This is a genomic window from Novosphingobium pentaromativorans US6-1, from assembly GCF_000767465.1.
In the GTDB taxonomy this organism is placed as follows: domain Bacteria; phylum Pseudomonadota; class Alphaproteobacteria; order Sphingomonadales; family Sphingomonadaceae; genus Novosphingobium; species Novosphingobium pentaromativorans.
Genome location: NZ_CP009291.1, coordinates 2,801,846 through 2,859,516 on the forward strand (window position 1 = coordinate 2,801,846; position 57,671 = coordinate 2,859,516).

Annotated in this window: 48 protein-coding genes; 24 read left to right on the top strand and 24 right to left on the bottom strand. The window is 63.4% G+C overall.

Annotation, left to right across the window (positions count from 1 at the left end; genetic code table 11):
• Positions 1 to 76 precede the first annotated feature (76 nt).
• The 5 genes from JI59_RS13180 to JI59_RS27670 all read left to right on the top strand — a co-directional run bounded on the left by JI59_RS13180 (position 77) and on the right by JI59_RS27670 (position 3,702).
• On the top strand, positions 77 to 1,102 hold the full coding sequence (locus tag JI59_RS13180; RefSeq protein WP_007012218.1) for an NAD(P)H-dependent flavin oxidoreductase: 1,026 nt from the start codon (positions 77 to 79) through the stop codon (positions 1,100 to 1,102).
• Between the two features lie 11 nt (positions 1,103 to 1,113).
• On the top strand, positions 1,114 to 1,968 hold the full coding sequence (gene purU / locus JI59_RS13185; protein WP_007012217.1) for a formyltetrahydrofolate deformylase: 855 nt from the start codon (positions 1,114 to 1,116) through the stop codon (positions 1,966 to 1,968).
• Positions 1,969 to 2,036: 68 nt separating this feature from the next.
• Complete coding sequence (locus JI59_RS13190) at positions 2,037 to 2,438, top strand: VOC family protein (RefSeq protein WP_007012216.1); 402 nt, start codon at positions 2,037 to 2,039, stop codon at positions 2,436 to 2,438.
• A 204-nt stretch (positions 2,439 to 2,642) separates the two neighbouring features.
• The gene (locus JI59_RS27665) at positions 2,643 to 2,837 is read left to right on the top strand and encodes a hypothetical protein (RefSeq protein ID WP_007012215.1); all 195 of its coding nucleotides are present in this window, start codon (positions 2,643 to 2,645) and stop codon (positions 2,835 to 2,837) included.
• A 196-nt stretch (positions 2,838 to 3,033) separates the two neighbouring features.
• On the top strand, positions 3,034 to 3,702 hold the full coding sequence (locus JI59_RS27670) for a GGDEF domain-containing protein (RefSeq protein ID WP_007012214.1): 669 nt from the start codon (positions 3,034 to 3,036) through the stop codon (positions 3,700 to 3,702).
• A gap of 3 nt (positions 3,703 to 3,705) precedes the next feature.
• Here JI59_RS27670 and JI59_RS13200 read toward each other — a convergent pair whose 3' ends face one another.
• On the bottom strand, positions 3,706 to 4,164 hold the full coding sequence (locus JI59_RS13200) for a protein tyrosine phosphatase family protein (protein ID WP_007012213.1): 459 nt from the start codon (positions 4,162 to 4,164) through the stop codon (positions 3,706 to 3,708).
• Between the two features lie 96 nt (positions 4,165 to 4,260).
• Here JI59_RS13200 and JI59_RS13205 point away from each other — a divergent pair, with 96 nt between their 5' ends.
• The 5 genes from JI59_RS13205 to JI59_RS13225 all read left to right on the top strand — a co-directional run bounded on the left by JI59_RS13205 (position 4,261) and on the right by JI59_RS13225 (position 9,561).
• Entirely contained in the window at positions 4,261 to 5,133 is an 873-nt protein-coding gene (locus JI59_RS13205; protein WP_007012212.1) for a dienelactone hydrolase family protein, read from the top strand.
• Between the two features lie 210 nt (positions 5,134 to 5,343).
• A complete protein-coding gene (locus JI59_RS13210) occupies positions 5,344 to 6,282 on the top strand; it encodes an SPFH domain-containing protein (protein WP_013834244.1) in 939 nt (312 codons plus the stop codon).
• Positions 6,282 to 6,728 carry an NfeD family protein gene (locus tag JI59_RS13215; RefSeq protein WP_007012210.1) on the top strand — a complete coding sequence of 149 codons (447 nt, stop codon included), beginning with the start codon at positions 6,282 to 6,284 and terminating at the stop codon, positions 6,726 to 6,728. Before JI59_RS13210 ends, JI59_RS13215 begins: the two co-directional genes overlap by 1 nt.
• 88 nt (positions 6,729 to 6,816) lie before the next feature.
• On the top strand, positions 6,817 to 7,218 hold the full coding sequence (gene msrB / locus JI59_RS13220; protein WP_007012209.1) for a peptide-methionine (R)-S-oxide reductase MsrB: 402 nt from the start codon (positions 6,817 to 6,819) through the stop codon (positions 7,216 to 7,218).
• A gap of 132 nt (positions 7,219 to 7,350) precedes the next feature.
• Entirely contained in the window at positions 7,351 to 9,561 is a 2,211-nt protein-coding gene (locus JI59_RS13225) for a transglycosylase domain-containing protein (RefSeq protein WP_007012208.1), read from the top strand.
• A 189-nt stretch (positions 9,562 to 9,750) separates the two neighbouring features.
• Here JI59_RS13225 and JI59_RS13230 read toward each other — a convergent pair whose 3' ends face one another.
• From JI59_RS13230 to hflK, 3 genes are all read right to left on the bottom strand, one after another.
• Positions 9,751 to 11,334 carry a Do family serine endopeptidase gene (locus JI59_RS13230; RefSeq protein WP_007012207.1) on the bottom strand — a complete coding sequence of 528 codons (1,584 nt, stop codon included), beginning with the start codon at positions 11,332 to 11,334 and terminating at the stop codon, positions 9,751 to 9,753.
• 91 nt (positions 11,335 to 11,425) lie between these two features.
• Positions 11,426 to 12,265, bottom strand: a complete 840-nt coding sequence (gene hflC, locus JI59_RS13235) for a protease modulator HflC (RefSeq protein WP_007012206.1) — start codon at positions 12,263 to 12,265, stop codon at positions 11,426 to 11,428.
• Entirely contained in the window at positions 12,265 to 13,419 is a 1,155-nt protein-coding gene (gene hflK / locus JI59_RS13240; RefSeq protein WP_038576158.1) for a protease modulator HflK, read from the bottom strand. Before hflK ends, hflC begins: the two co-directional genes overlap by 1 nt.
• A gap of 143 nt (positions 13,420 to 13,562) precedes the next feature.
• On the opposite strand from hflK, the gene JI59_RS13245 reads away from it, so the two are divergent.
• From JI59_RS13245 to JI59_RS13260, 4 genes are all read left to right on the top strand, one after another.
• Entirely contained in the window at positions 13,563 to 14,549 is a 987-nt protein-coding gene (locus tag JI59_RS13245) for an Mrp/NBP35 family ATP-binding protein (RefSeq protein ID WP_007012204.1), read from the top strand.
• A complete protein-coding gene (locus JI59_RS13250) occupies positions 14,549 to 16,804 on the top strand; it encodes a xanthine dehydrogenase family protein molybdopterin-binding subunit (RefSeq protein WP_007012203.1) in 2,256 nt (751 codons plus the stop codon). The genes JI59_RS13245 and JI59_RS13250 overlap by 1 nt, the downstream gene beginning before the upstream one ends.
• Positions 16,804 to 17,826 carry a ferrochelatase gene (gene hemH / locus JI59_RS13255; protein ID WP_038576160.1) on the top strand — a complete coding sequence of 341 codons (1,023 nt, stop codon included), beginning with the start codon at positions 16,804 to 16,806 and terminating at the stop codon, positions 17,824 to 17,826. Before JI59_RS13250 ends, hemH begins: the two co-directional genes overlap by 1 nt.
• A gap of 84 nt (positions 17,827 to 17,910) precedes the next feature.
• Positions 17,911 to 18,927, top strand: coding sequence for a helix-turn-helix domain-containing protein (locus JI59_RS13260; protein WP_007012201.1), 1,017 nt, complete (start codon positions 17,911 to 17,913; stop codon positions 18,925 to 18,927).
• Between the two features lie 30 nt (positions 18,928 to 18,957).
• Here JI59_RS13260 and JI59_RS13265 read toward each other — a convergent pair whose 3' ends face one another.
• The 3 genes from JI59_RS13265 to JI59_RS28005 all read right to left on the bottom strand — a co-directional run bounded on the left by JI59_RS13265 (position 18,958) and on the right by JI59_RS28005 (position 21,143).
• Positions 18,958 to 19,347 carry a PilZ domain-containing protein gene (locus JI59_RS13265; protein WP_338042162.1) on the bottom strand — a complete coding sequence of 130 codons (390 nt, stop codon included), beginning with the start codon at positions 19,345 to 19,347 and terminating at the stop codon, positions 18,958 to 18,960.
• Between the two features lie 192 nt (positions 19,348 to 19,539).
• A complete protein-coding gene (locus JI59_RS13270) occupies positions 19,540 to 20,448 on the bottom strand; it encodes a glycosyltransferase family 2 protein (RefSeq protein ID WP_038576162.1) in 909 nt (302 codons plus the stop codon).
• A gap of 131 nt (positions 20,449 to 20,579) precedes the next feature.
• Positions 20,580 to 21,143: an acyltransferase gene (locus JI59_RS28005; RefSeq protein ID WP_274378213.1), complete on the bottom strand. Its 564-nt coding sequence runs from the start codon at positions 21,141 to 21,143 to the stop codon at positions 20,580 to 20,582.
• Positions 21,144 to 21,363: 220 nt separating this feature from the next.
• On the opposite strand from JI59_RS28005, the gene JI59_RS13280 reads away from it, so the two are divergent.
• Positions 21,364 to 22,347, top strand: a complete 984-nt coding sequence (locus JI59_RS13280; RefSeq protein WP_007012196.1) for an endonuclease/exonuclease/phosphatase family protein — start codon at positions 21,364 to 21,366, stop codon at positions 22,345 to 22,347.
• Here the strand turns inward: JI59_RS13280 and JI59_RS13285 are convergent.
• The gene (locus JI59_RS13285) at positions 22,344 to 23,768 is read right to left on the bottom strand and encodes a TolC family protein (RefSeq protein ID WP_239000559.1); all 1,425 of its coding nucleotides are present in this window, start codon (positions 23,766 to 23,768) and stop codon (positions 22,344 to 22,346) included. The genes JI59_RS13280 and JI59_RS13285 overlap by 4 nt on opposite strands.
• 310 nt (positions 23,769 to 24,078) lie before the next feature.
• Between JI59_RS13285 and JI59_RS13290 the strand changes: the two genes are divergently transcribed.
• From JI59_RS13290 to JI59_RS13315, 6 genes are all read left to right on the top strand, one after another.
• Positions 24,079 to 25,884 carry a type I secretion system permease/ATPase gene (locus tag JI59_RS13290; protein WP_007012194.1) on the top strand — a complete coding sequence of 602 codons (1,806 nt, stop codon included), beginning with the start codon at positions 24,079 to 24,081 and terminating at the stop codon, positions 25,882 to 25,884.
• On the top strand, positions 25,881 to 27,242 hold the full coding sequence (locus tag JI59_RS13295; RefSeq protein WP_007012193.1) for an HlyD family type I secretion periplasmic adaptor subunit: 1,362 nt from the start codon (positions 25,881 to 25,883) through the stop codon (positions 27,240 to 27,242). Before JI59_RS13290 ends, JI59_RS13295 begins: the two co-directional genes overlap by 4 nt.
• A gap of 239 nt (positions 27,243 to 27,481) precedes the next feature.
• A complete protein-coding gene (locus JI59_RS13300) occupies positions 27,482 to 29,716 on the top strand; it encodes a GumC family protein (protein WP_007012192.1) in 2,235 nt (744 codons plus the stop codon).
• A 62-nt stretch (positions 29,717 to 29,778) separates the two neighbouring features.
• Positions 29,779 to 30,975 carry a glycosyltransferase gene (locus tag JI59_RS13305; protein WP_238532489.1) on the top strand — a complete coding sequence of 399 codons (1,197 nt, stop codon included), beginning with the start codon at positions 29,779 to 29,781 and terminating at the stop codon, positions 30,973 to 30,975.
• A complete protein-coding gene (locus tag JI59_RS13310) occupies positions 30,905 to 31,435 on the top strand; it encodes a polysaccharide biosynthesis/export family protein (RefSeq protein WP_081473941.1) in 531 nt (176 codons plus the stop codon). Before JI59_RS13305 ends, JI59_RS13310 begins: the two co-directional genes overlap by 71 nt.
• 397 nt (positions 31,436 to 31,832) lie before the next feature.
• Positions 31,833 to 32,693, top strand: coding sequence for a glycosyltransferase (locus tag JI59_RS13315; protein ID WP_239000561.1), 861 nt, complete (start codon positions 31,833 to 31,835; stop codon positions 32,691 to 32,693).
• Positions 32,694 to 32,725: 32 nt separating this feature from the next.
• On the opposite strand, the gene JI59_RS13320 is transcribed toward JI59_RS13315, so the two are convergent.
• The 9 genes from JI59_RS13320 to JI59_RS13360 form a co-directional block, all read right to left on the bottom strand.
• Positions 32,726 to 34,165, bottom strand: a complete 1,440-nt coding sequence (locus tag JI59_RS13320; RefSeq protein ID WP_007012188.1) for a hypothetical protein — start codon at positions 34,163 to 34,165, stop codon at positions 32,726 to 32,728.
• Positions 34,162 to 35,217 carry a sulfotransferase family protein gene (locus JI59_RS25655; RefSeq protein WP_138921317.1) on the bottom strand — a complete coding sequence of 352 codons (1,056 nt, stop codon included), beginning with the start codon at positions 35,215 to 35,217 and terminating at the stop codon, positions 34,162 to 34,164. The genes JI59_RS13320 and JI59_RS25655 overlap by 4 nt, the downstream gene beginning before the upstream one ends.
• Before the next feature lie 733 nt (positions 35,218 to 35,950).
• Positions 35,951 to 36,514 (bottom strand): calcium-binding protein, encoded by a 564-nt coding sequence (locus JI59_RS13330; protein WP_007012185.1) that lies wholly within the window; start codon positions 36,512 to 36,514, stop codon positions 35,951 to 35,953.
• A gap of 448 nt (positions 36,515 to 36,962) precedes the next feature.
• Complete coding sequence (locus JI59_RS28010; protein WP_007012183.1) at positions 36,963 to 39,686, bottom strand: S8 family serine peptidase; 2,724 nt, start codon at positions 39,684 to 39,686, stop codon at positions 36,963 to 36,965.
• Between the two features lie 481 nt (positions 39,687 to 40,167).
• Entirely contained in the window at positions 40,168 to 41,985 is a 1,818-nt protein-coding gene (locus JI59_RS13340) for a hypothetical protein (RefSeq protein WP_138921316.1), read from the bottom strand.
• A 31-nt stretch (positions 41,986 to 42,016) separates the two neighbouring features.
• Positions 42,017 to 43,267, bottom strand: a complete 1,251-nt coding sequence (locus JI59_RS13345; RefSeq protein WP_081473940.1) for a polysaccharide pyruvyl transferase family protein — start codon at positions 43,265 to 43,267, stop codon at positions 42,017 to 42,019.
• A complete protein-coding gene (locus JI59_RS13350; protein WP_038576172.1) occupies positions 43,267 to 44,631 on the bottom strand; it encodes an FAD-dependent oxidoreductase in 1,365 nt (454 codons plus the stop codon). Before JI59_RS13350 ends, JI59_RS13345 begins: the two co-directional genes overlap by 1 nt.
• 62 nt (positions 44,632 to 44,693) lie before the next feature.
• Positions 44,694 to 45,371, bottom strand: coding sequence for a sugar transferase (locus JI59_RS13355; protein WP_007012179.1), 678 nt, complete (start codon positions 45,369 to 45,371; stop codon positions 44,694 to 44,696).
• Positions 45,372 to 45,725: 354 nt separating this feature from the next.
• Positions 45,726 to 46,526 carry a sulfotransferase family protein gene (locus JI59_RS13360; RefSeq protein WP_007012178.1) on the bottom strand — a complete coding sequence of 267 codons (801 nt, stop codon included), beginning with the start codon at positions 46,524 to 46,526 and terminating at the stop codon, positions 45,726 to 45,728.
• Positions 46,527 to 46,802: 276 nt separating this feature from the next.
• Between JI59_RS13360 and JI59_RS13365 the strand changes: the two genes are divergently transcribed.
• The 3 genes from JI59_RS13365 to JI59_RS13375 are packed head-to-tail and all read left to right on the top strand — an operon-like array spanning position 46,803 to position 50,260.
• Positions 46,803 to 48,293: an oligosaccharide flippase family protein gene (locus JI59_RS13365; protein ID WP_238532486.1), complete on the top strand. Its 1,491-nt coding sequence runs from the start codon at positions 46,803 to 46,805 to the stop codon at positions 48,291 to 48,293.
• A 26-nt stretch (positions 48,294 to 48,319) separates the two neighbouring features.
• Positions 48,320 to 49,171, top strand: a complete 852-nt coding sequence (locus JI59_RS13370; RefSeq protein WP_038576174.1) for a hypothetical protein — start codon at positions 48,320 to 48,322, stop codon at positions 49,169 to 49,171.
• Between the two features lie 3 nt (positions 49,172 to 49,174).
• Complete coding sequence (locus JI59_RS13375; RefSeq protein WP_007012176.1) at positions 49,175 to 50,260, top strand: glycosyltransferase family 4 protein; 1,086 nt, start codon at positions 49,175 to 49,177, stop codon at positions 50,258 to 50,260.
• Between the two features lie 151 nt (positions 50,261 to 50,411).
• On the opposite strand, the gene JI59_RS13380 is transcribed toward JI59_RS13375, so the two are convergent.
• From JI59_RS13380 to JI59_RS13410, 7 genes are all read right to left on the bottom strand, one after another.
• Complete coding sequence (locus JI59_RS13380; RefSeq protein WP_007012175.1) at positions 50,412 to 51,650, bottom strand: amidohydrolase family protein; 1,239 nt, start codon at positions 51,648 to 51,650, stop codon at positions 50,412 to 50,414.
• Positions 51,651 to 51,759: 109 nt separating this feature from the next.
• On the bottom strand, positions 51,760 to 53,028 hold the full coding sequence (locus JI59_RS13385; protein WP_007012174.1) for a M24 family metallopeptidase: 1,269 nt from the start codon (positions 53,026 to 53,028) through the stop codon (positions 51,760 to 51,762).
• A 28-nt stretch (positions 53,029 to 53,056) separates the two neighbouring features.
• Complete coding sequence (locus JI59_RS13390) at positions 53,057 to 54,079, bottom strand: sugar phosphate isomerase/epimerase family protein (protein ID WP_007012173.1); 1,023 nt, start codon at positions 54,077 to 54,079, stop codon at positions 53,057 to 53,059.
• A gap of 3 nt (positions 54,080 to 54,082) precedes the next feature.
• Positions 54,083 to 55,144 (bottom strand): sugar phosphate isomerase/epimerase family protein, encoded by a 1,062-nt coding sequence (locus JI59_RS13395; RefSeq protein WP_038576177.1) that lies wholly within the window; start codon positions 55,142 to 55,144, stop codon positions 54,083 to 54,085.
• A complete protein-coding gene (locus JI59_RS13400; protein ID WP_007012171.1) occupies positions 55,141 to 55,971 on the bottom strand; it encodes an ATP-binding cassette domain-containing protein in 831 nt (276 codons plus the stop codon). Before JI59_RS13400 ends, JI59_RS13395 begins: the two co-directional genes overlap by 4 nt.
• Positions 55,968 to 56,834 (bottom strand): ABC transporter ATP-binding protein, encoded by an 867-nt coding sequence (locus JI59_RS13405; RefSeq protein WP_007012170.1) that lies wholly within the window; start codon positions 56,832 to 56,834, stop codon positions 55,968 to 55,970. Before JI59_RS13405 ends, JI59_RS13400 begins: the two co-directional genes overlap by 4 nt.
• The gene (locus JI59_RS13410) at positions 56,831 to 57,652 is read right to left on the bottom strand and encodes an ABC transporter permease (RefSeq protein WP_052117892.1); all 822 of its coding nucleotides are present in this window, start codon (positions 57,650 to 57,652) and stop codon (positions 56,831 to 56,833) included. Before JI59_RS13410 ends, JI59_RS13405 begins: the two co-directional genes overlap by 4 nt.
• Positions 57,653 to 57,671: the final 19 nt, after the last annotated feature.

Here is a 57,671-nt window from a genome sequence, read left to right on the forward strand (position 1 = left end):
GTTCTCGCCGCTTGTGTGCCGCGGCACGTCCGCCTATGGCCCATGCCCGGTTCCAAAGCGGGTTACGGGAGCATCGATGGCCGCCTACACCAAGACCTCTGCGCTGATGGCGCGGGGATGTGAATTTCTCGGCACCGAGTACGCGATCCTGTGCGGTGCGATGTCCTGGGTGTCGGAGCGCAACCTCGTTTCGGCGATCAGCAATGCCGGTGGTTTCGGCGTGATTGCCTGCGGTGCGATGACGCCCGAGCTGCTCGATGCCGAGATCGCGGGGACCAAGGCGCTCACCGCAAAGCCCTTCGGCGTGAACCTGATCACCATGCACCCCCAGCTCTTCGACCTGATCGAAGTCTGCAAGAAGCACGGCGTCGGCCACGTCGTGCTGGCCGGAGGCATTCCGCCCAAGGGCAGCGTGGAGGCGATCAAGGCGGGCGGCGCCAAGGTCATCTGCTTCGCGCCGACCCTGGCGCTGGGCAAGAAGCTGCTGCGTTCGGGCGCTGACGCGCTGGTGATCGAGGGCATGGAAGCGGGCGGCCACATCGGTCCGGTCTCGACTTCGGTTCTCGCGCAGGAAATCCTGCCCAACCTTGCTGCCGACAACCTCGTCTTCGTCGCCGGCGGCATTGGCCGCGGCGAATTGATTGCCGGATATCTCGAGATGGGCGCAGCCGGCGTCCAGCTTGGCACCCGCTTTGCCTGTGCGAGCGAATCGATCGCCCATGCCGCTTTCAAGAAGGCTTTCTTCCGTGCTTCGGCCCGCGATGCCATTGCGTCCGTCCAGGTCGACCCGCGCTTGCCGGTCATTCCGGTGCGCGCGCTGCGCAACAAGGGCACCGAGGAGTTTACGGCCAAGCAGCTGGAAGTGGCCCGCCTGCTCGATGAAGGCGTCGTCGACATGGGCGCGGCCCAGCTCGAGATCGAGCACTTTTGGGCAGGGGCCCTGCGCCGCGCGGTGATCGACGGCGACGTCGAAAGCGGCTCGGTCATGGCCGGGCAGTCGGTGGGCATGGTCACCAAGGAAGAGCCGGTCGTCGACATCATCGCCGAGCTGATGACCGAGAGCGAAGCGGCGCTTTCCAATCGCGGCGCCGTGGCAGCCTGAGGTCGGCGCGCGTGGCCCAGCCCCTGATCCTTGCGCTGTCCTGCGCCGACCGGCCGGGCATCGTTGCCCGCGTTACCGGCTATCTCGCGCAGATGGGCGGCAACATCATCGAGGCGCAGCAGTTCAACGACCTGGATGAGGACAAGTTCTTCATGCGCGTCGCCTTCGATCCGGGGGCGGCCGATCGTGAGGAAATCCGCGAGGGCTTCGGCGCCATTGCCCACGAATACGGTATGGCCTGGTCGATGGTGCGCCGCGACCGGCCGCGGCGCGTGCTGCTCATGGTCAGCAAGTTCGATCATTGCCTTGTCGACCTGCTCTATCGCCAGCAGATCGGCGAGATCGCGATGGACGTGGTCGGCATCGTCAGCAACCACCCGCGCGATGCGATCAACGCGCAGATGATCGGCGACATTCCCTTCCATCACTTGCCGGTGACGAAGGAAACCAAGGCCGAGCAGGAAGCGCAGGTCCGGGCGCTGGTGCAGGAAAGCCGCGCTGAACTGGTGGTGCTCGCGCGCTACATGCAGATCCTCTCGGACGAAATGGCCTCGTTCCTCTCCGGCCGCTGCATCAACATCCACCACTCGTTCCTGCCCGGCTTCAAGGGGGCCAAGCCCTATCACCAGGCGCACGCGCGCGGCGTGAAGATGATCGGCGCGACCGCGCACTACGTGACCGCAGACCTCGACGAAGGGCCGATCATTCACCAGGACGTGGAAGCCGTGACCCACGCCGACACGCCCGATGACATGGTGCGCAAGGGGCGCGACATCGAACGGCGGGTGCTGGCAGAAGCGGTGCGCCTGCATCTCGAGGACAGGGTCCTGCTCAACGGCAGCCGCACGGTCGTTTTCCGCAGCTGATCGGCCCGGCCCTTGTTCGTGCCGGCTGGCGGGGCCATGATTGGCTGGAATTCCAGCGGAGCAGGGCGATGAGAGTCATTGGCATCGACCACATCAACATCCTTACCGACGATCTGGAGCTGACGGCGACCTTCTATGAGGACGTCCTCGGCCTGACACGCAGCGAAAATCCCGCAATCGCCAGCGGCATTGCGGGCTACTGGATGCGCGATGCGACCGGCGCGCCCATCGTCCACCTCATTGACCGCGGGACCGTATCGGGACGCTACGACGCCTATCGCCCGGGCGAGCTGACCAATGCGCTGCACCACGTGGCCTTGCGCTGCGAAGGCTTCAAGGCGACTTGCGCGCGGCTGGATGAACTGGGATGCGACTATCGGGTCAACGACTTGTCCCATATCGGCCTCATGCAGATCAATCTTCGCGATCCCAATGCGGTGAACCTTGAATTGAACTTCGCCGGTTCCTGAACGGACCCGCCTGCGGCCCCGCCAGCACAGTCCTGCCGAATAGTTTCGCGGCATGATTTATGACAATCGATTGCAAGTCTTCGTTCACTCTTTATGGATATAAGGGATGCTACTTAGCACATGCAGTCGAACGCCCAGTTTGACATGAAAGGTGCAATGTAGTTGGGAATCGGTGGCAGTTCAGGGGGCAATACATTGAGTATAATGCGGTTCTTGTCGGGCGGGCGTCCGGAATCGGATTCGTCGTCGGAACAGGCCTTTGCGCAGGCGAAGACGGGTGAGGGCAACCTTTCGGCGCGCGACCTCGTGCGCAGGCAGCTGATCGAGGACATCGGGGAGTTCCTGATCGGCAACGACCTCGATATTTCGGAGCCAAATCTCTCCGCCGCGCTCGGGTAACGACATCGGCCTTGTCAACAAGGTCGCTGAGCGGCGCGCGAACGGACTGCCGATCAACCAGGCCTGGCTCGACGAGCAGCGCAAGAATGGCGACGAGGCCATCAACCGCATCTCGGACAAGCTGGAGCGAACCCTGGAAAGCTTCGCTGAGACAAGCCGCAGCGCGCGCGACTCCGCCGCGCAGTACAACACCGAGATGCAGGCCCACGTCGACAAGGTCGAATCCGGCGGCGAGCGCGAGGAAATCCGTAACCTGACGGCGGTTGCGATGGCGATGATCGAGCGTACGCGTCATCTGGAACAGGAAATGCGACGCAGCGAAAGCGAAGCGGAGTCGCTGCGTGTCAGCCTTGCCAAGGCGCGGCGCGATGCCGAACACGATCACCTGACCGGCCTGCCCAACCGGCGCGCCTTCGAAGGTCTGCTCGAACGCCACTACCGGGAAGCGCAGCAGGAACTCGACGCTCTGAGCGTGGCCTTCTGCGACATCGACCATTTCAAGAAGATCAACGATACCCACGGGCACGATGCGGGCGACCGCGTGCTTCAGGCAGTCGCGGCGACGCTCGCCAAGATCACCGACGACAACTGCCACGTCGCGCGCCACGGCGGCGAGGAATTCGTCATGCTCTTCCGGGGCCTGGGCAAGTCCGCCGCCAAGGAAAAGCTCGATTCTGTGCGCGAGGTCTTCTCGCGCCGCAAGTTCGTGAACCGCCGCACCGACGAGCCGATCGGCACGATCACGTTCTCGGGCGGCGTGGCGGACGTCTTCGCCTATCCCTCGACGCGTGATGCGCTCAAGGCGGCCGACGTCGCGCTTTATTCCGCCAAGGAGCAAGGCCGCAACCAGATCGTCGCGGCCTGATCCCTAGTTGCCGATGAAACGGGCCCAGGCGGGGGCGTCCTTGTGGTCGCTTTGCGCCGGGTCCCATTGCACGCGAAGCAGGGCTCGCGCTTCGTTCCTGCTCATGCCGCGCGCTTGCCGGTTCCACCGGTATATGAACGCCGAAACGCGCCAGTTGAGGATGCAATGGACGTGGACGGGCGCATCGCCGGCCGCGGCCATAGCTTCGCTGAACGCGGTGAAATGCACGTCGCCGGGCGCGTCGAACGGGACCGGTATGTGGCTGTAGGCGATGCCCGCCTCGGCTAGCAGTACGGCCTCGTCCGTCAGCGCACCCGGAGAATCCGGTAGCGCGAGGTTGATCACATGTCGCACGCCAAGGGCGCGCAGCCGCTCAGGGTCTGCGGGCGAGAGCTTGCCCGAAGTCGTCAGGCGTGCGTCGATGCGTTGCCAGCAGGGTATGTCGTCAGGATCGCTCGGCATGGATACTCATTCTTGCGTTGAAACCATTCGCTCGCATTCTCGCTAGCGGCTTGGTAACCTCTCGGCAAATCTCGACAATCCGGGAGGCCTGTCCCCATGTGCGATGAATTCACCCAAGCAAGCGAAGACGCCAATCTGGCCCGGCGCGGCCTGAGCCGGCGCCAGTTCGCGGCCATGGGGGCGACCATTGCCCTGGCCAGTTGCTCGAAGTCGGTGGAGGCTGACGGGGGCAGCCAGGTTGCCGAGCGCATGGTTTCGATCACCACGCCTGATGGCGTTGCCGATGCCTTTTTCGTCCACCCGTCCGAAGGTGCCCATCCCGGCATCGTCATGTGGCCCGACATCGCGGGACTGCGGGAGGCCAAGAAGATCATGGCCCGCTCGCTGGCGGCCGAAGGCTATGCGGTTCTGGTGGTCAACCAGTACTACCGCGGCGGCCCGGCGCCGCTTCTGGAAAGTTTTGCCGAGTGGCGCACGCCCGAAGGGCAGGCCAAGATCGCGCCCTTGCGCGAACAGCTTACCCCGGCGGCAATCACCAGCGATGCAGGGGCCTATGTCGCGTTTCTCGATGGGCAGCGGGAAGTGGACAAGGGGCGCAGGATCGGCAGCAACGGCTATTGCATGGGCGGTCCGTTCACCGTGCGCACCGCGGCGGCCGTGCCCGATCGCGTCGGGGCGGCGGCCTCGCTCCATGGCGGCGGGCTCGTCACCGAGGAGCCGGACAGTCCGCATCGCTTGCTTGCGAAGACCGAGGCGTCCTATCTCTTTGCAATCGCCCGCAATGACGATGCGCGCGACCCGCAGGCCAAGGTGGAGCTGCGCAAGGCAGCGGACGCCGCAGGCCGCCCGGCCGAGATCGAGGTCTATCAAGCCGATCACGGCTGGTGCGTGCCGGACTCGCCGTCCTGGGATCCGAGCGAAGCCGACAAGGCCTGGAACCGGATGCTGGCCCTGTTCGCCCGGCTCTGAGGACAACTTCCACATCGCCGGCGCGTTCTGGCGTCGTCAGGCCCAGCCGGATCGGCAGCGGGGCTTTCGGTGCAATTTAACAAGTTCCGGTTTTACTTGTCCCTTACGTCCCTGCCGCTAGGATCGTGCTTTATCGGCATGTAATGAGGGGATTGCGCCGTGACTGAATTTCTCATTGCCCTGATTGTCGTCGTGGTCGTCTTCCTGATGATGGGCGTTCGCGTCGTGCGTCAGGGCTATGTTTACACGGTAGAACGGCTCGGCAAGTTCACGCTTGCGGCGCAGCCCGGGCTTCATGTCATCATTCCTTTCGTCGATCGCGTCGGCCAGAAGGTGAACATGATGGAGCAGGTCCTGGACATTCCCGGGCAGGAGATCATCACCAAGGACAACGCCATGGTCGGTGTCGATGCGGTGGTGTTCTTCCAGGTGCTCGATGCCGGCAAGGCAGCTTACGAGGTCCACAACCTCTACAGCTCGATCATGGCGCTCACCACCACCAACCTGCGCACGGTCATGGGTTCGATGGACCTCGACGAGACGCTGTCCAAGCGTGACGAGATCAATGCGCGCCTGCTGTCGGTGGTCGACCATGCGACTTCGCCCTGGGGCGTGAAGATCACCCGCGTCGAAATCAAGGACATCCGGCCCCCGCTCGACATTTCCAATGCGATGGCCCGCCAGATGAAGGCCGAGCGCGAGAAGCGCGCCGAGATCCTCGAGGCCGAGGCAAGCCGCGCTTCGGCGATCCTGCGCGCCGAAGGCGAAAAGCAGTCGCAGATCCTCTCGGCAGAAGGCCGGCGCGAAGCCGCCTTTCGCGACGCCGAAGCGCGTGAGCGCGAAGCCGAGGCCGAAGCCCGCGCGACGCACATGGTCAGCCAGGCGATTGCGGAATCGGGCTCGCAGGCGATCAACTACTTCATCGCCCAGAAGTACACCGAGGCGGTGGCCAAGTTCGCGACCTCGCCCAATGCCAAGACGATCCTCTTCCCGGTCGAGGCGACCCAGCTGATCGGCACGCTGGGCGGGATCGGCGAACTGGCGAAGGAAGCGTTGAACAGCAATCCGCCGTCCTCGCCCCCGCCGCCTCCTGCCCAGACGCGCCGCGCCGCACCCAGCGTGCCGCCTTCTGCCGGCGGTGACCGCTGATGGATGAGCTGATGAACCTGGAGGTGCATTACACCTGGCTGGCCATCGGCCTTGTGCTGGCGATTGCCGAGATGGCGATCCCGGGTGTGTTCCTGATCTGGATGGCCGGGGCGGCGCTCATCACGGGGCTCGTCGCGTGGTTGCTGCCGATCGGACTGCCGCTGCAGATCGTGATCTTCGCGCTGCTTTCGATCATCGCCGTCTTCACCGGCAAGCGCGTGCTCAAGGATCACCCGGTGGTGGCCGCCGATCCCAAGATGAACCAGCGCGGCGAGCGCGTGGTGGGCGAAACGGTCGTGGTGACCCAGGCGATCGAGGGCGGTTCCGGCCGCGTGCGCCTGGGTGACAGCGAATGGCTTGCCAAGGGCGCGGATGCCATCGTCGGCACGCGCCTCAAGGTCGTCGGCCATGACGGCGTGGTGCTGGTCGTCGAACCGATGGCCTGAACCTGGGTGTGAGCTGCCCGGCACGGGGAGGGGCACTGGAAACCTGCGCCCCACCGCCCCATATCTGCGCCCAAGGAGAAGTGCAGACATGACCGACAAGCTCAACCTCACGGAAGAAGAATGGCGTGAACGGCTGACGCCCGAACAGTACCAGGTGCTGCGGCAGGCTGGCACCGAGCGGGCCTTTACCGGCAAGTACGAAAGCAACAAGCAGGCCGGCATGTACACTTGCGCCGGTTGCGGCGCGCCGCTGTTTTCGTCCGAAACGAAGTATAATTCCGGCTCGGGCTGGCCGAGCTATACGGCCCCTGTTGCGGGCGATGCCGTCGACGAACATCGCGACGTGTCGCACGGCATGGTGCGCACCGAGGTGACCTGTGCCCGCTGCGAGGGACATCTCGGGCATGTGTTCCCGGACGGTCCGGGGCCCGACGGCCTGCGCTACTGCATCAACAGCGCATCGCTCGACTTCAAGCCGAAGGAAGACTGAACCGGCGCGCGCCGCCCGGTAAAGCGCCGTTTCATGCACATCTCGTTGTTAAGGTCGGGTTACAAATCCGGCGTACAAAGTGTACGACGCGTTCGGACAAGAAGGTCCGTCAAAGGGGTTTGCATCTAGAAGATGGCCAAGAATACCGGCCGGCGCCGCACATCGGGCGGCCCTTCCTCCAAGCCGACCAGGAAATCGCTCTGGTTCCGCGCAATCCGCTCACTGATGATCTGGGGTCTTGCCCTGGCATTGCTGGGCGGCCTTTTCCTTGCCGCGGCCGTGACGTTTACCATGCGCGAACTGCCCGATTTCAGCGCGCTCAAGAGCAGCCAGAACGGGCAGATGATCGTCGTGCGCGCGCGCGACGGCAGCGAACTGGTCTCGCTCGGGCCGAGCTACGGCAAGTGGCTGGGCTACGACCAGATTCCGCAAATCATGAAGGACGCGATGATCTCGGTCGAGGATCGCCGCTTCCGCGATCACTACGGCGTCGATCCCATCGGCATCGTGCGCTCGGTCATGGTCCGCTATGAGGCCGGTCGCTGGAAGCAGGGCGCCTCCACGATCACCCAGCAGCTGGCGCGCAACATCTTCCTGAACAACGCCCGCACGTTCGGGCGCAAGGCGCGTGAGATGGTCCTGGCGCTGGCGCTGGAACGCAAGTTCAGCAAGGACCAGATCCTCGAGCTTTACCTGAACAAGGTCTATTTCGGTGGCGGCGCCTATGGCATCGACGCGGCGAGCCGCAAGTTCTTCGGTCATCCCGCGACCGAGCTTTCGACCGGAGAAGCGGCGATCATCGCCGGTCTGGTCAAGGCCCCGTCGAACTATTCGCCGACGGCCGACGTCCAGGCGTCCATCGCGCGCGGCAACGTCGTGCTCGGTACGATGGCCGACAACGGCGTCATTACCCAGAGCGAGGCGGACGGCACCGACCTCACCAAGGTCAAGCTCGCCAAGGAGAAGGGGCAGAACTCGGTTCGCTACTTCACCGACTGGGCGCTGCCCCAGCTCGACATGCTGCTGCCCGAGACCAACGAGCCGATCGAGGTCTGGACCACGCTCGACCCCAGGATGCAGGAAGCTGCGACCGCGGCGATCATCGCCAATGCACCCAAGGGCGCGCAGGGCGCGCTGGTCAGCCTCGACAACGACGGTGCGGTGCTGGCGCTGGTCGGCGGCACGGACTACATCAATTCGAACTACAACCGTGCAACCAGCGCGGAACGCCAGCCGGGGTCGGCCTGGAAGCTGTTCGTCTATCTCGCCGCGCTCGAGGCGGGCTACACGCCGAGCGATCCTGTGGTCGACGAGCCGGTGACGATCGACGGGTGGAGCCCGCATAATTCCGGCCGCAAGTATGCCGGGCAGATCGATATCCGCTCCGCCTTCGCCTATTCGAAGAACACCATCGCGGCGCAGCTTGGCAATGAGGTGGGCTTCGGCACCGTGGCCAGCATGGCCCGCCGCTTCGGCATCACCACGCCGATCAACACCCAGCCGGCCATGGTGCTGGGCACTTCGGAAGTGCGCCTGATCGACATGACCCGCGCCTTTGCCGCCGTCAGCGCTGGCGGCACTTCGGTGGAGCCTTATGGCATCACCAAGGTCACGACGACTGACGGCGAAGTACTCTACCAGCACAAGTCGGTGCGCGGGCAGGTTCTGGTGCCTCACTACGTTGCGGCCGGGATCACCGACCTCCTGCAGTCGGCCGTGGCCACCGGTACTGGACGGGCGGCGCAGATCGGCCGACCGGTTGCGGGCAAGACCGGCACGACAAGCTCGAACAAGGACGGCTGGTTCCTCGGCTTCTCGAGCGGCGTGACCACCGGCGTGTGGATGGGCCGCGACGATGCCAAGGCGGTTCCCGGGCTGTCGGGCGGCCACGCTCCGGCGCGTGCTTTCGCCGACTTCATGAAGGTTGCCGTCGCCAAGCGTCCCGTTGAGGAGTTCGACACCAAGCTGCAGCTGCCCGAGTGGCAGCTCGAGCCGGACGATGAGTACCTCCAGGGCAACCCGGACGACTACTACTACGTCGACGAGAACGGCAACCTGGTGCATCCGGGCAGCGGCTCGGGCGACGACGCGCCGATCTACGAGGATGGCACCATGGGACCGGGACCGGGCCCCGGCGCCGCTATGGTTCCCGATTACGGCAATCCGCCCGCCGCCAATGACGACTTCCTCGACCGAGCGACTGGCCGGGCCCCGGCCAATGATCCGGGTCTTCGGCCCGGACAGGGGCTTGCGCCCAAGATCGTTACCCCGCCCGCGCCGGGCGCAACCCGCACTCCGGCACCGGCCGCAACGCGCACGCCGACCCCCGTTCCCAACTACTGAGGCTCTGCCAGGAGGGATCGGGGGCGATCCTTCCTTTGCGTTGCCGGGCCTTCCTTCGCGTTGCCGGGAGATGAGGTCAGGCCCCGCACCCCGCGCCGCGAGGGCATACAGAAACACCCGCCGGATCGCTCCGGCGGGTGTTTCTGTATGTCCGCTGCCCCGACCTTGCGGCCGGGGCGCTATAGTCCGTCAGCGGATGCGGACGGGCACGAAGGCGGAAGGCTGGCCGCGCGGCTGCACGCGCAGCAGGATGGCCGAACGCCCGTCTGCCTTGGCGGCGCGGATGGCGCTTTCGAGGTCGGCTTGCGTGCTCACGTCCTGCCCATTGGCCTGGAGCAGGATGAAACCGCGGGCGAAGCCCTTCTGGCCGGCGTCCGAGCTGGGATCGACGGCGACGATCACGAGGCCCTTCACGCTGTCCGACGCACCGAGCTGGCGCGCGATCTGCGGCGTGAGCGGGGTGACCGAGAGGCCGATCGACTTCTCGATGTAGCCCTGCTCCTGCTGCTTGGGCGGGTTGTTGAAGGGATCGGCGTTCTGCTGGTCGTCGTCGGAGCTGAAGCTCTGCTGCAGTTCGTCTTCGCTGGGGCGCTTTGCGACCGTGGCGTTGAGGGTCATCCTGCGGCCGTTGCGGATCACTTCCACCGGCACGCGGCTGCCCGGTTCGGTGTTCGCCACCAGGTAGGACAGCGTCTGCTCCTTGGTGACTTCCTTGCCGCCGACCTTGACGACGACGTCACCGGCCTTGATGCCGGCCTTGTCCGCCGCGCCGCCGGGTTCGAGCGACTGGATGAACTCACCCTTGTTGCGCTCAAGTCCGAGCGATTCGGCAAGGTCGTCGTTGAGCGGCTGGATGCGCACGCCCAGGTAGCCGCGCTCGATCGCTTCGCCCTTGATCAGCTTCTGCACGATCGGGGCAGCGGTTTCCGCCGGGATGGCGAAGCCGATGCCGACACTGCCGCCGGTGGGCGAGAAGATCGCGTTGTTGATGCCGATGACCTGTCCGTTCATGTCGAACATCGGGCCGCCCGAGTTGCCGCGGTTGATCGCCGCGTCGGTCTGCAGGTAGCGGTCGTAGGCGCCGCCGCCGCCGGTGTTGCGGTAGACCGCCGAGATGATGCCCGAGGTCACCGTACCGCCGAGGCCGAACGGATTGCCGATGGCGATGATCCAGTCACCGACGCGGGCGTGCGAGGAATCGCCGAACTTCACGAAGGGGAAGGGCTTGGAACGCTCGACCTTCAGGACGGCGAGGTCCGAGGCGGCGTCCTTGCCGATCAGCTTGGCGGGATATTCCTCGCCGTCGGGGGTGGTCACCGTAATCGATTCCACCTCGCCGCGCCCTTCGGCGGTGATGACGTGGTTGTTGGTGACGATGTAACCGTCGGCGCTGATGATGAAGCCCGAGCCGAGCGATTGTGCCTCACGCGTTTGCGGGCTGGCGCCGCCACCGCCACCGAACAGGCCCTCGAAAGGGGTTCCGGCGAACGGGTTGTTGTTTTGCTGCACCTGGATCCGCTGGCGGGTCGAGATATTGACCACGGCCGGTGCCAACTGTTCGGTCAGGTCAGCGAAACTGGCCGGAGCGCCGCCCCGAGGGACAACATGGGCCATCTGGCCGGCTTCGTTCTGGGCGACCTGCGCTCCTGCCGGATAGCCGGTTGCGAGCGACAGGGTGGCGCCTCCAAGCAGGAGGGCTGTGGTCAATCCATAAGCATATCGCACGGGCTTCACGTCCTTTGATTCCTCCATTTCGACGGTGTTCGACACCATCCATCGACCCCCTGCCGATTGACGCTCCATGAGCTTAACCGACCTTGAATGGCGCCTGTTTTCCGCCAGTTTGCGGCCTCGATGGCCGCTCTCACGGCTCCTTGAAATGCTTCAGGTAAGCATTGTCCGAACCCAGCAGAATGGTCTTGGCGTCCTCGTTCTTGGCGAACGAAACGTCGTAGCTCTGCATGGCCCGGTAGAAGTCATAGAAGCCGGGGTCCTGGCCGAAGCTGTCGGCGTAGATCTTCGCGGCCTGCCCTTCGGCTCCGGCGCGGATGATCTGCGCGTCCTTCTGTCCCTTGGCGGTGATCGTCTTGGCTTCTTCCTGCCGGGCCGCTTCCATGCGGGTGAAGGCGCTGGCAAGCGCCCCTTCGGGCAGGTCGGCGCGCTTGATGCGCACGTCGACGACCTGTGCGCCATATTCGCGCGCCTCACGGTCGAGGCCGTCGCGGATGTTCTCCATCGCCTTGCCGCGCTCTGCGGTGAGCAGCGACTGGAACGTGCGCTTGCCCAGTTCCTGGCGCAGCACCGAGGAGAGGATCGGTTCAAGCTGCTGGGTCACGCGCTCGGTCGTGCCAGCGGTCTCGACCATCTTGATCGGGTCGATGATGCGATAGCGCGCATAGGCATCGACGATCAGGCGGTCCTGGTCGGTCGAGAGCACCTGCTGCTGCTCCATGTCGACCGAGAGCAGGCGCTTGTCGATGCGCTGGACCTTGTCGACCAGCGGGATGCGGAAATGCACGCCCGCGCCGGTCTGGCCGAAGGCGGCCTTGGGGTCGTAGCCGTTGTAGACCGCAATCGGCTTGCCGGTGCGGATGACGACGGCCTGTTCGCTTTCGGGAACGACGATCATGCTCATCAGGATGGCGACGAGGATGACCCCGGCGCCGATCCAGAACGCCTTGTAGTCCTGCCAGACGTTGGACATCACTGGCCTCCCTTCGCGGCTGCATCCGGGGCAGCGTCCGCGGCGCGGCGTTTCACTTCGGACAGCGGCAGGTAGGGCGTCACACCCTTGGCTTCTGCCACGACCGTGTCGTTGTCGCGCAGCACGCGCTCCATGGTTTCGTAATACATGCGCCGCTTGGTGACCTCGGGGGCCAGCTTGTACTGTTGATAGACCTTGTCGAAGGCTTCCGCGTCACCTTGCGCGCGGGCCAGCAGCTGCTGCGCCCATGCGCGCGCTTCGGACCGGTCGCGCTCGGCTTCCTGCTGGGCGACGGTGACCTGCTGGAAGGCGGTGACCACCTTGCTGGGCGGATCGGCCTTCTTGATTTCCACGCCCTGCACTGCAACGCCTGCCTTGTAGTAGTCGAGGATGCGCTGCATGCGCTCGCGAACGTCCTGCTCGACTTGCGCGCGGCCCGCGCCCGAAAGCGCGTCGTTCAGCGAGATCTGCGCTATCGAGGCGCGCATCGCGGCTTCGGCCACTTCGCGCACGGATTCCTTCGGATCGGTGAGGCGGAACTTGTAGTTCACCAGATTCTTGATGTTCCAGCGCACCAGGTAGCTGAGGTCGACGAGGTTCTTGTCGCTCGTCAGCATCAGCTTCTCGGCCTCGCCCTCGGGGATCGAGTCCACGGTGAAGGTGCGCACGTCCTCCACGTCGACCTGCTCGATCGGCCATGGCAGGGTGAAGTTGACGCCCGAATCGATCGTGCGCGCATACTTGCCGAACAGGGTCACGACGGCCTGTTCCTTCGGGCCGATCATGTGGACACTGGACAGCGCAAGCAGCGCGACGACCGCCGCGCCGATGCCGAGCGGCAGCCACGACTTGCCGTCGGGGCGCTGGGGCAGGCGCGGGAAGTTGCCGCCGCCGCCGCCCGGGCCGCCAGAGCCGCCACCGGGGCGGCGCGGATCGCGCGTGCGGAAAATGTCCTCGATGCTGGCGGACCGGCGCGGCGGCGTGGAGCCGCTGGGCAGCCATGGATTGCGCGGACCGCGCTTGTCCCCCGAGCGATCGCCATCGCCCTCGGACCCACTGTCCCCGTCGTTGTCTTCGCCGTCCTTGCCGGACTCGTCCGAAGGCCCTTCGCCGCCCTTGTCGCTTCCGCCCCAGGGACTGCGGCGTCCGGACATGGCAAGGCCTGCTCGTGCGATTGCACCACCGATTGCTTTCATGGGACCATCTATAGGAAGCCTATCCCCACAAAAACAGTGCCTCTCTTGCCCTTTTTCGTTCCCTTTGCCACCTGAGCCCCTGAACTAGGGCCGGAGTAGACATGTCGAACGATCAAGCCGAGGGACTGAAGGCGCTGCTGCCGCAGGAGGCGGCAACGCGGTTGCAGTCGCTGCGGGTGGCGGACGGCCGGGCGACGCTGGTGCTCGATGCGACCGGTCTCGATTCGTCGGCGCGCAGCGCGCTCGAAGCCGCTGCGAAGCAGGCCCTGTCGGGCGCCGAGGGCGTTGCCGAGGTGCGCGTGGCAATGATGGCCGACAAGGTCGAGCGCCGGATCATCGCGGTCGGATCGGGCAAGGGCGGCGTCGGTAAGTCGACGCTGGCCACCAATCTGGCGGTCGCGCTCGCCCGGCAGGGGCGCAAGGTCGGCCTCGTCGATGCGGATATCTACGGGCCGTCGCAGGCGCGCCTGCTCGGCACCGAGGGCCAGCGTCCGGTCGCGCATGACAGCAAGCTGGTGCCGATCGCCAGCCGCTGGGGCGTACCGGTGCTGTCGATGGCGCACCTTTCCGACCCCGGGCAGGCCATTGCATGGCGCGGGCCGATGGCGGCGGGAGCCCTGACGCAATTGCTCGAGGGGCACTGGGACGGGGCGGAAATCCTGATCGTCGATCTGCCGCCCGGCACCGGCGACGTGCAACTCACGATGCTGCAGAAGTTCAAGCCGGCCGGCGCGGTGATCGTCTCCACGCCGCAGGACCTCGCGCTGATGGACGCCACCCGCGCGATGGAGCTGTTCGAGAAGGGCGGCGTGCCGATCGTCGGCGTCGTCGAGAACATGGCCGGCTACGCCTGCCCGCATTGCGGCGAAGTCAGCGATCCCTTCGGCGCCGGTGGCGCGGAAGCGGCGGCCAAGACGATGAACCAGACTTTCCTGGGCCGCATCCCGCTCGACATGTCGATTCGGCTCGACAGCGATGCCGGCCAGCCCCCCGCTGCCGGCGAAGGGCCGCAGGCGCAGGCCTTCGCCGACCTGGCACGCAAGGTCGGGGAATGGCTGGACGGCGGCGCGAGCAAGGCTCACCCCTGATGGCGATCACGCGCCGAGGCATATTGATCGGCGCCCTTGCAGGTGGCGGACTTGCCATCGGCTACGCCCTGCGCCCGCGCCATTTCCCGCTGCCGCTTGAGCCGGGGCGCGACGAATATGCCTTCGACGCCTGGATCAAGATCGGCAGCGACGGCGTCGTCTCGGTCGCGGTTCCACAAGTCGAGATGGGGCAGGGCGTAACCACCCTGATCCCGCAGATTGTCGCCCATGAGCTCGGCGCGGATTGGCGGCAGGTGGCGGTCGAACCGGCGCCCACCAGCGCGATCTATGCCAATCAGGTCCTCGCCGCGCGATGGGCGCCGCTGTGGATGCCGGCCTTTCCCAAGCTCGCCGAGGAACCGGACAGCGTGTTCACCCGCCGCTGGGCGCAGGATACCCGCTTCAACGTGACGGCGGACGGCACCGCGGTTGCCGCCTTCGAAGCGCCGGTCCGGGAAGCCGCCGCCTCGGCCCGCGCGATGCTGATGCAGGCCGCCGCGGCTCGCTGGGGCGTTGCCTGGGAGGAGTGCCGGGTGCAGGGCGGTTTCGTGATTCACGAGGGCCAGCGCCTGCCTTTCGGCGTGCTCGCCAGCGAGGCGGTGGGTTTCTCGCCGCCCGATCCGCCGCCGCTCGACCCGCAGCCGATGGGCGAGGATCCGGGCGATTTCGTACCTGGGCTGCAGCTTGCCTATCCCCGTCTTGACCTGCCCTCCAAGGTCGATGGCACCTGGACTTTCGCTGGCGACGTCCGGATTCCGGGCATGGTCCACGCCGCGATCCGTCATGCGCCGCTCGGCCGCGCCGAAGTCATCGGCTACAGGCAGGATGCCGCCAGGGGCCTGCGCGGTTTCGATCGCTTCGTGCAGCACGGCTCGTGGCTCGCCGCCGTTGCCCGTGACTGGTGGACGGCAGACACCGCGCTTTCCCGCGCTGCGCCCAGGTACCGCGTGTCCGGCGCAGCCGACAGCGGCCAGGCCGACACCGCGCTCGACGCGGCGATGCAGCAGGGCGAAACCCACCGCATCTTCGCTTATGGCGACATGGAACAGGTGAAGGGCGGCCTGCCCCTGCAGATCCGCTATGAAATCGCGCCAGCGCTTCACGCCACCATCGAGACTGCCAGCGCGACGGCGCGGATCGAGGGCGGCAGGCTGGAGCTTTGGGTCGGCACGCAAGCGCCAGAGGCGACGCGAAAGGCTGCGGCAAAGGCTCTGGGCATGAGCGTGGTCGACGTGGTGCTCTATCCCATGCCGATCGGCGGGAGCTTCGACCGGCGCCTCGAGCTCGATCATGCGGTGGAAGCCGCGCTGATCGCACGCGAAGTGGGCAAGCCTGTGCAATTGACCTGGTCGCGCCGGCAAGAGCAGGCCGCAGGACTGCCGCGCACGCCCGCAGTGGCCGTGATGGCGGCGCGGACCGATGCCGAGGGCAATCCGGTCGGCTGGCGGGCGCGCATTGCCGTGCCGCCGACGGCTCGCGAATTCGGCCGGCGCCTGTTCCATGGCGATACGCCGCAGGATGCAATCCGCGCCGTCGCCGGGGAAGGCGATGCCATGGCGGTGGACGGCGCGATCCCGCCTTATCGCATTGCCAATGTGGCGGTCGATCACGTGCCTGCGCGGATCGACCTGCCCACCGCGCGCATGCGCGGCAATGCCCACGGCTACACCGCCTTCTTCACCGAATCCTTCATCGACGAACTCGCCCACAAGGCCGAGCGCGAGCCGCTGTCCTTCCGCATGGCCATGCTGGGCCAGAACCCGCGCCTTGCCGAATGCCTCCAGCGCGTCGCCGCGCTGGCGCAGTGGGGCGGCGGCGGTGACAACAGCGGGCAGGGGATCGCCTGCCACATGATCGGCGAAGGGCGCATCGCCGTCGTCGCCAGCGCCCGGCGCGACGAGAACGGCGTGCGGGTCGAGCGGCTGAGCGCAGTTGCCGACATCGGCCGGATCGTCAATTTCGATATTGCCCGCCAGCAGATCGAAGGCGGCCTGATATTCGGGCTCGGCCTGACGCTGGGCAGCAGCACCCGCTATACCGATGGCCGCCCCGATCTCGATGGCCTGGGCGACCTTGCCTTGCCGACCCTGGCAGACAGCCCGGAGATCGATCTAGCCTTCATCGCCAGCGATGCCGAACCGGCCGATCCGGGAGAGCTGGGCGTTGCCGCCGTTGCCCCGGCGGTTGCCAATGCGCTTTTTTCCGCGACCGGATACCGCTTCCGGCGCCTGCCGCTCTTTGCCGAGGAACTGTGATGACCAGCCCAGATATCCGCCCTGTCGATCACCCCGCGGTGGCGAGTGGAGGCGTGGCGGTCCTCCTCGTCAATCTTGGCACGCCCGATGCGCCCACCCCCGATGCGGTTCGGCGCTACCTTGCCGAATTCCTCTCGGACAAGCGCGTGGTGGAAGTCCCCGCCATCGCATGGAAGCCGATCCTTCACGGCATCATCCTGCGCACCCGCCCCGCGAAATCCGCGCATGCCTATGCCCAGGTCTGGACCGAGGAGGGCTCGCCGCTTGCCGCGATTACCGCCGCACAGGCCCGCAAGCTGCAGGGCATGCTGGGAGACGGCGTGCGGGTCGACTGGGCGATGCGTTACGGCAATCCGTCGATCCCCTCGAAGCTCAAGGCGCTGATGGATGCCGGGTGTGACCGCATTCTCGTGGCCCCGCTCTATCCGCAGTACTCGGGCGCGACGACGGCTTCGGTGATGGACAAGCTAGGCGCTGCGCTGCGCGATCTGCGCTGGCAGCCGGCCTTGCGCACGCTGCCGCCCTACTTCGACGACGCAGCCTATATCGGGGCGCTGGAGGCGGACATCGCGGCGCAGGTCGAAGGTCTCGACTTCGCGCCTGAAGTCCTGCTGCTGTCATTCCACGGCATGCCCGAACGAACGCTTCACCTGGGCGATCCCTATCACTGTCACTGCCGCAAGACCGCGCGCCTGCTGGGAGATCGCCTTGCGCAGCGCTACCCGGGCCTGCGGATCGAGACCACCTTCCAGTCGCGTTTCGGCCGCGCCAAGTGGCTGGAACCGGCCACAGAGACGGTTCTCGAAGAGCAGGCGAAGTCGGGCACGCGGCGACTGGCGATTGCGGCGCCGGGCTTTTCCGCCGACTGCGTGGAAACGCTGGAGGAACTGGCGATCCGCGGGCGCGAGGTGTTCGAGGCGGCGGGCGGAGAGCGCTATGCCGTGCTCTCCTGCCTCAACGATACCCGGGCCGGGATGACCATGCTCGAGGCGCTGGTCACGCGGGAGCTGTCCGGCTGGTGACAGTAAGTTAACGCCCGTCATCATTGACTTGCGGCCATTTTGTTCCAACTATGTTCCTGTCCAGGAGCATGGAGGCGGGACGAGATGGCAGCGACGGACTTTGCCCAGAGCGATTTTTCCTACGGCAAGGCCGGTCTCGGCAAGGGTGCCGGCTCCGCCGGCCATGGCGATACAGGGCAGTCGGTTTCGATCTCGATCTATGCCAATCGCGGCCACTTGCGGGCAAGCCTGCGCGAAGATGCCGCTGCCGCCGGGTTGACGGTGTCGGCGGCAGGTCCGCTGCGGGATGTCGTCGATGCGCCGATGCGAGCCCTCGGCGATGTCGTCCTGCTCGATTGCCCGCAAGTCGATGGGCAGACGATGGCCGCCTTGTCCGAACTGGACCAGCGCGCGGTATCGGGGGGCTGCCGCCTGATCGTCTCGACCACGGTCGATGCGCTCGATGCGGTGTTCGCTTGCATGGATCAGTCCGCCCCAATTCTGCTCGTCGATCCCAACCGGGCCGAGCGGGTGCTGGCACTGGGCCGCGTTCTTTCGGAATTCCCCCAAGGGCGCCTGCGCGAATTGTCCGAGAATGACCGGTTGATGCTCTTGCGGTTGACCGAGCAGGTCAGCCAGATTGCCGGACGTATCGATCGACTGGCACCCGGCGGTACGTCCGCCCCGGCCAGCGCGGCATCGGCCTTCTCGTTCGAACCCGCAGGATCGCAGGCGCGCAGCGCCCATTCCGGACGGGAGCCTGCGCGCTTGGCGCTGCCCGATGCGCAGACGGTGCGGCAGATCATCCGCATGCGGCAATTGCGGGGACGTTTCCTTGACGAGGAACTCTTCGCGGATCCGGCATGGGACATGTTGCTCGATCTCACTGCCGCCCGGCTGGAACGCAAGCGGGTTTCGGTCACCTCGCTGTGCATCGCTTCCGGCGTGCCGCCGACCACGGCGCTGCGCTGGATCGGCCAGATGGTCGAGGCTGGCCTGTTCGTGCGCGTATGCGACGACAGCGATCGCCGCCGCGCCTTCATCGAACTGACCGAGCCCGCCGTCGATGCCATGGCTCGCTATTTTTCAGAAGTTTCTCTGACCGCTCCCGTGCCAGTCTGACCCCCTCAGACACGGGAAACCCCGCTCCGGTCAGAGCCGGGTCGTCCCCTCGACCCATTGCCGTGCCACCTGTCGCAGAAGTTCGTTATCCTGCGGCAGGTGGGCGGCATCATCGAGCTCACGCGTTCTCAGCACTACGTCCGCAGGTAGGGGATCGAAGAAGGCGATTCCGCACTGAACTCCCTCAGCCCAGACGACTTCACCGAAGGCCTCGTACTTGTCCCAGAGGATAAGGGCGTCAGTGCCCAGTCGTGGCAGCTCCTTCAGGGCGAGGCGGGCTCCGCTCGACGAAAGATCGATAAGTATCGCACGGCAGGTAACGGATCTTGTTTCCAGTCGCACAGGCAAGCGAACACGCAAGCGACTCTGCTCACGCCGCCCTCGTTTCATGGGGCTGGAAAAGTGTTGGTTTTCATTCATCGTTGTGGCGATCCAGGACCGGTTATATCGCACCTAGTCACGCGGTTCCATAGGTGTATTCATGGTTGCCCGGGAGTTAACCGCTGGCGTTTTCCTTGCCGTACCGGGACGCCCCCAGCTTGCTGTAGTCGCCGCGCAGATCAGCGCGCGCGGCATCCCTGGATAATTTCCCTTCGTTATCTGAAACGGAATTCACAGCATTTCAATCCGCTCGGGCGTGATACGGCCCCGGATCAGGTCGAGAAGGCCGATCCAGTTGCCTTTCGCTCGCCCGGCTCGATCCACCCAGGGTTCCGGCCGCAAGGCCTTGATATGGTTGGCAACCAGATTCCGCAGCATGAGCCGGGCGGCGAAGCGGCGCGACATGGTGCCCTTGCGTACGAGGTAGGAGGGGTTGATGACCTGCGAATAGCCGAGCCGGATGCCCGGGGTACGCCCCAGTTTCACGCCGCGATGTACGCCTGAGAACGCGAAGGTCTTGACGATCCTCCCATTCGTGCCGACCGAAGCCGCGAAATCGATGTCCTCCTGCCAGGCATATAGCCGCAGCCGTTCATCGAAGCGGTTCCTGCCTATCGCCGTGCTGCGATAGGCCATGTTGCAGCCGTAAAGACCCCACAATTCCCGGACGATGCAGTTGGGCGCGAAGCGGCGGCCCTCGTGTTCCTGCACGATCCGCAGAGCTTCGTCGAAGCAGATTCCCGCGCCGTTGATGCCATCGGCCAGCACCGTGCCGGTCGCCCCTGCAACTTGTGGATGCGCGGCAAAGAATGCGCGGATACTTTCGATGCTGAATTTCGACGGGACGAAGTCGTCGTCGTAGAACGCAACGATGTCGAAGCGATCGTCCAGCCAGTCCAGCGCGCGGTTGCGCTGGGCGCACAGGCCCTTGTCGCCGCGGATCACGCGCACGCGGGCGTCTTCTTCAAGGCCTGCCGGTATGTCGTCGTCCCCGACGACGGAGAACAGCAGCATGTCCGGGCTGCTCGTCTGCCGCGCCATCAGGTCGCAGAACTGGCGTATCAATTCGGGCCGCCCCAGGCTGGCGACGACAACGGCCACCGAAGGTGCCGGGGTTGGGATCTTGTGATGTGCAGTCATTAAGGCGGTTTCCGGTACGCGGATCGGGACTGCTGGCCATACTACGGCGGCAGGGGGGAGGGGTGGAACGCCAGACCCGTCCGAAAACGATTTATGCCCCTGGTTGCCTTCTGAAGGCGTGGCAGGGCAGATCAGGCGTAGCTGCACATGTCGGATCCAGGCGTATTCTGATCGTCATCATCCAGATCGTCACTTTGTTCGGGAAGGTTGCGCAGGAAGCGGGCGGGTACGCCGCCGACCACGGTCATCGGCGCTACGTCGCGGCGAACCACGGCACCGGCGGCAACCACCGCCCCGCGCCCGATCGTCACGCCCGGCAGGACTATGGCACCTGCACCGATCCAGGCATGGTCTTGCACGACGATCGGCGCGCACGTGCCCGGTCTTGAGCAGCCGGGCAGGAATGACAGCGTATGCGAGGCAGTCTCGAAGCTGACTCTCGCGGCAATTTGCACATGGCGTCCGATCGTCACGCCGCCGCGGCTGGCGAAGCGCACGTCATTGTTGATGAACGTCCTTTCGCCGATGCGGATGTGCCGTGCTCCGCCCACCGGCACGATCGTGACCGGCCCCAGGACCACCACCTTTCCCCTCAGCATGATCCCGGCAAGCCTGAGCAGTTCACGGCGCATTCGAATGCCGATGCGGCCGCGCGGCATGCGATTGGCAAGCGCCAGGAAGAAGGATTCGCGCAAGACTTCGGTCTCCGTATGTTGGCTTGCGCCGATGGCGGCCAAAGTGCCGCAGCCGGCTTCTTTGCCTTCTAGCCTGGCGAGCAAGCGGCTTGCGGCCTTGTTACAACCGAAATGGAGCCATTTTCGGCTCCGTGTGGGATCGCTGAAACCATGCGCCCGTTGCAGACAGGGCGGGAGCCTGCGATCCAATCATTGCCGAGGCAGCGAGGAGAACCGGTGAATGGATGGCCAGATCCGCCCCGCAAGACATTCGTGCCTGTACCGGCTTGGCCAATGCCTGCTCGCAACTGTCTTGCTGCTGCTTGGCCTTTCACGCTTCGGGACAGCATGTCCCGTCCTCGATCTCATCAACCTGTTTGCCGCTCCTCTCGGCCTTGCCAGCCTGATACTTGCCGCAGTCCTGTCGCGGCGCGCCGTGTCATGGACAGGCAGGGGCGTGCTGGCCTTGTGCTGCCTGCCCGCGCTTGGCCTGTCCTGGCCCGACCCGGCGCAAGGGCCGGAATGTTCGCCATCGAGCGCGCGTCTGCGGATTGCCTGGCTCAATACCCACAAGCCGAAGGATCCGGATCGCATTGCCGCCTGGCTCGATGCCGAAGCGCCTCAGGTCGTGGGCGTTGCCGAATTGCCGAAGTACCTTCCGCTGCACGGCTGGCTCGAAAAGCGCTATCCTTACTGGCAGTCGTGTCTGGAAAACGGTCGCTGCGCGACTGCGCTGTTCACCAACATCGAACCCGCCGCGATGCAGGCGCTGACCCACGGGGATCCCTTCAACCGCCAATCGCTGCCAGCTGTGCGGATGGTTCTTCCGGCCCGGGCGCCAGATGGCGGGACCGGGCGCGGGCAGGGCTTGCAGATCTTCGCCGTTCACTTGTCCCGTCCGGTGCCGCCGGGCCGACAGGCGAAGGAACTTCTGCAACTCGACAAGGCTCTGACCGCCCCGGCCGGAACGGTGATTGTCGGCGATTTCAACCTCTCGCCCAGGATGCGCCTTCTCGGCGACTATGCCCTGCGCAACGGCATGAGCCTGACGCGCACGGATCGTCCGACCTGGCCTTTGACCTTCCAGGGGCGCCGCTATCCCGGCTTTTGGCAAATCGATCATTTGCTGGTGGGCAGCGACTGGAAAGTGGAAGCAATCCGTACCAGTCCCGATGTGGGTTCCGACCACAGGGGTTTTGTCGCCGACTTGTGCCGGGTGGACTAGGGCGCCGCCGTTGACAGGTCGCCCGCATGATCGTCCCATGGGAAGGCGGCATCGTTCTCGATCTCGACCGGTACGTGCCGGACTTGGTGATCGCTCAAGAGGCGATCGATCGGATCGAGGATCGGCTGCCAGGGGAAACCCGCCGGGATCAGGGGCTTCCAAGCCCGGTCGGGGTTGGCGGGAGGCGCGGCGATCCGGAACGTCTCGAGGCTGAGAATGCCGGCATCGCGCGGCACGGCAACCTTGCGGATGAACAGTTCCGCGCGGGTTTCCGCCTCGCTGGTGCGGGCGGTGAGCAGGTCGTTGGTTACCTCGAGAACGTCGCGCAAGGTGCGAATGCCGGCGGTTTCCTGCCTGCTGACCCCGTTCACGGCGCTCTGGGCCGCGCGGACGGCTTCCTCGAAGCGCGGCAGCGCCGCGGATGCGGCGCGATAGAGGTTCCAGTCGCTTGCCAGTGTCTCACGCACGTCGCGGCGGGTCTGCTCGGCGAAGTGGCTGTCGGCAAGGTTGCGTTGCTCCGCTTCCTGAAGCGCTGCAAAGAGCTGCCCGCTTGAATGAAGTGGCATGGTCAGGCTGACGCCGGCGACGATACGCTCTACGCGTCGCGTGTTCTGGTATGGTTCCAGCGGCGCGCGTTCTGCTGAGGCGAAAGCGTTGACCTGCGGCCCCATGGCCGCCCGAGCGGCGCCGACCGCAGCGCGCGAACGCAGGGCCGTGAAACGGGCCGCCCTGAGCTGGGGATTGCTGTCCTCCGCCTGCGCGTAAAGCGCTTCGAGCGAGGGAACGGGCGCAAGGTCAGGCAGCGCGACGAGGTCATCGGGATAGGCGCCGACGATATTGCGATAGCGTGCCGCGCTCGCCTGCACGGCGGCGCGCGCGCGGATTACCCGGCCGGCGGCAAGCTCGAGCCTGTTGGTAGTCTGATCGAGATCGGGCCTTGTCGAATCGCGCAGCCTGAAGCGGGCGGCGGTGACTTCGCGTTGCTGCAAGAGCAAGGCGTATATGTCCCGGGCGACGTTGTACAATGCCAGGTCCCGCTGCAGCGAGGCATAGGCAGATGCGACATCGAGCATCAGTTGCTGGCTGGCAGCGCGCAGGTTTTCCCGCGCAATGAGGCGACCCGCGCGGGCCGCGTCGAGCCCGGCGGCAAGCCGCCCGGACGTGAACAGCGGCTGCGACAGCGAAAGGGCGGCGGTGGTCCCGAAACCCTGATCGTCGAACGTGACATCGCCCAGGGTCGTGCGATCGAAAGTGTATTCATGTCGGACCGAAGCCGAAAGGCTTGGCCCGTAAGCGCCTTTGGCACGGATGACCGCGGCTTCGGCCGCCTTTGCCAGGAATTGCGTGCCCTTCAGTTGCGGATTGTTTTCATGCGCCCGGGCAATGGCCTGTTCCAGCGTGTCTGCCCGCGCCTGGGGCATCGGCGCGTTCGCGAACACCACAATCGTCAGATGCAACAAGGCCCTGCACTTCACGCACGGTTCCCCAAGGGCTGGTCTGGAAAAAATCGGGCCGGGCGCGAGGAAGACGAGCGGAGCGGACGGTCCGGTTCCGGCAGCCCGCTCCGCCGCCTCCCTCCGGCTAAGGCGCGATCGCTGCCGTGATCCTAGGGCATGAGATGCGGATGAGAACCGCGACTGCATCCGGTTTGGCTCGGGAACGGAGCTACTTCCGGTCGTCAGCAGGGAGGCTGGAGGTATGTAATGGCCCTCTCGCCAAGGAAGTGACTGCATGATCCTCGCCCCCCGGCTCAACAGCGAACTGAAGCGGGCGCTCGCCCCGCTCCGGCGCGTGCTCTGGCCGGTTCTGGCGATCAGCAGCGTCTACAACGTGCTGCTGCTGTCCGGATCGTTCTTCATGTTGCTTGTCTATGACGATGTCCTGCCCAGTCGCAGCATTCCTTCGCTTGTCAGCCTGCTGGTGATGGTGGCGCTGGCCTATGGATTCCAGGCCTTTCTCGATGTCGTGCGCGGCCGGGCGATGGTGCAGGTCGGCTCGCTGTTCATGCGCGGCATCAGCGACCGGGTGCTTGACGTTCTCTCGCGCTACGAACTGGCGCGCGGTGCAATGCCCAACGGCACGCAGATCGTGCGCGACGTCGATACCGTCAGGTCCTGCCTGTCGGGGCCGGGTCCGCTGGCGATCGTCGACCTGCCGTGGATCGCGGTCTATCTGCTCATTCTCTCCATATTTCACTGGAGCATCGGCCTGCTGGCCCTGATCGGGGTGGCGGTGCTGGTGGCGCTCATGCTCGTCAATAACCGGATGACGGAGCCTTTGGCACTGGCGACCATGCGGTCTGGCGCCAGGCGGTTGGGGCTGGCCGAGTCCACCTTGCGCAATGCCGAAACGCTCAAGGCGCTGGGGATGGCACGTGCGCGGCAGTGCGAATGGCACGGCGCAGAAGCCGAATTTCTGCGGGCCAACGATCGCTTCTCCGCCATCTCCAGCACCCTGTCCGGCTCGACCAAGGCCTTTCGCATGCTGCTTCAGTCCGCAACGCTTGCACTGGGCGCGTTCCTGGTGATCGACGGGAGAGCGACAGGCGGGATCATCATTGCCGGTTCGATTCTGTCCGCCCGTGCGCTTGCTCCGGTCGAACAGGTCATCGCCAATTGGAAGGGCATGGTTTCGGCCCGGCAGGCACTCGACCGGCTGCGCAATCTTTTCGATGCCGTGCCCGCCCGCGTGATGCCGATGGGTTTGGAACGACCGACGCGCGAACTCCTGGTACAGGGGCTCGCTGCCGGACCACCGGGTAGCCAGAAAGTCTCGGTTCTCGACCTGAACTTCCGGTTGGGCGCCGGCGATGCCCTAGCCGTTGTGGGCAGGAGCGGATCCGGAAAGACAACCCTGGCCCGTGTTCTTTGCGGCGTCTGGAAACCCTTGCGCGGAGCGATTCGGCTGGATGGCGCGACACTGGATCAGTGGTCATCCGACGAAATTGCCGGCATTCTCGGCTATGTGCCGCAGGCGATTGAACTGTTCGAAGGCACAATCGGCCAGAATATCGCCCGTTTCCGGCCCGATGCCGATAGGGAGGCGATCCTGGCCGCGGCGAAGTCGGCGGATTGCCACGATCTGATCGTGCGGCTGGAAGGCGGCTATGACCATGCCATTGGCCCCCACGGCAGCGGTCTGTCCGCGGGGCAGCAGCAGCGCATTGCCCTGGCGCGTGCCTTGTTCGGCGATCCGTTCCTGCTGGTGCTCGATGAGCCGAACAGCAACCTCGATCAGGATGGGGAGAGGGCACTGGGCGCGGCAATCCGGGACGCGCGGAGACGGGGGGCCGTCGTTGTCGTGATCGCTCACCGTCCCAGTGTGATTGCCCATGCAAGCCACATCATGGCGATGAACAACGGCAGGATCGAAAGGTTCGAGACGAGAGAACAATTCGAGGCCCGCATTACGGTGCCCGGCTCCGAGCGGGACAAGGCCGTGCAATCGCGAAGTGTCGAAGGCGCAAGGGAAGATAGATCAGGCGATCTTTCGGGACAGGCGAGCCGGAAGCCGGCACCGGCTGGGGCGAACGAGTGAGCGTCGCGGTCTCGGTCACCGACATGCAGGGCCCTGTGGATCCGATGGTCGGGGGCGGTGATTTCTCCGAAGCGGTGGAGCGCGGCTTGTCCGGCCTCCTGCGGCTGGGGCTGGGCGCCGTGGCCCTGCTCGTGCTCGGCTTCGGCTCGCTTATTGCCTTCCTGCCAATGGCGGGCGCCGTCATCGCTCCCGGGGAAGTGAGCGTCGAGACACATGTGAAGGAGATTTCGCACCCCTTCGGCGGCGTCGCAAAGGCGATCCTCGTCGAGGACGGCGATCATGTTCGCCGGGGCCAGCCCTTGATCCGGCTGGATTCGCGGGTGGCAGGCGCTGCAGCGCAATACACCGGGCTTGGTCTCGACCAGCTTCTGGCAAAAGAAGCACGGTTAAGGGCGATGCGCAGCAATACCGCGCAGATTGATTTCCCAGCCGAGTTGCGCAGCCGTGCCGCCGATCCGCAAGTGGCATCGATTCTGGCGGACGAACGCAGATCACTGGAACTCGATCGCGAAGCGCGCAAGGATCAGCAGTTGCAGCTGGCCCGCCGCGTAGCGCAGGCGCAGGCGGAAATCTCCGGGCAGACCAGCCGCGCCGCAGCCTATGCCCGGCAGTCCGATCTCGTAAGACAGGAACTGGGCCAGACCCGCGAACTCTATGAGGAGCGGCTGACCACTCTCGACAGGCTCAATGCGCTGGAGCGTGCTGCAATCGGCGTGGAGGCTGACAATGCGACGGCCCGATCCGGCATAGCCCAGGCGCGCGCGCGCATCGCTGAACTGCGTGCGCAGATGGCCTCGATCGAAAGCGTGGCGCGCAGCCAGGCGGCGCTGGAACTGGCGCAGGTCCGCAGTAGCATTTCACAAGTGCGCAAGGAGGATGTTGCCGCCAGCGATCAGAACGATCGCACCGTCATTCGCGCTCCGCAGGATGGTATAGTCGACAAGCTGGCCGTCCGGACCGTGGGCAGTGTCGTGCCGGCGGGCCAGACCCTATTGGAAATCGTGCCCGCTCGGGATCGTCTAGTCGTGAAGGCGCGAATACGCCCCACCGACATCGATCAGGTGGAGCAAGGTCAACCCGCACATTTGCGCTTTACCGCATTGAACATGCGCACGACGCCGGAACTTGGAGGCAAGGTCGTTCAACTCGCCGCTGACCGGACAGTCGACCGAGCGACGAATACGGCATTTTATTCCGCGACGGTTGCGATTTCGGTGCAGGAACTTCGCAAGCTCGGCGGGGCGAAGCTGGCCGTGGGCATGCCGGTCGAAGTCTTCGTCCAGACAGGAGAACGTACGATGCTGCACTATATCCTGCGTCCGCTTGGCGACCAGTTGCGGCGCGCTCTTCGTGAATGAAATCGATCTGATTGCTAAATAAAACCCCCTGTTGACCGGCAGAGTATCAGGAATGGTGTCAACTTCCAGGAACTCGATCGAGAACGGATAGGTATGGATATTCCCGAGGCGGTGATGTGTTCTTATTCGTATATGCGCCGTTGCGAAGTTGGAAGTTTCCATCCTGCTTTCGGGGGCATCCGCAAATGTCCATGAACTTGCTCTCTCGCCCTTGATATAACTCGTCAGGAGCCTGCCGCTTGAACCTCCCTGCCATCTACGAACCGGAAACGGGGCTGCCCGCGCTTCTGCCCGGTGGCGCCGGTCAGGCCCGGAGCAGCGACGAGCGGATTTCCCTGCGCTACCTGTTTTCGCTGTTACGGCGCCGGCAACCGGTCGTGGTGCTGACTCTCGCGCTGTGCCTGAGCCTGGCTACGCTCTGGACTTCGGCCTTGCCGCGCATCTACCGCAGTACGGCCGATGTGGTGCTGATTACCGGATCGACTGATGTCGTGCCGAACGAAGACGCGCAGCCGCGCGAAGGACCGACCCGGTCCGAAGAAGTAGAGACGCAGATCCAGCTTATCCGATCACGCGAGATGGCGGCGCAAGTGCTGGACGCCACAGGACTTCTGCGGGACCCCGGATTCCGCCGGGATGTGAAGGTGCCGCGTTCTGCGTTTGACAACATCAGGGCGTCCATCGGTCTTGGCGGCAGCGACCAGGTGGACATGGAAGCGGTTGATGTGACGGAGATTCGGCGCCGCGCGGTCAACTACCTTGGCAAGCGGCTCGAAGTAACGAGGGTGGGCAATTCATTCAATCTGCGCATTGCCTTCGAGGATGCCGAAGCATCGCGCGCCGCGCGGATTGCCAATGCCTATGCGCGCCTGTTCACCACTGACGATGCGCGGGAACGTGCACAGACCAACGCCACGGCCGCGCGCGTGCTGAAGTCGAAGGTCGATGCTCTGCGTGCGCAGGCCAACCACGATTTTGCCGAAGTGCAGGCCTATCGTAATCGTCACCAACTGCTTAGTTCACAGGCCACTAGCCTGACCGAGCAAGAGCTTTCCGCCTATAACCAGCAGATCGTCAATGCCGAGGCGGAAGCTGCCCGGGACGCCGAAGCGCTCGCCAGCGCGCGGGCCCAGATGGGCAGCGGCGGGCCGGAGGGCGTGGGGATCGGGGCCGGCTCTCCGGTGGTCGCCGCGCTACGGTCGCAACGCGCGCAACTGGTCATTCGGGAGCGCGATCTTTCGCAGCGATACTATGATAACAATCCCGACCTTGTGACCGTGCGCCAGCAGATCTCCGATCTCGATCGGCAGATCGCGGGCGAAGTTTCGCGGACCCTGAGTGGGCTCGAAACCAAGGCAATGGCTTCTTCACAGCGACTTGCCTCGCTGCGCCGAAGCCGCGGTGGCACCCAATCGCAATTGCAATCCGGCAACAGCGCACTTGTCGAACTGGCCGACCTGGAAAAGAAGGCAGACGCGTCCGAGACGCTCTACGAATCCTATCTGCGCCGGTACAACGCCGTCGTCGCGGGAAGTGGATCAGAGCAACCATCCGCGCGCTTGATTTCAGGCGCTACCGTGCCGGTATTGCCGGTTTCGCCGAACCTGCCTCTGAACCTGGCATTGGCTCTCGTGGTCGGATTGCTCTCGGGCGCGATGCTGGCTGTCGTCACTGAGCTTTCGTACGCCGGCTTGACCAGCCTGGGCGATGTGGAGACCCGTATCGGTCTGCCCGGATGGGGTTTCGTTCCGGCCATTCGATCGATCGAACCCCATGCGGATACGCCGATGGACACCCTGCGCGAATATCCGGAGGGGCCTCTTTCCGAAGCCTTGCGCAATATCATCGTCTCGGTCCGCCATTCGATGTCTGGATCGGGAAAGGTGCTTGCGATTACTTCGGCCATTCCGGGGGAGGGGAAATCGACGCTTGCAGCCTGCATCGGCCGTACGCTGGCCTTGGCCAACGAGCGCGTCGTGGTGGTCGATTGCGACGTCATCCGCTCGCAGCTCAGCAAACGCTTCTGCGCGCCGGAAGGAGAGCCGGGTCTGTACGAAGCGCTTCATGACGAGAGCCGGGACATCACCCAATACGCCGATGCAAGTTCGCCGCTGCGGATCGTCCCGATTACCCGCGCATTTCCCAAGGGCGAACGCCTGACGGAGCGCGGCAGGCTGGATCGGGTCATCGCGCGTCTGCGCGAAGAATTCGACGTCGTGATCCTGGATTGCCCGCCAATCCTGCCCATTGCGGAAACACGAACTATCGTAGCCCAGGCCGATTGCGTCGTGCTGGTCGTGCGGTGGCGCAAGACTGTCGACCGCATCGTCAAGGCTGCGATCCGCCAATTGACCGGCAGGACCCTCAAGCAATGCGGAGTGGTGCTGAATCACGTCGACATGAAGAAGCAGGTGCGCTTCGGCGGAGAGGATGTCGCCAGCTTCTATACCCATTACAAGGGATACTACCGGTGAGAGCGGAGCAGGCGATGGGACGGCCGCTTCGCGTGGCCATCGTGCATTACTGGCTGGTTGCAATGCGGGGCGGGGAGCGTGTGGTTGAACACCTTCTGGACCTGTTCCCCGATGCCGACCTGTTCACGCATGTCTATGATCCGCGCAGAGTTTCCGCCCGGATCCGCAAGGCTCGTGTAAGGCAGAGCTTCATCGGCCGAATGCCCGGCGCCCGGCGACATTACCAGAAGTACCTGCCGCTCATGCCTATCGCGCTCGAGGAACTGGACTTGCGCGGCTACGACCTGGTTATCAGCAGCGAGTCCGGTCCTGCGAAAGGGGTGATTACCGGGCCGGATACCTTGCACTTGTGCTACTGCCATTCACCGATGCGCTATCTCTGGGATCACTACCAGGATTACCGGGAAAGCACGGGCTGGCTTGCACGCCGTCTCATGCCGCTTGCGTTTCACCGGTTGCGTCAGTGGGATGTAAGCTCGGCGAGCAGGGTCGACGGTTTCATTGCGAACTCCAGTTTCATCGCCCGGCGGATTGCCAAGGTCTGGGGGCGCGATGCGCGTGTCGTTCATCCGCCAGTCGCCATCGACTCCTTCGCGCCATCGGCGCAGGTGAGTGACAGGTATCTCTGGGTCAGCCAGATGACGCCTTACAAGCGTGCGGACATTGCGCTTGAAGCGTTTAACCGGCTGGGCGCGCCGGCCCTTATGGTGGGCGATGGCGAAATGTTCGATCAGATCGCTGCAAGGGCGGGGCCGAATGTCGAAGTTCGCCGCAGACTCTCCTTCCCTGAATTGCAGCGCGCCTACGCCACATGCCGCGCCCTGGTTTTTACGCCGGAGGAGGACTTTGGCATCGTTCCGGTTGAGGCCAATGCCAGCGGCCGTCCGGTCATTGCCTTTGGCCGGGGCGGTGTGACGGATTCCATAATCGATGGCCTGACCGGCATTTTCTACGACCGGCAAACGCCGATGGACCTGATCGACGCCATTCGCCGTTTTGAAAGATGGCAGCCCCAATTCCAACCTCAAGAGGCCGTGCGCAACGCGGCGCGGTTCGGCCCGGACGCCTTCGCCCGGGGTATTCTCGACGCGCTCGATCATTTTCGGCGCGAGGGCCGCCTCAGTAGCTTCGCATCATCGACAGGGCCATCGCAAAGGACAGCAAACCATGGCATTACGTGTGACGATAATGGCGCTTTGCATTCTGATCTCGGGATGCACCGGCACAGTTGCGACGACGTCGCTGCCCAATGTCGATAATCTCGCTTACCACCTTTCTCCCGGCGATCGGCTTCGGCTTGAAGTGTTTCGCGAAGACGTCTTGAGCGGAGAATATGCCATCGACGATCAGGGGGTCATCACCTTGCCTCTGGCCGGTGAAGTGCGCGCTGGCGGCAAGACGCTTGCACAACTGCGGCAGGACCTGCAGTCGCTGCTTGGCCAGGAATACGTGCGCGACGCTCGGATCAGTCTTGAGGTTGCGGGATATCGCCCGATCTACATCCTTGGCGAAGTTCAAAGACCTGGCGAATACCCATATGTCGAAGGGATGTCGGTCCATGGCCTTGTCGCGAAAGCAGGTGGTTTCACCTACCGCGCGAACGAACACGTGGTGTACGTTCGCCACGGCCGTGAACTTGATGAGAAGGCCTATCGCTTGACGAGCGGCGCTGCTGTGCTGCCGGGCGATACGGTTCGGGTCGGCGAACGGTATTTCTGATCTTCCTGTGTTGGACCGATGTATGCCAGGGCCATTGCTGCGACGCGTTGTCGTTCTGCACGACTATAGTGAAGCCCTGGGCGGTGCTTCGCATCTTGTACAGGTCTTGATAGGCGAACTGCGCCGGCGTGGCCTGGCGACGACCTTTATTTCCGGCGATGCCGGTTCGCGGTTCGATCGTGCAGATGTCGAATTTCTGCCGCTTCACGGCAAGGCACTGCTCGAGCGGTCGAAACTCGGTGCCCTGACGTGCGGCTTGTACAACCATCGAGCCTTCGTGCGGACCAGGGAATGGATCGCGAATAACGATACCCCGGGCACCATCTATCATCTTCATGGCTGGTCCAAGATCCTGACGCCTGCAATCTTCGCTGCGCTGCGCCAAGTTTCCGGCCGATTGATCCTGCATGGCCACGATTACTTCAATGGCTGCCCCAACGGAGCATTCTTCGACTACGTTCGTGAGCAGGACTGCGCCGTGAAACCGCTGGGTGCTGCATGCCTGAAAAGCCGCTGCGACAAAGCCTCTCATGCGCAGAAACTGTGGCGCGTGGGGCGGGAATCCTTGCGTCGCGGACTGCAACATGGGGGGACCAATGCCGCGCGTCTTCTGATGATCCACCCTGGGCAAGAAGCGCAGTTTCGGCGAAGCGGCTGGAATTCCGGCCGGCTCCGAACGGTACGCAATCCTGTGTCACCCCTTTCTGTGGATCGCATAAAGGCCGAAGCCAACCGGGGCATAGTCTTTATCGGCCGGATTTCGACAGAGAAGGGGGCCGACCTCGCCGCAGCGGCGGCACGCCGATCCGGACTGCCGATTACCTTTGTCGGTGATGGCAGTGAAGTCGATCTCGTTCGCAGGCGGAATCCGGGAGCGCAATTCCTCGGTCGGCAGGACCGCAGCGGTGTAGCCAAGGCCTTGTCGTCGGCGCGTGTCGCCGTGATGCCCAGCCGCTGGTCCGAGCCGTTTGGGTTGGTCGCTCTCGAGGCAGTGGCCTCGGGTGTCCCAGTGGTGGTCAGCCACCGTGCCCTCGTCGCCGAGGAGATCTCGGCGGCGGGATTTGGACTTGCCGTGAATACGTCCGATCTCGACGGCTTCGCGGGCCTACTGGCGGAGCTGGATCGGGACGATCGGGCAGTCGAAGCGATGTCGCGCGCGGGGCAAGTCGGCTATCGTTTGCTCTGCAACTCAGAAGAGAGCTGGGCTGACGAGGTCATTTCCCAGTATCGGCAAGTTCTTGCGCAAGCGACTTGCTGACGGGCTCCAGTCATGGCCAGCAGATCGGTTTGCTAAACGGATTGGCGGACCGCTGGGTATGCGGTGGGCGCAAGCAGTGCCTCGCGGCGCTTCGCATCGCTGATCGACAAGGCAGTCACCAGGCCAAAGCCGAAAGCCGTCATGCCGCCGAAGTCGGCATCGCCGACCATCAAGGTTACGACGAAGCTGGGAACAAAGGAAAAACGGAAGCCAGCAACCAGCAATTGGCTTTCGATGGGGGTGCCGGTCACGGGTCGTAGCAGCGATAGCAACGCGAAGGCGTAATAGAGCGCGCCGCCGATCAACCCCGCACCGCTGAGAATCGCGATGAAGCTGCTCGACGCGCGGGTACTGCCGATGCCGACACCGAAGCCATGCGTTGCAACTATGCTATCCCAGGCGATGGACCGCCACATTCCGCGCTCGGCGAATGAGTTCGATGCGGATTTCTGGAGGACCATGCGGTCGATCAGGTCGTAAACTGGGGTCAGTATCTCAGGCCGGACGATCAGGAGCAGTGACAAGCCGACCATGAGCGAGACAAGGACGCACAGTTCACCAGCCAGTCCCTGACGATAGATCGCGAACCTGTGTCCGTCGGCATTGGCGCGAAGCAGCCATTCAAGCCCGGCGACGGCCGCCAGGAGGGCAATTCCGACATAAGTCCCAGACGAGGTCGAGAGCCATGCGCAGAGTGCAAGCAGGGCGAGGACCCCCGGCACCAGGACGGTGCGGAGCGTTTCATCGAGCATGGCCCGGCGATAGAAGTAGAGCGCGGCCATGAATGCCAGGCAGACCCCGCCATAGGCGGAAGCTTCCGGCATGAGGCCGACGACCCGCCGGGCGCCAAGCACTTCCACATCGGTGACAAGTGCATAAGTTGCGGTGCGAAAAGGAGTGAGCAGGGGATCAAGGGGAAGGTAACGGCTCGCGTGATCGATGAGACCGGTCGCGGCAGTGACCGCTGCGCCAAGGCTCAGGGCCTTGAGAGCATGCTGGCGGGTATTGGGCGATTGCAGGATCACGGTAAAGGCGAATACCGAGAAGACCGCGATCGTCAGATAGGTAAATTGCGAGAGGTTCTGCAGTGTCGGCCGCAAGGGGGCGGTGTCGCTCAGGATGCCGCGGATCGGCACGATCATGACTGCATTTTCGAAAAGGCGCGGCATGAATACCGTGGTGACGGCAGCGACGAGCCAGAACAGGAACAGCAGCATCAATTTGTGCGGCGTCAGGGCCAGGGTCAGAATCTCGGCTGGCCCCTGAGGTTTGCAGAACGTGCGCACGATGATGAGCAGGGTAACCAGCGGCGTGGGGGTGAAGGTCAGCCCTCCGGTCAGGAATGTCGGGACAGCGGCGAAGGCGCCGAACGGCATAGTGACGAAGAAGAGATAGATCAGTACCGGCTTGCGGCTGATGAGGCCCCAGGCCGCAAGGGCCCAGAATATCGCAATGGGGAGCAGATTGATCACCTTTCCGTCTGCGTCCTGCGAGCATCAATGGGCGTTACTGCTCGATCTTGAGTGGCGGCGGTTCGCGTCTCGCGCGGCTTTTCGTCCCACATGTCCAGCTTGCGTCCGATCAGGTCCTCGAATGCCGCGCGTCGTGGATTAAGATACTCGGAAAGGAACTGACGGGCTTCCGACTCATCGACTTCCGCCTTGTCGAACGTGACGGTCGAGCTTTCGCGCAACCAGTCGATCCATCCTCGGGGCAAGCGTGTGCGAAGGATTGCCCAAAGGGCGGAATCGCGCAGATTCCTGACCGCTGCAAAGCGCTGCCGGCGGCTGGTGGGCGGCGAGCGGTGGCGGTCGCTGAGTTGAGTCTCGTGATATTCGAATGGCGCTAGTCCGAGCCAATCGATCACACTGGCCAGAACTTCCCGACGGCGCGTGCGCAGTTCCTCGGCGACTACGACATGGATCTGCTCGCGGTCGAAGTATTGCAGGTAGGCTTGCAGTTGCAGGGCATAGTCCGAAGTGTCCCGATAGAGCGGATCTTCGCGAACGGCCTGGCCGATCGGGCGGACTTCCTGGAATTCCTTGTAGCGCTGCCAGTAATGGCTGATGGCGCGCGTTACCGGTTCCCGAACCGTGTAGATGATGCGCGCGTCAGGGCAGGCTTCGGCAATGCGGGCGGGGACTCCGCTGCGGTGGGGCGCCTGCGAATAGTAGACGCTGCCTTCTCCGCGATAACGTGCCGTTGCCCCCTCTTTCCAAAGCGCGAGATAGGCCTGAGGATCGTGAGAGCAGGGCCGGCGGGCCATAATCGGCCAGGCCCGTTCCAGCTCTGACTGATCGACGAAGAAGCAGGGCTCCTTCTCACTACTCATGCAGATGTCGGGATGGGGCTTGAGGTATGCATGCAGCGCACTGGAGCCCGACTTGGAAGCGCCGATCACGAAGAGGTTCGGCGCAGGCGGCCCCAGATCGGGCAAGGATGAAGCGGATTCGTGTGCGCCTGTCCCGTCCGGCGCGTGGTCCGGCAAGCTGTCGGTGAGGAGGAGGGCGCTTTCATGGGCCAATTGCGCATTCCTGATATTGCTGTGGAGGAAGTCCGCATCGTAGCCCGGCCAGTCCGGTCTCGAAATCCGAGACGCTTCGGGAATGACGTAAACGGCTGCCGATTGCTCCGTTTTGGTCCTGATCTGCGGTTTCGTCAGCCGCCCACGCCCGAATTCGGATGAAATCCGCGTGGCCTTACCGATGTCCAGATGAACCGGACTGAAAATCCGGTTAATAGGGCAGCGCAAACCAGCAGTCGCAACTTAACCATATCCGTAAGGGCCAATGGAAGGGATTTCAGGCTAACCCAATGGCGGAATATTAACGTCTTGACGTTACAGGATGGGAAGGTCGCGCTCGGGGATTACCGCGGCCACAACGCGGGGACTGGGAAATGGCAACTTCAACGCTTCGCAAACCGATGCATCAGGGCAGTTCCGGCCCTGCGTCGAAGGCTGTGCCGAGTGCTAAGCGCGTGGGGCCGGAGGGCTCTCCGTGGCTGGTCATGCCTGCTCCGCTCGATACCGACACGCAATCGGAAGGACGAAAACCAGCGCTTGGCCTCGCCATTGCCTTGACGTTTTCAACTTGTTTCTGGGTGGCCGTAGCTATCTGGGCCTTTTGAAGGTTGGCGAGAGCACCCGGTCGCCGCCAAAGTCGTGACGGCACAACGATGCCGGACCGAAGAGTAGGGTTCGACGATCCGGCATCGCATGTGTCCGCCTTTTGAAAGGGCGCCTTCAGTTCGGCCCGTCAGACGATCAGGGTGGCTCCTGAGAAATCGCTTCCGGTCAACTGTTCGTCGTAGAAGGTGACGGTGGTGCTCCCGTATGTCAGGATCGTGTTGCTGCCGGCATAGGACAGACTGAACGTGCCTCCGTCGGTCAGCTCGACCGTGTCGTATCCGACTTCGAAATCGAAGACCTTGTCGGTCCCGTCATCGCTGTCGAATACAAAGGTGTCCAGGCCCATTTCGTTGTCGAAACCGTCACCGGCATTGTCCCCGTACAGTACGTCGTTACCGTCACCGCCGATGATCACGTCATTGCCGTCGCCGCCATAGAGGCGATCGTTCTGGGCGCCGCCGTCGAGCGTGTCGTCTCCCACGCCTCCGAAAAGCTTGTCGTTCGAGGAATCGCCTTGGATGAAGTCGTTGCCTTCATCGCCATAGAGGCGGTCGGCATTGGCCCCGCCATGAATTTCGTCATCGCTTCCCCCGGCTTTCACGACATCGCGCGCGCCACCGGAAAAGATGACGTCGGAGTCCGCCGTGCCGGCAATATTGTCGCCGCCGTCAGTGCCAAGAACATCTGCCATCGGAACATTCCTTTCCAAAAGATCCGTAAGTTGATCTGCCCCGCATTCGAGGTGCCGGCGTCCCTTTTGTCTTTTCGGCGAGCCGAACCACCTTTGCGATGGCCCGTCACGAAACAAGGCGCGTCATTGAACGCGCCCAACCCTCTTAAATTCGCGGATGTTTGTCAGGCGAGATGCCTCGGTATCGGAGCGGCCCGGCTTTTTCTATCGCGCCGCGCTCCAGCCCCCGGCCAAGTGTCGGCCCGGAATTTCAGGCGTGGACAGGCGGACTTAGGGCGCTGGCCGATGATCCGATCCAGAGCATAATGCCCAAGCGGAAGCTTCAATCAAAGGGAATAGCGGCCCCGCCGTGGCAGAGGCCGCTGTCATTGAGGCACAGGATCGGACGCGTTGCCGCTTTCCGGCCGCCCCGAGTCCGGAAAAGCGGCGACGCGTCCTGCCCCAGGGATTATGCCCAGATCAGCCCCATATCGGCGGCGCCGACGCTGAGATGGTCGAGGCCATCCCCTTTGATCCGGGCGATCTGCATGACGTCGCCGTCGTCATGCATTTCGAGATAGGTATTCGTTCCGTAGGAGACGAATTCGAAGGTGGCATTGCTGCTCGTGCCGATACCGGTCACCATGATCCGGTCGCCTTCGGCGCCGTTGAAATCATAGATGACATCCAGTCCGTCGAGGTCGGCCATGTCGAACACGAAGATATCCGCGCCGTCGTCGCCGTAAAGCCGGTCGCTGCCGCGTCCCCCTTCGATCCAGTCGTCGCCATCGCCGCCTCGCAGCAGGTCGTCGCCGGCCCCGCCCATCAATTTGTCCTGTCCGACGTCGCCATAAAGCTTGTCCATGCCATTGTCGCCCTGAAGCAGGTCGCTGCCAGTGCCGCCTGCCAATTTGTCGTCGCCGTCGCCTCCCAGCAGGGCGTCGTCTCCGGCCCGGCCCAAAAGGACGTCATCGCCGGTCAGACCTTCGATCAGGTCGGCCATCTTGGTCCCCACGATCTTCTCGCCGAGGTCGGTTCCGGTCAAGTGCCTGTCGTAGCTGCGCGAGGCTTCGTCGAAACTCCAGGCCGAACCGCCGTGCGGCAAGTCTCCGGCATTCCCCTCGGCCTCGTTTCCGGAGTCCGTGGCGGGCTGGTCCGGCTCGTTTGTCTCCGGGACGTCAACGGGTTCAGCCCCGCTGCCGAACTTGCCGAGGATCTGGTCCAAGCTGTACCGGCCATCGGTGAGGACGAATGTCTCGACCTCGCAAACGGATGAGACTTCGCCGGGACTTGCCGATATCGCCAGTGTGCCATCCTGCGCGACATAGCCGGAGAGCGCGGAAAGACTGCAATTGAAGACAAGCGTGTCGTTGCCCTGGCCGCCGTCGATATGGTCATTGCCGAAACTGAAGTAGATCACATCGTTCCCCCGCCCTGCGTCCAGCACGTTCGCGACCTTGCTGCCGATCAGCACGTCGTCGCCATCGCCGCCATAGGCGTTCTCGATCGCGTTGGGATCGAGGGAGACCGACACCCCGGCGATTACGCTGTGGCTTGCTCCGCTCAGATCGATCACGGAACTTGCAGTCACCGCAGCGGCGTTCAGGGTGTCGTTGCCTCCGTTCGTGTCGTGCAGGACCTTGCGCGCGGCCAGATCCGCGCCCGTGTACAGTGAGCCAAATTCGTCGGTGTAGATGTAGAGATTGTCGGCAAGGTTCTGCGCATTTCCGGACACTGTCAGGGTTACGCCCTGTAGTTCGCCGGTGAGCGGGCTGCCGCTCTTGTCGGTTGCATCGGGATTGCGGTTGTAGATGTCGAGCGTCCACGTCCCTGCCGACTGCTCCCCCATCGAAGCTACGGAACCGAGCGTGAAATTGCGCAGGTTACCGATCCTGTCGTCATGGGGCATGTCGTATACGAGGCGCACTTGCGTGCCGTCCGGCGAGGTCAGGTAAACGTCAAGATCGCCGGTATTGAGCCAGCGCAGATCCATCGCCAGTTGTACATGCTCGATGTCGACTGCATCGTCGACCTCGATGCCGACCGAAATGTGATCGCGCGATCCGGCAACGAGGCCCTCGGACAGTTCGACGCTTTGGGATATGCTGGAGAGGTTGGCGAAGGTCTGCTGACTTGTCCACGTTTCGGCAAGTCGCACGGCATCATGGACGTTCAGGAAGCCGAAGCCGAAGGCATCGTTGAAATGCAGACCGCCGCCGTTGAAGTCGCTCGCGCCATTAGTGCGCCAGCCATCGCCCCAATTGGCGGAATCGGCAAGGCCTTCACGGTGTGCGGAGTAGGCGAGGATCTGCTGGACGTCGCGGTAGCCGAGCTCGGGATTGGCTTCGAGCATGAGCCCGATTGCGGCCGATACTGCAGGCGCGGCGAATGAGGTGCCGTTGACCGTATCGAACCGGTCCTTGAGATCGGTGGTATAGATGTCCCGTCCCGCAGCCGAGACAAGGACATTGGCCCCCAGGCTGGTGAAGGAAGAGGGGCCCCCGTCCGGATCGACCGCACCGACCGCGATAGTGTAGGGCGAGTTCTGGAAGTTGTGATAATTCGACGTGCCGCTGGTGCCGGCATTGCCAGCAGCGAAGACGACCGAGGTGCCAAGGCCTGCGCGGCCCTGGGATACGAGCTGAACCAGCGCATCTTGATATTGCGCGTTCTTGGCAAAGTTGTCGGCGAGGTTCGAGACGAAAGACCAGCTGTTGTTCACGACATCGAGGCCGGTTGAGGACTTGAGCGCAGCAACGATCTGATCGGTGACGGCGCTGGAATCGTAGTCGATGCCAAGGCCGATCAGGCTTGCGCCCGATGCGATGCCGACAATTCCGAAATCGTTGTTGGCTTCGGCGGAGATTATGCCTGCGACAGAAGTGCCGTGAAACAGCGGTAGATCGCCGGGATCGATGACGGGCGCATCGGTGCCGAGCGCAAAGTTGAAATCGTTTGCGGTGTCGTAGGCCTTCTTCAGTTCGGTATTCGTGTAGTCGATCTGGGAATCGATGACACCGATCTTCACGCCGGTTCCGATGTAATCCTTCCACACGGAATGGACATCGATGCTGAGCGGAGATAGCGAAGACCCGTCAAGGTACCATTGCTTGTTTTCGCGGGTGTCATTGTAAAACTGTCCGGCAGGCGCAACGCTGCTGGATGCCGCGACGACATTCAAAATTTCCGACATGTACGACCCTCTATGTTTTCTTCAGCCGCAGTCTCGCGCCAGTGATGTGTGCGCTTGTTCCTGCGAACATGAGAGCCTGATAACGGGTGCCGGTTGAATGCAGTCTGTAGTTATCTGGTAAATGTAATTCGGTCTATTTTGAGTTCATCGATGATATTGTGATTTATATTGAAATATGGAATTATCCTAAGTGTATATACTACTGTTTGCGTGCTATCGGCTTCGTTTTTTCCAGGATTTGGCCTGATGAAGTGCCGTTGCGTCGTATCAAACCGGCTGGCCGCATGTAGACGTAGTGGCTGGTATTTCTGGTGAAATACTCAGGATTCTTCCATAGGGGCCAGGAAAGGAGATTTCCTCCGCGATGCTGGAAACGGACGCGAAAAATTCGAGCTGGTATCGTTTCAGGCCGAGTACTCTCCCCGTGTACGCAATCTTCTCAGTCGAATCAGGCGACCTCGGAAAAAGCAGTCTCTCGCGATCAGTTCGCTAGAGAGACGGCTCCAGTCGGGCACTTGTCTGGATCGTAGAGCTGGATCCGGTAGGTGATCGGGCCGGTCTTCGTCCCCGCAGGCACGGTGACTGCTAACGAAACCCTGTCACCCCGCTTGGCATCTATCGCTCGATCGATGGAGACCTGAGACCTTGCTGACCGCAGCAGGAGAGGCATTGCATTGCGGTTCAAAGCGATTTGGACTTCGGGGCCGCTTTCCTGGCTGGATCGAAAGCTGGCCTTGATCACAAGACGGCCAGACTGCCGGGCGATGTAGCGATGAACGATGCCCGCGAGGTCAGGGCCTGCTTTCCTGGCTCTGGCTTCATGGGGCAACGGCAGCGCGGGCGCCATGGTATCCGCAGTGAGCCGCAGGCTCGGGAATTCTCTCCGGCCAAGATAAGGATTCCACGGAACGTGCCGTTCTTGCTGGCCGGGCATGGTCCGAAACGGCAGTTCCCGGCCACCCGACAGAACGAAGCGTTCGAAGCCATCCTTTTCCAGTTTGAAACGGGCGGCGTCGTCAGCATTGGCGGCCGGATAGGCGAGCTGGCTGTAGCTGTCGGCGATCAGGGCATTGCAGCCGAGATGCACATTCTTGCCCAGACGAAGCGATTGGCTTCCGACCAGGATGATGGCCCGGTCCGGCGCGATCGCCAGTCGATTGGTCGGCAGGCGGCCGCCTTTTGCATCGAAGGCCTCCATGGCCCTGGTGTCGACCGTCAAAGGCCGCTTAGCGCCCCACAGGACCCAGGTCCGCGGTCCGAAGGCATGGATGAAAGTGAAGGGATCGGGGCTGAGATCGATCGCGACCTGGCTTGCCAGAGTGCGTTGCACGAAGCCGAAGGCTCGCCCTGCATCGGTCAGGCGCTGGTCGCGGTCGAGCAACGGAACCTGTCCATCGCCTCGCTCGTTGAGCGGATACCAGTCCATCTCCCTCGCGCCTGCAGAAGACAGCGTGGCATAGGCCCTGACCAGATCGTCGGCGGCTCGGGCAGGATCGCGGCTGGCGAATTCGGTCACGTAAAGCGGCATGTCCGCAGCGCGCGCGCTTCTGCGCAGCACCGCGATCTGCCTCGCGAGTTGGTCGATGGCGGTCGTATAGGGATGAACCGCAAGGCCCTCAATGACGGGCGGGGAATCCTCTTGCAACAGCGGCCAAAGGTAGCCGGCAGGCATGGAATGGGTTGCTCCGCCCAGTACCAGCACGTCAGGGCGGACTACTTTGGCAAACTTCGCGGCGCTGCGAACCATGGCAAGGTGATAGCGTCGTCGTTCATCGAGCCCGGCCTTGGCAACCGGGCCGTTCACGAAATTGCCGCCGTTGAACTCGTTGCCGATTTCGAGTCTGTCAACCGCAGGAAATTGAGCGATCACGGCAGCGGCAAATCGCCCGAAGGCGTCGATAGCCTCCCGGGAATGCGGCGTCTTTCCGTGGTCGTAGAGCGGATTGCCCCAGTTCAGCGTCAACGTGAGCCGGGGTCCCGAAGCGCCCAACTTCGTGATGTAGCCGGTTCGCTTGTTGTCGAAACTGTAGTGCCCGGGAATTCGCTCCGCTTCGCTCCAGCGGATACCGTCGCGAAAGCGATGTACCGGCAGTTCCCGTGCCGCTGCAAATGTCGCGGCGTTCCAGCCTTGGGAGAAGTTCGAAGCCGCGCCCAGGGCCATCGGTCGGCGACCGGCACTTCGGACGATTGCCTGCACCTGCAATTCGGATGTTACCGCAGCTTCGCTCGCGTGTGGTGCAGTCGTAGGCACGCTTAGCCAGGTCAGCGCCAGACCTGCAAGAATGACAGCAGGTTTCATCCTGAACCATGCCATGGTGCGTGACTTGCGCCTATCCGATGGCACGGCTGATCTCGTCCATGAGCAGCGCCACGCCTTGCCTGGTCTGATCGGCAACTTTTGCCCGTTCTCCCGGCGCAATTCCCTGTGCAATTGCGCGGGCGAGTTGATCCCCAGCTTCCGTGCTGGAAGTGAGTACGGGCGCGCAGAGCCAGTCTGCGCGGTTTACCGAATGGACGAAGGATTCAAGTTTGGGATCCCAGCTCAGGGCCAGAAAGGGCACGCCGCAAGAAAAGGCAGCGATGATTGCGTGCATCCGGAACGCAACGATTCCTGCACAGCTGGCGATCAGCCTCGTGAGTTCGGCAGGCGTGTCGACAACCGGAAAACTGATGTGCCCCAGCTTGTCCAGGCGCATCAGCGGCAAGTGCAGGCTGCGGGTGAATTCGCGGTCTTCCGGGCTGCCGTTGGAGAATACCGACAGCCTATATCCGCGATCGAGCAGGCTGCGGGCCAAAGCGATGTACCACTGCGTCAGCGCAGCTTCCCCCGGCGCGTTGCCGGCGTGATAGCGAACCGCAAGCGGGCTTGTCAGGTTGAGGCCGATCACCGGTTCACTGCGCGCGAATGGATTGGGGCGGATGTCATAGCGTTGGCTTGCCAACAGTCCTGGGTCCCGCACGGTATCGGCCTCGAGTGCCGTGTCCCGGCCGATCAGATCGTTCCAGATCCGGCGGGAGCGCTCGTCGCGCACCCAGACCCTGCGGATATTACCGCGGCGCACGGCGTTTCTCAGGAGCGAGCGGCCCTGACGGCTCCAATGCGATGATACGCCGCAGCCATAGATGAACACCGGCAGCTTGCACCAGGCCGCAGCCGTCAGCGCCAGCGACAGCTTGGTCGGAAAATTGAGGTCGAGATCGGCGATAAGATTACCACCGCCGATGATGGCGCACTGGGCTCCGTCCAGCGATTGCAGGTAGTGCGGCATCCAGGAGCGCCGGCCCTGGATTGCCAGTGGCGCACGGACTGCAAGCTTGCGCACCGGATCCGGAAAGGATCCAAGTACCCGCATTTGCAGCGCCCTGGCCTGCGCCCCGTCGCCGTAAGCGGTGCGCGCTGCCAAGTCGACCGACCACGTGTCCGTATCGGCACCGTTGTCGATCAGGGCCTGTTCGAGGCATTCCGAAAGCAGGCCGTCGCCCAGATTGGGACTGAACTTCACATTGAACAGGCGGATGCGCGGCCTGGCCTGCGACGATCTTTGCGACCGGGCTGAGGACTGAGCCAGGGAATGTGCCATCACGCGGCGACTTCCTGCGACGGCAGCGCCAGTCCTGCCGATTCCAGCTCCTCGATGACGCGCCGGATCACTCCGCTGGATGTCGGAAGGTATTCGAAGCGGCCCTGGCGGCCGGCCATGACAATGCCCTTGGCCGAGATTGCCGCAAGGAGGGACTGCACCTTAGCTTTCGTGCCTGGGGCGTGGAGCGGATAGGCGTCTGCAACCTGTTCGTGGCCCTCAAGAGCCAGATTGCGGGCAATACCGAGCGCCGTCACATGTCGGCTGAAATCGTCGAATGCCGATAGCGGATCGTGCGCTTCGCCGGGTGGGACGGTGATTTCGACCGCAAGGTACTCGCGCATGCTGGAGCGCCGATCGTCCGGTGCCGGATAGATCCGTGAATAGATTGTGGCGCGTTTCCATCGGCCCGCCTTATGGAAATTGAACAGCACGTTGCCAGCCTCGGCGGCGATCCAGTCGGCCGAGACGAAGAGCGTGGTCATGTCCAGTGAGACGAGACCCGAACCTTCGCCGAACAGCGCCTTGTGGACTGTGTCCAGCGGTATTGTGCTGACCACGGCGTCGGCGAAATGATATGCCTTGTCAGTGCGCAGCATATGGACCTTGCCGTCGAAGCGCAGGGATTCCAAGGACTGCCCGAGTTCGAAGCGAACGCCCTTGGCGGCAAGTCTTGCAGCGATAGGACTGAACAGCGCTTCGAACCCGCACTCTGGTCGCACACGCAAGGGCCGTCTGATTTGTTCGGGTCGATGGGAAGGGCCGAGCAGGGAGGCGAGACCGGTTCGCAGCAGAACGGACAGGCGGGTCGACTTTTCGATTTGCGCCATGCGGCGAAAGAAGAATTCCTCATCGATCCGGCTGGGCGCGCGGTGATGATAGCGCGCCATGTAGGCCTTCAGGCCCGTCGCTTCGAAAAGCTGCTTCCCCAAACGCTGCCGGGAAATCGCATCCAGGGTTCCGTCGCGTCGGACAAAGAGGCGCGATAGCGCAAGGTCGAGCAGGGCAGGTGCCAGGCCAATGCCAAGCTCCGCTGCCATTTCCCGCACGTCGAGAGGATAATGGAGGAGCCGGCCCGATGGGCTGACCCGGCGCTGGACGCGCCGGACCGAAGGGCACATGTCCTTGATGTCCGGCGCCAGGGAGAAGATCCGGGCGTTGTCCTCGTAGAAGATGCTACCGACGTCGAATGTATATTCGTCGATCCTGCGCGACCGATGAATACCGCCGCAGGCGTTGCGGCGATCGATAACAGTGACACGGAAGCCCGCATCGCTGAGGCACTCCGCAGCGGTAAGTCCGGCAATGCCCGCGCCGAGCACCATGACAGTCTCGGCGCTGCGAGAGGGCCTTGGGTCAAGCATTTGGTATGTTCTTTGGAGCCGGGCTAGGCGGTTCTGCTTTATCTGACGGGCGCTGTCCCATCTCAATAAGACCCGCGGGCCAGCACGACTGTGGGCACTGTCTTGCAGATCAGCCAGGTGTCGAGAAGCAGGCCCTTTCGCGCGACATAGGCGACATCGAGGCTGACACGCTGCTGGTAGGACGTGTCGCTGCGGCCGCTGGTCTGCCACAAGCCGGTCAGGCCGGGCCGCACGAGGCAGTAGTGTTCGAAGTGTCTGCCATAGCGTTCGACTTCCGCCTCGACGATCGGGCGCGGACCGACAAGGCTCATCTCTCCGCGCAAGACATTGATCAGCTGTGGGAATTCGTCCAGGCTCAGTTTGCGGACAAGGGCTCCGATCCGGGTAACGCGCGGATCGTGCCTGAGCTTGCGCGTTTCGTCCCACTCCTTGCGTGCGGCCGGATCACGGCGCAGGTGGGCGGAGAGTATCGCGTCTCCATCCACCTTCATCGTCCGGAACTTGATGCAGTCGAAGTAGCTGCCTCTGAAACCGATCCGGCGGTGCCGGTAGAATAGGGGGCCAGGATCGCTAGCCAGGAGAATCATCGAAAGGAGAATGAGAAAGGGCAGGACGAATACGAGCAGAGCCAATGCCACGACGATGTCGAATAGACGCCACAAGAAGGAAGTGAGGATCGGCGACGCGCCTGGCTTCATGGGGTGGGTTATGCCAGTATCGAACGAAAAATAATTGTCCATGTGAGCGACAGTTATTTCCATAATCGGCCTGTTCACATGATTCCCCTGTGTTTTATTGTCTGCTGATAATTATGGTTACTGCCATTTTCCTATCACTGGTGCGTTTGGCTGCACAACGAGAGTTGTCTCCAAACTGCATCCAATTCATCCAGGCTTATGCTGCGACTTGCTCTCTTCTTTGCGCGATTGCTCAGTTAAGAATATGATAAAAAGTGTAAAACTGTGATGTTCAGCCATTGCGACGACTTTCGGATAATGCGCAACCTTGTCCGGTTGGTCCGGATCGGGGGCATTCGATGCAATAAATATCTGGAAAGATGAATCCCATGCTGTGGTGTGGGGTAATTGCTGACTTCAAGTAATGGGAATTCGATGGCCACTGTCGAACTGGGCGGTGAGGTGCCTGTAGGCCTCATCCACTCGCGCCCGCAGATGCGCTGGCAAGTCGGCGCAGGACAAATTCACCTTTCGTCGAAGCAGGTTCGGTTCGATGCGGTTATGGCGGCCACTGACCAGCGGATCACCTCCACCGCGTTCGCGCGAGGCAGCAGTGCTGATGTATTCGTTCCTGAGAGCGGGCGAGAAATGCAAATGCCTTGAAATCCGTTCCAGCGCTTCGTTCGGGGTCCGCATGAGTTGATCGTGCCTGATGCCGATGCGCCGGTGCGCAGGAAAGCGCATCCACAGATCTGAAAGGGCTTCTATGCGCTCTGCATAGTATACGGCAGCCTTCTGCGGCGTGTCATAGGCCTTTCTTCCCAGCCTGGTGAAGAGGTCGGCAATGGATGCAATCGCCTCGTCCGGACGACGGGCGATGAAGATAGCCCGGGCATCGAAGAACTGGGGCAAGGCCTGCTCATCGTGCCGGTTGTGCAGGATCTTGTCGAAAAGCAGCCGTGCTCCGGGTCGCCAGCCATCGCGTCGCATCTGGTTTATGGCAAGGCGGCCCAATGCCCCGGGGCCGTCGTACCGCACGTGGGCTTCGCCGTAGCCGCTGATATCCTCGCGTGAGCAAAGGATGTTGGACAGGGCGGTCGATCCGCAGCGCATGTGTGCAAGAATGAATACGCAGTTGCGGTAGCTGTACAGGTCGCTCGTCCGGCTCAGCAGCCAGCCTGCGGAGCGTTTTCCGGTTTCGCGCAAGGCCTGGATCATCGGTCGTAAGCCTCCCTCAATTCCCGAGAATGTCGTCGTATTAGCGAAGGTGGTGGCCTTGCGCTGCCGCAACTGGGTCCATCGTGGAGCTAGTCGAGCTTGGACTTGCTGCGGTGCGGCATCTAAAAGCAGGCAGTCGCCGACGAGGTGACGTGTCGCCAACGAGGCGATGCATGGCAGGCGGCCAACTCCGGTCGGCCTGATATTCCCGAATGGAAGCCGGTCGATCCGCCACGCGGTCCACTGCCCCCTTTCGGCCCGGTGTGCGAGGATCAGGTGAAGCAACGCAAGAGCGACGAACTGGAAGGTGTGGCGCGCAGGTTCAAAGACCTGCGGTCTTTTGGCCGGCGCAGCGGGATTGCTCTCTTCGCGTTCGTGGCGCGGTCGCTGCAGCAGGTCTCCACGCTGGTCATGACCTTCCTTGCCGCGCGCTTCCTGCCGCCCGCCGATTACGGGGTCTATGCGCTGGGCATCGTATTCGTGGTCATGATCCAGACGCTTACCTACACCGGTTTCTACCAGTTCATACTCAATGCGCGGCAGGACGAGGACGCCGTGCTTTCAACCTGCTTCTGGCTGATCTTCGGGCTCGTCACGCTGGCTTCGCTGCTTCTGGGCGCCGCGGCCTTTCCGATCGAGTGGCTGTTCGGGGCAAGGCATCTCGGTACGGTCATTGTCCTGCTGGCGCTCATCCAGCCCCTCGCAAGCGTCGGGGCGTGGTCATCCGCAGCTCTTCTGCGAAGGCGGGCCGTGACGTTGAATTTCACCATCATATTCCTGCAGAACATCATCGCCCTTGTGGGGGGCGGGCTTCTGATCTGGTTCTGGCACTCGCTCTATGCGCTGGTGGCCGTGCGCTACCTGAGGGTGATTTCGGGCGCGGTGCTGTTCGCTTCCCTTGGGCGCGACCGGCCGCGCATGCGGTTTTCGCGCAAGCTCGCCATCGAAGCTACGGGGTTTTCCGGGGGGCTGTATTTTTCGCGCCTGCTCGGCTTCCTCTCACGTTACGCCGGGGATCTGCTATTGGGGCTATTCCACTCGCCGGGCGCTGTGGGCCTCTATCGCTTCGGCAATCGCGTTGCCACCGGGGCGACCGACATCCTGATGCAGCCGATGAACAATTTTGCGGCGACGCAGTTCGGTGCAGCAGGCCGCGACGACCGTGATCTGGGCGCTGTGCTGGCGCGGTTTGCCGGGACGATTGCCTTGCTGGGCGGAATGGCCGGGGCAGTCGTGATCGTGCTCGCCCCGGACGTCATCAGCACCTTCTTCCAGCCTTCATATGAAGGCGCTCTTGTGGTGACGGCAGCCATGGCCCTGCGCGGAGTGGCCGGGGTGGGGCAGTCGCTTGTCGAACCCGTCTTCGCAGCGCTCGGCAGGACGAGTTGGGTCGTCATGTTCAATCTCGTTGCTGGCGCGACTTGCGTTGCCGCCATCGCCGTGTCGGCGCCATTCGGACTGGGCGTGCTGGCCTGGGGCCAGGCAATCGCGATCCTGGTCATGACCGCCCTGGCTTTCCACCTGATGCGCAGGCGCGGCGGGATAAGCACAGGCGCAGCCGTGCGCCGCTTCCTGGGGGCCTGCGCGCTGGCGCTCGCTTACGGACTGGTCCTTGCTGCGATCCGTTTCCGGTTTCTGCCTGCCATGGCGATCTCGCCCCTTCAGACGCTTCTTGTCAGTCTTGCATGCGCGGCTCTGGTCGGCGCGGTGATCCTGCTTGTGGCCATGCGCCTGCGCATCTTCAGCCTTCACGCCTTCTCGGGCTGAACGCACCAATTCCGGGAGACGAAACGATGCTGCATTGTCCCGCCGAAAACCTGGTCTTTCTGCACGTTCCCAAGAATGCGGGAAAGAGTGTGCGTCATGCGTTTGTCCGGCAGGCCGGATTGTCCTGGTCCTTTCTGGCAAGCGATCTTGGCATAAGCGAGGCTGGCGCCGAGCAGGCGATGGATCAGGAAGTCGAAGTGCCCGGCCTCGGCATTGTAAAGCCGGCGCATCTGCCGCTGCCGATCATCGCGGATCATTTTCCGCAGACCTGGGCGACGATCCGCTCGGCAAGGAGCTTCATCCTTGCGCGTCCCCCGCGCGATCGTTTCTTTTCGGCGATCATGCAACGCCTGGGTGAGTTCGCAGACAAGCGAACGCTTCGGGCCGACGATCCTCTGGTTCGGGAGGAAGCTGCGCGTGTTTGCGAATGGCTGGATGGACGCGGCGCTTTCGCGACGGTCGAATACATCCATTTTTCGCGGCAGAGGGATTATGCCGACAACGCCGGAGAGCGGATCGTGTCGGCCGTGTTTCCGGTCGACAGGATCGACCTTGCGGCGCATTGGCTGCAAGCTGAAGCCGGGCTGCATCTTGAATTCGCGCATGAGCATGCGCGGCGGGAACCGCGCAAGTGGGCCAGCGCGCTTCAGCCTGTTGCCCGCATTCTGGGGCGCCGCGTGTTGCCGCAGAGGTTGAGGAAAGTCATCTATCCGCTCTGGAGGAACAGCGGCGTCTTCGCCGATGCCGCCGGCCGTTACGAATCCATCGATCTGGGCACAGATGTCGAGAAGTTCATTTCCGATTACTATGCAGACGACGCGCGTCTCTATCTCGAGGCCATCGGCTTTGCGGAAAGACTGGATCGTGAGGCGGCCTGAATCATGGCGGGCATTGCCATCAACGGGAAATTCCTTGGAGCCCCGCTCAACGGGGTACACCGGACTGCGGCGCTCTATTCGCGCGAATTGATCCGGCGTCTCGCGCACAGCCACAGTGTCCGGCTCCTGGCACCTGCCGGCGCTTTGGCGCCTTCTGCATTTCCCGAACTTGTGCCCAATCCGGCCAAGGGGCCGTTCGGGGCCGGCCAGGGCTGGGAAATGCTGACGCTTCCGCTTCGCGCGCGAGGCGATCTTCTGGTGAACTTGTGCAATCTGGCACCGCTGGTTCATGGCAATTCGGTGGTCATGATCCATGACGCGCAGACATTTCTCTATCCCGACGATTACAGGGGGCGTCAGGCGCTGGCCTATCGGGCGCTCCTACCGCGCATAGCGCGCCGTGCGCGCCGGATCTTAACCGTCTCGCGCTTCGCAAGGGACTCGCTCGTGGCGAACGGCATCGGATCTGAAGCGAAGATAGAAGTCGTCCACAACGGCACCGATCACATCCTGGCAGAGGCGCCCGATCCGTCGATGCTGCGCCGCCATGGCCTGACGCCGGGTGGGTATGTGCTGACCATCGGCTCGGCGAAAGGCTACAAGAACTTGCGCTGCCTGTTCGATGCCATGGCATCGCCCTTGCCCGGCAGGCAGAAGCTGGTCATTGCCGGCGGACCTGACGAGGTGAGCTACAGGCGCGCCGGCTGGAAGCCGCCCGAAGGCGCGGTTTTTACCGGCTTCGTCTCCGATGGCGAACTGCGCGCGCTTTATGCCTCGGCAGCGGTTTTCGTCTTTCCTTCCTTGACCGAGGGGTTCGGGTTGCCACCGGTCGAGGCCATGCATTGCAATACCCCCGTCGTGGCGGCGCGGGCAGGCGCAATGCCCGAAGTCTGCGGCGACGCGGCCTTGCTGGTTGAGGCGGGAAACCCCCGAGCGTACCGGGATGCGATCCTGGCCCTGCTGGACGATCCCGCCATGGCGGAACGACAGCGCCTGCTTGGCCGCTCGTGCGCTTCCCGGCTCTCGTGGGATGCGGCAGGTGCTCGTCTCGCCCAGCTGGTGCAACCGCTCTTGCAAAACGGGCGCTGACGGTTCGTGTCAGCGCGTGCCTACCCCTTTGCGGTCGCATGATCCTGTTTGCGAGGATCGCCTGGATCGCGCCCGGCCATCCTGAGTGCATTGCAGCAATGGGGGCATCGCTATTGCTCGGGCATGGCCTGTATTACAACAGATACCGTTCTCAGCTCGCGACCAGAGCGGGTGCGTGCAAAGTTGCAGGCAGGCGGGTGAAGGTGGGTTTGCCATTCTTGAACCCATATAGCGCGCTGGACACGCACCGGATGGCTTCTTCGCCGCTGACGCAGTCCAGCACGACCAGGGTGGCTGGCCGCCCTTCGCGAATTGCATAGTCGGACGCGCGTATCAGGCTGGCCGCCCGTGACGTGATGCCGGCGAAGATCAGCGACATGTCGTGCTCGTCGTCGACCTGGGCCACGTTGGCGTGGAGATTGCCCATGCGCGTAAGCGAACAGTCGCCGAACGGCGTAAAGGGATTGAGCACGTTATTCGTTGAAATGGAGAAATTGACGCCTGCTTCTGCCATGGCCCGCAGGGGGAGCAACGGGCGCGGCGCGCGCGCACCCATGTCCCGGCCGAGCAGGAACAGATCCGTTGCAGGCAAGGCGGTCACGCCAACGCCGGCCTCGGATAAATGCCGAAGCGCCGCGGCCAACGACGCCGGACGCAACAGACCCAGTTTGGAAACATGCCCGATTGCGACGCGACCCTGCCAGCCATGACGTTCTGTCAATCGGCAGACTTCAAGAAACTGGCACCTGGAAATGTCGAGATCGAAGTCGAGGTGAAGGTCGATATCGACATCGAAATCCTGGGCGATCCGGAAAATGCGTGCCAGGTGACCGATCGGATCGCGATCTGTGTAGGGCGCGCCTCCGATCAAGTCCGCACCTTGCTCCAGCGCCTGGACAAGCAGTTCGTCGCACCCCGGATCGTTGATCAGTCCTTCTTGCGGAAACACGCAGATCTGCAGGTCAACCGCCCAGCGATATTCCTTGCGCAGGGCCACCATGGCTTCGAAGCCCGTGAGCCCTATCCGCGGATCGACCTCGACATGGGCACGGATCCTGTTCGTGCCGCACGCGATCGCCCGGCCGAGCGTCTCTCGAGCACGCTCGATTATGTCGTCGCGGGTGAAGTTCGACTTTGCTTTCGCCACGGCGCTGACGGCGGCGTGAAGGTTTGGGTGACCGGTCCCCGTCCGATGGATCAGGCACGACTTGTCCAAATGGATGTGCGTTTCGACGAAGCCCGGAATGACAAGGCGCCGGTCCAGCGTAATGTCCCGTGTCGCACGCGGCAGGTCCGGCCTGATGTCCGAAATCACTCCGTCCTTGATGCCAATGTCAATCGGCCCGGGATGGCCATCGATCAATGCATCGCGAAGAACAAGATCGAGCATCAGGCGGCAACCTCGCGCAGGCATGCAACACGGTCGTGGCAGGCGCGCGGCCCGATGCGAAACGCATCGGACCGCACGAACGCATTCGTGTCGAACGTGGAACGCTCGCTCACGCGGGCACTACGACCAGTCGCTTCGAGATCGTATTCAGGTCCTCGACGCCGTTTTCACTGAGAAGAACCGTGCCGCCGATGCAAACGCGCTTTCCGTCGCGCAGGGCATTGGGTTCGAACGCGAAGGCGACGCCAGGCTGGATCTCGAAATCGCCGTCCAGCCCCACACCGATCGGGAGCGCCGGAAGGTGCGAAAGCGCCGGATCGACTTCGGGATTGATGCGCGTGGCACTGTTGAAGATCACCGGAGAAACGGTCTGCACCATCGGGCCGGTGTTCCAGCACTCGGCGCGCAGCAGCGGTTCTTCCATGATCTTCGCGAGCTCGGAAAAGCGCAGGCCCGGGCGGAGCGCTTTCAGACCGGCTTCGTAGGATTCGATACAGACCTGCTCGAGCCGGCGCAGGAGGGGATCCGGCTCGCCGATGCAGACATCGATCTGCTGCTGGGATTCAAATCCGCCATAGAACGCGAAGACTTCCGCGGCGATGCTGTCTCCCTTGCGCAGGACGTGCGGTTCACCGCCCATATGGAACCATTCCGGCGGGCCCCAGCCAAACCGGCTAGCACCGGCCCGTTCCAGAATGAAGGGAGCGCGGAACCATCCGCCATTGGCGACGATCGCATGCATGGCTGCGGCGGTCACGACACTTTCATGGACACCTTCACCGCAGGCATCGACGAAGGCGGCGCAAGCTGCCTCGCCGATCGACGCCGCCTTGCGGATCATCTCCATCTCTTCCGCGCTCTTGAAGAGGGTCAAAGTCTCATAGGCGTCGGCGATATCGACGAACTCGACATCGGGCAGGCTTTCCATAACGGCTTTCCAGACCTTGTAGGGAATGACGCCGGCCCACTGGAATACGGCACGCGAGCTTGTGCCGACGACACCGATCCTGCTTTTCTCGAGCCCGTATTCGGCGACGGCCTTCGCCAGGTTCACTACCGGCGAGCCGTGACGCCACTGACTGGTCCAGCGTTCGTAGCGCGCGCCGGCTTCGTCATACCGGCCAAGGGGGACGTCACCGACGAGCACCAGGGGCTCGCCTTCGCGGCGAAAGAGAACCGTGCCGTGCTCCACCTCGTTGGTGAGATAGGAGTCGTTCGCGTCGCGCCCGAAGCCGAATACGACAATGGCTTCAAGGTCGTGCTGGTTCATGAGTTCGCGAACGCGTGCCCAGCGCCGGTCCCGCTCTGCCAGGCTGAGCTTCGGCCACGCGGGCGAAGTCGCGTTATCGGGTTTCATTGCGGTAATTGCAGATGACATGAATGTATCCTTGGACTGGCTGTTGGGATTACAGGAATTGACGCAGCGCTGCCGCGCTGGTGGTGATGAATTCGAGGGCCTCTGCAGGGCCGATGTTCTGGCGCAATTCGTCAAGGCCGGGGCGAAGGCCGGCATTCACCTGATCGGCATATCCCCGTGTCAGGCCTTCGACCCTTGCGAATTCCTCCTTGGTGAGATCGGGATGACTGGCCCACCAAAGCGGATCGTCGATGAACAGGTTCATTTCTCCTCGTGCAAAGATGACGCCTTCGATGGACAGGGTTGGAGTGGAATGCTGCGAAAGCGTCTTGAGCAAGCTGGCCCAATCGATCACGCCCTCTCCGACAGGTGCCAGGAAGCGGGAAATACCCTCGTTCGTGCGGACCAGGGCGACATCGCGTATGTGCGTGCTGCGCACATAGGGGGCGACCCGCCGGGCCGCTGCCAACGGGTCCTCGCCGCGGACAAGGACATTGGCCGTGTCGAAAGTGATGCCGAATGCATCCGGTCCGGCTTCCTCGACGAGGCGCACGACTTCGAACGTGCTGATTTCTTCGTGGGTTTCGACGTTCAGGTGCGCGCCGGTGTCGCGCAGGACAGGTGCGATGCGATGCATGACCTTGAGTGTCGCTGCGAGTTGGTCGGTCCACTCGACGTCCGTGCGAAATCGATCGCAGGCATAGATGGAGCTGAAACGGAACTGGTAGTTTGCCGTGGCGGTCCAGATTTCCTTGATGCCGGCAGCGGTCAGCGCACGAATGATGCGCTCAAGGCCCAGCATGTAATCGCCGTCGCCCAGGCTTCGGATCTCGGGGGCTTCGGGGGTTGCGAAGGGATTGATCTTGGCCGCGCCGACTTCAAGATAGAGGTCCAGCTCGCGGGCGGCAGTCGCCACATCCTCAATTTCCTTCCGGTCGAGCTTCGGGCTCAATTCGAAGGCGGAGCGAAAGAAGACACCTTCCAGGCCGAGGTCCGCAGCCTGCTGAAGGACGCCGATCGCGCCCGCGGCGGTGGAGACGGGGAATTTGCTGCTATCTGTGCCAACTCGCATCAATCAGGCTCCAATCAGTTCCGGGCGTGCGGCCAGGGCCGCGCGAAGATGGGCGGCGCTGGTCTCCACGAACTTGTCGTGGGACTGACGAACGTCAGTGCGCACAAGCCGCAGCTCTTCGAGCGACTGCGCCTCACCGGCCGCAGCGCGGGCCTCGTAGCGCTCGGCCATTGCGTAAAGCTGCTCAAGCGCCGCGTCAGTCAGGTCGGGATGGCCTTCGCGCCATCGCGGGTCGTGGACGTGCAGCTGCATTTCCGCCCGCACCGGGCCAATGCCTTCGATGGTGAGGTTGATGTCCGGATTGTGCTTGAGCACGATGGCCAGGGCCTCGGGCCAGTCGATCAGGCCTTCGCCACAGGGGGCCAGAAACCGCGACAGGCCGTCCGGAGTGCGCCACAGGGCAGTATCGCGCAGTTGCGTCGTCCGGACGTAAGGCGCAAGGCGCGCGATGGCTTCCACAGGCACCTCGGCCCTGACCGGCAGGTTCGCCGGGTCGAGGCAAATTCCGATCACGTCGTCGCCAATGGCCTCGATAAGCCTGAGCAGTTCGAAGCTGGTGATCTCTTCGTGCGTTTCCAGGTTCAGGTGGACGCCATTTGCCCTTAGCACCGGCGCCAGAGACAAGAGGAACTTCTCCGTTGCCTGCAACTGATCGGCCCAGTCGGTGTCCGTGCGGAACCGGTCGGTAAAGAATATCCCCGGGTAGGGCTTGAAGCCGCCGACCGCGCTCCACGTCTCGGTCCAGCCGAATTCGGCACAAGTCTCGATCATCCGGGTCATTCCGGCGAGGTAGTTGCCGTCGCCCAGATCGCGCACGCCGGGCAGTTCGCTGGTCATGTAAGGATTGACCTTGCCGACCCCCATTTCGACATAGAGGTCGAGTTCGTTCGCAAGCGCACTGAAATCGGCGAGCCTCGATCGGTCGAGATCCGGAGCGAGTTCGTCGAGAGTGCGGATGTTGACGCCTTCGAGGCCTGCCTTGGCTGTGGCCCTGAGGGCATCGAAGGGATCGCCCCAGAGTGAGGCCCCCTTCATCAGCTTTATGTCTGTCCCAATCCTGTTCATGAACTGCTCCTCGATGTCGATAATGTGTTGCGCCGTGCCGCGCGTCTGGCTCGCTCGAGCTCCGGATCGGTTCGGGGAACGGCTTCCAGCAGGGATCGCGTGTAATCGGTGGCGGGCGCTTCGAAGATGGCTTCGCGCGATCCCTGTTCAGCCACGCGGCCCTTCTCGAGGACCACGATGTGATCGCACATGTATCGCACCACTGCGAGATTGTGGGCGATGAACAATACGGTAAGTCCCAGTGTTTCCTGCATGGATTTGAGCAGGTTGAGCACTTGCGCCTGGATCGAAACGTCGAGCGCCGACACAGGCTCGTCGCAGATCAGCAGCCTTGGCCGGGCGATCAACGCGCGCGCTATGGCAATGCGCTGGCGTTGACCGCCGGAGAACGAACGGGGATGGCGCCCGAGATGATCCGCAGAAAGGCCGACGAGTTCGAGCATCTCGACGCATCGTTCGCGCAAGTCACGCGGTGCTGTCCGGCCAACAAGCGGCTCGCAGATGATCCGCTCCACGGTCATGCGCGGATTGAGGCTGGAATAGGGATCCTGGAAAACCATTCCGATATCGTCGTGAAAGCGGCGCCATGCGGCCTGATCGCCAGCGGTCAGCTCATGTCCGTCATAGGTGACCGTGCCGCTGTCCGGGCGTTCGAGACCGAGCAGGCATCGCACTGTCGTGGACTTGCCGGATCCGGACTCGCCGACGAGCCCGAGGATGGTGTTCGGCGCGATCGAGAACGAGATGTCGCTGATCGCCAAGCGGGAAGTACGCCCCTTGCGGAACGATTTGGTGAGGCCTTCTGCCTGCAGGAGCAAATCGGTCATGAGCATGCTCCTTGCGCTACGCGGGGATCGCCAACGGTACTCAGGCGCTGATCGAGCGGTCCGTCGATCTGGGGCAGGGCCGCGAGAAGGGCGCGCGTGTAGTCCTCTCCGGGATTTGCGAACAGATCGTCGACCGGCCTGTCCTCGAGCAGATGTCCGCGGTAGATGACCGCCACCCTCTCGGCGAAGCCTGCCACGATTCCCAGGTCATGCGTGATGAGCAGGACCGACATCTGCATGTCGCGCGCGTAATCGTCGAGCACGTCCAGGACCTGTTCCTGCGCGCGCACGTCGAGGGCGGTGGTCGGCTCGTCGGCAATCAGCAGGCTGGGTTGGCAGATCAGGGCAGCGGCCAGCACCACGCGCTGTCGCATTCCCCCCGAGAATTCGTGCGGATAGGCGTTCATGCGCGCCTCGGCGTCCCTGACGCCCAGGCGTTCCAGCAGTTCGATCGCGCGGGCACGTGCCGTTTTCGGCGGGACACCGCGAATGCGCAGCGGCTCCATGACCTGGGCGCCGATGGTGCGGACCGGGTTGAGTGCAACCATCGGGTCCTGGAACACCATGGCTGCCATGCTGCCACGGATTTGCTGTAGTTTTCGCGCGCCAAGCCCGCAGATCTGTTGCCCGCACAGAACGATCGAGCCGCTCGTGCGCAGGCCGCGGTTCAATTGCAGGATCGCCCGCGAGGTGATGGACTTGCCGGAGCCGGATTCCCCGACCAGAGCGATGCGTTCCCCCGGCGCAATGTCGAGATCGATGCCGTGAACGAGCGGACGCCAGCCCTCGGGCGAAGGCGCATCGATCCGAAGGTCGCGGATGCTCAGGACGCGGTTGGGTGACCTTGAGATTTTCAATGTCATTTCCCTTCAAGGCTCGGGTCGAGGTGCACGCGCAGGGCATCGCCGAGCAGGCTGAACAGGACGGCGGACACGGTTATGGCGAGACCTGGAAAGGCGGTGATCCACCATGCTGTCGTCACGAAGTCGCGCCCATCCGCGATCATCGAGCCCCAATCCGCGCTCGGAGCCGGCGCACCGATCCCCAGGAAGGACAGACCTGCAATCATCACGATGACGCCCGAAACCTCGAGACTGGCGTGGACGAGGATTGCGTCGAGTGAATTGGGCAGGATGTGCCTGAGGAGAATGCGGCCCGGGGTTACCCCCATGAGGCCGGCGGCTTCCACGTAGGAAGTCCGCGAGGTCTCGCGCAGGACCGTGTGCATGAGCCGCGCGGTGCCGGGCCACATCGCCGCAGAGAGCGCGATCATGACAGCCATCAGCGAAGGCCCCATGACGGCGACTATCGCCATGGCCACGATGATCGGTGGAATCGCAAGCGCAACGTCGCACAGGCGCATCAGCCGCGATCCGGCCCATGCGGGCAGGAGGCTTGCCAGGCAGGCGAATGCAACGCCGAACAGGTTGCTGGCGATGACAACCGCGATTGCCGAAAGGAGCGTGAGGGGAGCGGCAGTCAATACCCGCGAAAACACGTCGCGGCCCAGATCGTCCGTGCCCATCCAGTGTCCGCTTTCCGGAGCGACGAATGCGTTGCCCAGATCGACGAGATAGGGATCGTGCGGCGCCAGGAACGGGCCCAGCAGGCTGACGACGAGCAGAACCCCAACCGATGCCGCCGGTAGCGTGGCCGGCCCCGTTCGAAGGCGCGCCGTCAAACGACCGAGGGGACCGGAG

Excerpts from the sequence above, each read along its gene's own strand:
- JI59_RS13180 (WP_007012218.1), top strand. The coding sequence starts at position 77 with ATGGCCGCCTACACCAAGACCTCTGCGCTGATGGCGCGGGGATGTGAA.
- JI59_RS13190 (WP_007012216.1), top strand. The coding sequence starts at position 2,037 with ATGAGAGTCATTGGCATCGACCACATCAACATCCTTACCGACGATCTG.
- JI59_RS27665 (WP_007012215.1), top strand. The coding sequence starts at position 2,643 with ATGCGGTTCTTGTCGGGCGGGCGTCCGGAATCGGATTCGTCGTCGGAA.
- JI59_RS27670 (WP_007012214.1), top strand. The coding sequence starts at position 3,034 with ATGCAGGCCCACGTCGACAAGGTCGAATCCGGCGGCGAGCGCGAGGAA.
- JI59_RS13200 (WP_007012213.1), bottom strand. The coding sequence starts at position 4,164 with ATGCCGAGCGATCCTGACGACATACCCTGCTGGCAACGCATCGACGCA.
- JI59_RS13205 (WP_007012212.1), top strand. The coding sequence starts at position 4,261 with ATGTGCGATGAATTCACCCAAGCAAGCGAAGACGCCAATCTGGCCCGG.
- JI59_RS13210 (WP_013834244.1), top strand. The coding sequence starts at position 5,344 with ATGGGCGTTCGCGTCGTGCGTCAGGGCTATGTTTACACGGTAGAACGG.
- JI59_RS13215 (WP_007012210.1), top strand. The coding sequence starts at position 6,282 with ATGGATGAGCTGATGAACCTGGAGGTGCATTACACCTGGCTGGCCATC.
- msrB (WP_007012209.1), top strand. The coding sequence starts at position 6,817 with ATGACCGACAAGCTCAACCTCACGGAAGAAGAATGGCGTGAACGGCTG.
- JI59_RS13225 (WP_007012208.1), top strand. The coding sequence starts at position 7,351 with ATGGCCAAGAATACCGGCCGGCGCCGCACATCGGGCGGCCCTTCCTCC.
- JI59_RS13230 (WP_007012207.1), bottom strand. The coding sequence starts at position 11,334 with ATGGTGTCGAACACCGTCGAAATGGAGGAATCAAAGGACGTGAAGCCC.
- hflC (WP_007012206.1), bottom strand. The coding sequence starts at position 12,265 with ATGTCCAACGTCTGGCAGGACTACAAGGCGTTCTGGATCGGCGCCGGG.
- hflK (WP_038576158.1), bottom strand. The coding sequence starts at position 13,419 with ATGTCCGGACGCCGCAGTCCCTGGGGCGGAAGCGACAAGGGCGGCGAA.
- JI59_RS13245 (WP_007012204.1), top strand. The coding sequence starts at position 13,563 with ATGTCGAACGATCAAGCCGAGGGACTGAAGGCGCTGCTGCCGCAGGAG.
- JI59_RS13250 (WP_007012203.1), top strand. The coding sequence starts at position 14,549 with ATGGCGATCACGCGCCGAGGCATATTGATCGGCGCCCTTGCAGGTGGC.
- hemH (WP_038576160.1), top strand. The coding sequence starts at position 16,804 with ATGACCAGCCCAGATATCCGCCCTGTCGATCACCCCGCGGTGGCGAGT.
- JI59_RS13260 (WP_007012201.1), top strand. The coding sequence starts at position 17,911 with ATGGCAGCGACGGACTTTGCCCAGAGCGATTTTTCCTACGGCAAGGCC.
- JI59_RS13265 (WP_338042162.1), bottom strand. The coding sequence starts at position 19,347 with ATGAATGAAAACCAACACTTTTCCAGCCCCATGAAACGAGGGCGGCGT.
- JI59_RS13270 (WP_038576162.1), bottom strand. The coding sequence starts at position 20,448 with ATGACTGCACATCACAAGATCCCAACCCCGGCACCTTCGGTGGCCGTT.
- JI59_RS13280 (WP_007012196.1), top strand. The coding sequence starts at position 21,364 with ATGGATGGCCAGATCCGCCCCGCAAGACATTCGTGCCTGTACCGGCTT.
- JI59_RS13285 (WP_239000559.1), bottom strand. The coding sequence starts at position 23,768 with ATGCCCCAGGCGCGGGCAGACACGCTGGAACAGGCCATTGCCCGGGCG.
- JI59_RS13290 (WP_007012194.1), top strand. The coding sequence starts at position 24,079 with ATGATCCTCGCCCCCCGGCTCAACAGCGAACTGAAGCGGGCGCTCGCC.
- JI59_RS13305 (WP_238532489.1), top strand. The coding sequence starts at position 29,779 with ATGCGGGGCGGGGAGCGTGTGGTTGAACACCTTCTGGACCTGTTCCCC.
- JI59_RS13310 (WP_081473941.1), top strand. The coding sequence starts at position 30,905 with ATGGCGCTTTGCATTCTGATCTCGGGATGCACCGGCACAGTTGCGACG.
- JI59_RS13330 (WP_007012185.1), bottom strand. The coding sequence starts at position 36,514 with ATGGCAGATGTTCTTGGCACTGACGGCGGCGACAATATTGCCGGCACG.
- JI59_RS28010 (WP_007012183.1), bottom strand. The coding sequence starts at position 39,686 with ATGTCGGAAATTTTGAATGTCGTCGCGGCATCCAGCAGCGTTGCGCCT.
- JI59_RS13340 (WP_138921316.1), bottom strand. The coding sequence starts at position 41,985 with ATGAAACCTGCTGTCATTCTTGCAGGTCTGGCGCTGACCTGGCTAAGC.
- JI59_RS13345 (WP_081473940.1), bottom strand. The coding sequence starts at position 43,267 with ATGGCACATTCCCTGGCTCAGTCCTCAGCCCGGTCGCAAAGATCGTCG.
- JI59_RS13350 (WP_038576172.1), bottom strand. The coding sequence starts at position 44,631 with ATGCTTGACCCAAGGCCCTCTCGCAGCGCCGAGACTGTCATGGTGCTC.
- JI59_RS13355 (WP_007012179.1), bottom strand. The coding sequence starts at position 45,371 with ATGGACAATTATTTTTCGTTCGATACTGGCATAACCCACCCCATGAAG.
- JI59_RS13360 (WP_007012178.1), bottom strand. The coding sequence starts at position 46,526 with ATGATCCAGGCCTTGCGCGAAACCGGAAAACGCTCCGCAGGCTGGCTG.
- JI59_RS13370 (WP_038576174.1), top strand. The coding sequence starts at position 48,320 with ATGCTGCATTGTCCCGCCGAAAACCTGGTCTTTCTGCACGTTCCCAAG.
- JI59_RS13375 (WP_007012176.1), top strand. The coding sequence starts at position 49,175 with ATGGCGGGCATTGCCATCAACGGGAAATTCCTTGGAGCCCCGCTCAAC.
- JI59_RS13380 (WP_007012175.1), bottom strand. The coding sequence starts at position 51,650 with ATGCTCGATCTTGTTCTTCGCGATGCATTGATCGATGGCCATCCCGGG.
- JI59_RS13385 (WP_007012174.1), bottom strand. The coding sequence starts at position 53,028 with ATGTCATCTGCAATTACCGCAATGAAACCCGATAACGCGACTTCGCCC.
- JI59_RS13390 (WP_007012173.1), bottom strand. The coding sequence starts at position 54,079 with ATGCGAGTTGGCACAGATAGCAGCAAATTCCCCGTCTCCACCGCCGCG.
- JI59_RS13395 (WP_038576177.1), bottom strand. The coding sequence starts at position 55,144 with ATGAACAGGATTGGGACAGACATAAAGCTGATGAAGGGGGCCTCACTC.
- JI59_RS13400 (WP_007012171.1), bottom strand. The coding sequence starts at position 55,971 with ATGACCGATTTGCTCCTGCAGGCAGAAGGCCTCACCAAATCGTTCCGC.
- JI59_RS13405 (WP_007012170.1), bottom strand. The coding sequence starts at position 56,834 with ATGACATTGAAAATCTCAAGGTCACCCAACCGCGTCCTGAGCATCCGC.